Annotated in this window: 67 protein-coding genes and 3 tRNA genes (2 of these 70 cut by a window edge); 63 read left to right on the forward strand and 7 right to left on the reverse strand. The window is 67.5% G+C overall.

Translation table 11 applies throughout. The features are described from left to right. On the reverse strand, positions 1-713 hold the 5' portion of the coding sequence (locus NGF19_RS11335) for an amidohydrolase family protein (protein WP_252424570.1). The gene continues 538 nt to the left of window position 1, outside the view; 713 of the gene's 1,251 nt are visible here — the first part of the coding sequence; its start codon is at positions 711-713; its stop codon lies off the left edge, out of view. Between the two features lie 294 nt (positions 714-1,007). Here NGF19_RS11335 and NGF19_RS11340 point away from each other — a divergent pair. The 8 genes from NGF19_RS11340 (at position 1,008) to NGF19_RS11375 (ending at position 5,981) form a co-directional block, all read left to right on the forward strand. Then, positions 1,008-1,080, forward strand: a tRNA-Thr gene (locus tag NGF19_RS11340). Positions 1,081-1,126: 46 nt separating this feature from the next. Beyond that, a tRNA-Met gene (locus tag NGF19_RS11345) sits at positions 1,127-1,199 on the forward strand. 91 nt (positions 1,200-1,290) lie between these two features. Then, a complete protein-coding gene (gene rpmG, locus NGF19_RS11350; RefSeq protein WP_004571794.1) occupies positions 1,291-1,455 on the forward strand; it encodes a 50S ribosomal protein L33 in 165 nt (54 codons plus the stop codon). A gap of 146 nt (positions 1,456-1,601) precedes the next feature. Next, positions 1,602-2,057 carry a MaoC family dehydratase N-terminal domain-containing protein gene (locus NGF19_RS11355; RefSeq protein ID WP_252424572.1) on the forward strand — a complete coding sequence of 152 codons (456 nt, stop codon included), beginning with the start codon at positions 1,602-1,604 and terminating at the stop codon, positions 2,055-2,057. A gap of 5 nt (positions 2,058-2,062) precedes the next feature. After that, a complete protein-coding gene (locus tag NGF19_RS11360) occupies positions 2,063-2,491 on the forward strand; it encodes a MaoC family dehydratase (protein WP_252424574.1) in 429 nt (142 codons plus the stop codon). 115 nt (positions 2,492-2,606) lie between these two features. Continuing rightward, a complete protein-coding gene (locus NGF19_RS11365) occupies positions 2,607-3,197 on the forward strand; it encodes a TetR/AcrR family transcriptional regulator (RefSeq protein WP_252424576.1) in 591 nt (196 codons plus the stop codon). A gap of 136 nt (positions 3,198-3,333) precedes the next feature. Further along, positions 3,334-4,803, forward strand: coding sequence for an MFS transporter (locus NGF19_RS11370; RefSeq protein ID WP_252424578.1), 1,470 nt, complete (start codon positions 3,334-3,336; stop codon positions 4,801-4,803). A gap of 122 nt (positions 4,804-4,925) precedes the next feature. Beyond that, the gene (locus NGF19_RS11375; protein ID WP_252424580.1) at positions 4,926-5,981 is read left to right on the forward strand and encodes a UDP-N-acetylmuramate dehydrogenase; all 1,056 of its coding nucleotides are present in this window, start codon (positions 4,926-4,928) and stop codon (positions 5,979-5,981) included. Positions 5,982-5,999: 18 nt separating this feature from the next. On the opposite strand, the gene NGF19_RS11380 is transcribed toward NGF19_RS11375, so the two are convergent. Both NGF19_RS11380 and NGF19_RS11385 read right to left on the reverse strand, forming a co-directional pair. Then, positions 6,000-7,061 (reverse strand): adenosine deaminase, encoded by a 1,062-nt coding sequence (locus tag NGF19_RS11380; protein ID WP_252424582.1) that lies wholly within the window; start codon positions 7,059-7,061, stop codon positions 6,000-6,002. A gap of 137 nt (positions 7,062-7,198) precedes the next feature. After that, a complete protein-coding gene (locus tag NGF19_RS11385; RefSeq protein WP_252424584.1) occupies positions 7,199-8,425 on the reverse strand; it encodes a pyridoxal phosphate-dependent aminotransferase in 1,227 nt (408 codons plus the stop codon). A 323-nt stretch (positions 8,426-8,748) separates the two neighbouring features. Here NGF19_RS11385 and NGF19_RS11390 point away from each other — a divergent pair. The 14 genes from NGF19_RS11390 to tuf all read left to right on the forward strand — a co-directional run bounded on the left by NGF19_RS11390 (position 8,749) and on the right by tuf (position 26,978). Continuing rightward, positions 8,749-8,821: transfer RNA gene (locus NGF19_RS11390), tRNA-Trp, on the forward strand. Between the two features lie 108 nt (positions 8,822-8,929). Beyond that, positions 8,930-9,211, forward strand: coding sequence for a preprotein translocase subunit SecE (gene secE / locus NGF19_RS11395; protein WP_252424585.1), 282 nt, complete (start codon positions 8,930-8,932; stop codon positions 9,209-9,211). Between the two features lie 80 nt (positions 9,212-9,291). Further along, positions 9,292-10,143 carry a transcription termination/antitermination protein NusG gene (gene nusG / locus NGF19_RS11400; protein ID WP_252424587.1) on the forward strand — a complete coding sequence of 284 codons (852 nt, stop codon included), beginning with the start codon at positions 9,292-9,294 and terminating at the stop codon, positions 10,141-10,143. 168 nt (positions 10,144-10,311) lie between these two features. After that, a complete protein-coding gene (gene rplK / locus NGF19_RS11405) occupies positions 10,312-10,746 on the forward strand; it encodes a 50S ribosomal protein L11 (protein ID WP_053846805.1) in 435 nt (144 codons plus the stop codon). A gap of 96 nt (positions 10,747-10,842) precedes the next feature. After that, the gene (gene rplA, locus NGF19_RS11410; RefSeq protein ID WP_252424589.1) at positions 10,843-11,568 is read left to right on the forward strand and encodes a 50S ribosomal protein L1; all 726 of its coding nucleotides are present in this window, start codon (positions 10,843-10,845) and stop codon (positions 11,566-11,568) included. 258 nt (positions 11,569-11,826) lie between these two features. Next, the gene (locus tag NGF19_RS11415; RefSeq protein WP_252424591.1) at positions 11,827-12,687 is read left to right on the forward strand and encodes an SCO4651 family lipoprotein; all 861 of its coding nucleotides are present in this window, start codon (positions 11,827-11,829) and stop codon (positions 12,685-12,687) included. A 294-nt stretch (positions 12,688-12,981) separates the two neighbouring features. After that, complete coding sequence (rplJ, locus tag NGF19_RS11420; protein WP_020941659.1) at positions 12,982-13,512, forward strand: 50S ribosomal protein L10; 531 nt, start codon at positions 12,982-12,984, stop codon at positions 13,510-13,512. A gap of 114 nt (positions 13,513-13,626) precedes the next feature. Continuing rightward, positions 13,627-14,016 carry a 50S ribosomal protein L7/L12 gene (rplL, locus tag NGF19_RS11425; RefSeq protein ID WP_252424593.1) on the forward strand — a complete coding sequence of 130 codons (390 nt, stop codon included), beginning with the start codon at positions 13,627-13,629 and terminating at the stop codon, positions 14,014-14,016. A 688-nt stretch (positions 14,017-14,704) separates the two neighbouring features. Next, positions 14,705-18,190 carry a DNA-directed RNA polymerase subunit beta gene (gene rpoB / locus NGF19_RS11430; RefSeq protein ID WP_252424595.1) on the forward strand — a complete coding sequence of 1,162 codons (3,486 nt, stop codon included), beginning with the start codon at positions 14,705-14,707 and terminating at the stop codon, positions 18,188-18,190. 98 nt (positions 18,191-18,288) lie between these two features. Next, on the forward strand, positions 18,289-22,188 hold the full coding sequence (locus tag NGF19_RS11435; protein ID WP_252424597.1) for a DNA-directed RNA polymerase subunit beta': 3,900 nt from the start codon (positions 18,289-18,291) through the stop codon (positions 22,186-22,188). A 442-nt stretch (positions 22,189-22,630) separates the two neighbouring features. Beyond that, complete coding sequence (rpsL, locus tag NGF19_RS11440; RefSeq protein ID WP_003948652.1) at positions 22,631-23,002, forward strand: 30S ribosomal protein S12; 372 nt, start codon at positions 22,631-22,633, stop codon at positions 23,000-23,002. A 2-nt stretch (positions 23,003-23,004) separates the two neighbouring features. Beyond that, positions 23,005-23,475: a 30S ribosomal protein S7 gene (gene rpsG / locus NGF19_RS11445; RefSeq protein WP_003992340.1), complete on the forward strand. Its 471-nt coding sequence runs from the start codon at positions 23,005-23,007 to the stop codon at positions 23,473-23,475. 39 nt (positions 23,476-23,514) lie between these two features. Then, positions 23,515-25,641, forward strand: coding sequence for an elongation factor G (gene fusA / locus NGF19_RS11450; RefSeq protein ID WP_252424599.1), 2,127 nt, complete (start codon positions 23,515-23,517; stop codon positions 25,639-25,641). A gap of 143 nt (positions 25,642-25,784) precedes the next feature. Further along, the gene (tuf, locus tag NGF19_RS11455; RefSeq protein WP_252424601.1) at positions 25,785-26,978 is read left to right on the forward strand and encodes an elongation factor Tu; all 1,194 of its coding nucleotides are present in this window, start codon (positions 25,785-25,787) and stop codon (positions 26,976-26,978) included. A gap of 306 nt (positions 26,979-27,284) precedes the next feature. Here tuf and NGF19_RS11460 read toward each other — a convergent pair whose 3' ends face one another. Beyond that, positions 27,285-28,181 (reverse strand): helix-turn-helix domain-containing protein, encoded by an 897-nt coding sequence (locus NGF19_RS11460; protein ID WP_252424603.1) that lies wholly within the window; start codon positions 28,179-28,181, stop codon positions 27,285-27,287. 205 nt (positions 28,182-28,386) lie between these two features. Beyond that, positions 28,387-28,881 (reverse strand): ATP-binding protein, encoded by a 495-nt coding sequence (locus NGF19_RS11465; protein WP_289734713.1) that lies wholly within the window; start codon positions 28,879-28,881, stop codon positions 28,387-28,389. A 146-nt stretch (positions 28,882-29,027) separates the two neighbouring features. Between NGF19_RS11465 and NGF19_RS11470 the strand changes: the two genes are divergently transcribed. The 7 genes from NGF19_RS11470 to gdhA all read left to right on the forward strand — a co-directional run bounded on the left by NGF19_RS11470 (position 29,028) and on the right by gdhA (position 33,115). Continuing rightward, positions 29,028-29,903 (forward strand): helix-turn-helix domain-containing protein, encoded by an 876-nt coding sequence (locus NGF19_RS11470; protein ID WP_252424607.1) that lies wholly within the window; start codon positions 29,028-29,030, stop codon positions 29,901-29,903. Beyond that, on the forward strand, positions 29,900-30,097 hold the full coding sequence (locus NGF19_RS11475) for a DUF397 domain-containing protein (RefSeq protein WP_252424609.1): 198 nt from the start codon (positions 29,900-29,902) through the stop codon (positions 30,095-30,097). Before NGF19_RS11470 ends, NGF19_RS11475 begins: the two co-directional genes overlap by 4 nt. Further along, on the forward strand, positions 30,094-30,303 hold the full coding sequence (locus NGF19_RS11480; protein WP_252424610.1) for a DUF397 domain-containing protein: 210 nt from the start codon (positions 30,094-30,096) through the stop codon (positions 30,301-30,303). Before NGF19_RS11475 ends, NGF19_RS11480 begins: the two co-directional genes overlap by 4 nt. Then, positions 30,303-30,482 (forward strand): DUF397 domain-containing protein, encoded by a 180-nt coding sequence (locus NGF19_RS11485; RefSeq protein ID WP_252424612.1) that lies wholly within the window; start codon positions 30,303-30,305, stop codon positions 30,480-30,482. The genes NGF19_RS11480 and NGF19_RS11485 overlap by 1 nt, the downstream gene beginning before the upstream one ends. After that, a complete protein-coding gene (locus tag NGF19_RS11490) occupies positions 30,479-30,688 on the forward strand; it encodes a DUF397 domain-containing protein (protein ID WP_252424613.1) in 210 nt (69 codons plus the stop codon). Before NGF19_RS11485 ends, NGF19_RS11490 begins: the two co-directional genes overlap by 4 nt. After that, complete coding sequence (locus tag NGF19_RS11495) at positions 30,688-31,419, forward strand: class I SAM-dependent methyltransferase (RefSeq protein ID WP_252424730.1); 732 nt, start codon at positions 30,688-30,690, stop codon at positions 31,417-31,419. Before NGF19_RS11490 ends, NGF19_RS11495 begins: the two co-directional genes overlap by 1 nt. Before the next feature lie 298 nt (positions 31,420-31,717). Beyond that, the gene (gdhA, locus tag NGF19_RS11500; RefSeq protein ID WP_252424615.1) at positions 31,718-33,115 is read left to right on the forward strand and encodes an NADP-specific glutamate dehydrogenase; all 1,398 of its coding nucleotides are present in this window, start codon (positions 31,718-31,720) and stop codon (positions 33,113-33,115) included. Here the strand turns inward: gdhA and NGF19_RS11505 are convergent. Then, entirely contained in the window at positions 33,108-33,551 is a 444-nt protein-coding gene (locus NGF19_RS11505) for a hypothetical protein (protein WP_252424617.1), read from the reverse strand. The two genes, gdhA and NGF19_RS11505, sit on opposite strands and share 8 nt — an antisense overlap. 511 nt (positions 33,552-34,062) lie before the next feature. Between NGF19_RS11505 and rpsJ the strand changes: the two genes are divergently transcribed. The 31 genes from rpsJ to truA all read left to right on the forward strand — a co-directional run bounded on the left by rpsJ (position 34,063) and on the right by truA (position 51,353). Continuing rightward, positions 34,063-34,371 carry a 30S ribosomal protein S10 gene (gene rpsJ, locus NGF19_RS11510; RefSeq protein ID WP_003948644.1) on the forward strand — a complete coding sequence of 103 codons (309 nt, stop codon included), beginning with the start codon at positions 34,063-34,065 and terminating at the stop codon, positions 34,369-34,371. Between the two features lie 17 nt (positions 34,372-34,388). Beyond that, entirely contained in the window at positions 34,389-35,030 is a 642-nt protein-coding gene (rplC, locus tag NGF19_RS11515; RefSeq protein WP_252424619.1) for a 50S ribosomal protein L3, read from the forward strand. A gap of 8 nt (positions 35,031-35,038) precedes the next feature. Continuing rightward, on the forward strand, positions 35,039-35,692 hold the full coding sequence (gene rplD / locus NGF19_RS11520) for a 50S ribosomal protein L4 (protein ID WP_252424621.1): 654 nt from the start codon (positions 35,039-35,041) through the stop codon (positions 35,690-35,692). Further along, positions 35,692-36,111 (forward strand): 50S ribosomal protein L23, encoded by a 420-nt coding sequence (gene rplW, locus NGF19_RS11525; protein ID WP_093905265.1) that lies wholly within the window; start codon positions 35,692-35,694, stop codon positions 36,109-36,111. Before rplD ends, rplW begins: the two co-directional genes overlap by 1 nt. Before the next feature lie 40 nt (positions 36,112-36,151). Then, positions 36,152-36,988: a 50S ribosomal protein L2 gene (rplB, locus tag NGF19_RS11530; protein ID WP_252424622.1), complete on the forward strand. Its 837-nt coding sequence runs from the start codon at positions 36,152-36,154 to the stop codon at positions 36,986-36,988. Between the two features lie 12 nt (positions 36,989-37,000). Beyond that, complete coding sequence (rpsS, locus tag NGF19_RS11535) at positions 37,001-37,282, forward strand: 30S ribosomal protein S19 (protein ID WP_252424623.1); 282 nt, start codon at positions 37,001-37,003, stop codon at positions 37,280-37,282. A gap of 44 nt (positions 37,283-37,326) precedes the next feature. After that, positions 37,327-37,674, forward strand: a complete 348-nt coding sequence (gene rplV, locus NGF19_RS11540) for a 50S ribosomal protein L22 (RefSeq protein WP_028420772.1) — start codon at positions 37,327-37,329, stop codon at positions 37,672-37,674. Continuing rightward, a complete protein-coding gene (rpsC, locus tag NGF19_RS11545) occupies positions 37,674-38,498 on the forward strand; it encodes a 30S ribosomal protein S3 (protein ID WP_071364964.1) in 825 nt (274 codons plus the stop codon). The genes rplV and rpsC overlap by 1 nt, the downstream gene beginning before the upstream one ends. 5 nt (positions 38,499-38,503) lie before the next feature. Beyond that, a complete protein-coding gene (gene rplP, locus NGF19_RS11550) occupies positions 38,504-38,923 on the forward strand; it encodes a 50S ribosomal protein L16 (RefSeq protein ID WP_030811678.1) in 420 nt (139 codons plus the stop codon). Next, positions 38,923-39,147: a 50S ribosomal protein L29 gene (gene rpmC / locus NGF19_RS11555; RefSeq protein ID WP_018564811.1), complete on the forward strand. Its 225-nt coding sequence runs from the start codon at positions 38,923-38,925 to the stop codon at positions 39,145-39,147. Before rplP ends, rpmC begins: the two co-directional genes overlap by 1 nt. Beyond that, a complete protein-coding gene (gene rpsQ / locus NGF19_RS11560) occupies positions 39,147-39,431 on the forward strand; it encodes a 30S ribosomal protein S17 (RefSeq protein WP_252424624.1) in 285 nt (94 codons plus the stop codon). The genes rpmC and rpsQ overlap by 1 nt, the downstream gene beginning before the upstream one ends. A 130-nt stretch (positions 39,432-39,561) precedes the next feature. Next, positions 39,562-39,930, forward strand: coding sequence for a 50S ribosomal protein L14 (gene rplN, locus NGF19_RS11565; RefSeq protein WP_003956455.1), 369 nt, complete (start codon positions 39,562-39,564; stop codon positions 39,928-39,930). Between the two features lie 2 nt (positions 39,931-39,932). Continuing rightward, a complete protein-coding gene (gene rplX, locus NGF19_RS11570) occupies positions 39,933-40,256 on the forward strand; it encodes a 50S ribosomal protein L24 (protein ID WP_043443039.1) in 324 nt (107 codons plus the stop codon). Continuing rightward, positions 40,253-40,810: a 50S ribosomal protein L5 gene (gene rplE / locus NGF19_RS11575; RefSeq protein ID WP_252424732.1), complete on the forward strand. Its 558-nt coding sequence runs from the start codon at positions 40,253-40,255 to the stop codon at positions 40,808-40,810. The genes rplX and rplE overlap by 4 nt, the downstream gene beginning before the upstream one ends. 5 nt (positions 40,811-40,815) lie before the next feature. Next, a complete protein-coding gene (locus NGF19_RS11580) occupies positions 40,816-41,001 on the forward strand; it encodes a type Z 30S ribosomal protein S14 (protein WP_059127180.1) in 186 nt (61 codons plus the stop codon). Between the two features lie 212 nt (positions 41,002-41,213). Then, positions 41,214-41,612, forward strand: coding sequence for a 30S ribosomal protein S8 (gene rpsH / locus NGF19_RS11585; protein ID WP_004984520.1), 399 nt, complete (start codon positions 41,214-41,216; stop codon positions 41,610-41,612). 24 nt (positions 41,613-41,636) lie between these two features. Next, positions 41,637-42,176: a 50S ribosomal protein L6 gene (gene rplF, locus NGF19_RS11590; RefSeq protein WP_252424625.1), complete on the forward strand. Its 540-nt coding sequence runs from the start codon at positions 41,637-41,639 to the stop codon at positions 42,174-42,176. 3 nt (positions 42,177-42,179) lie between these two features. Then, a complete protein-coding gene (gene rplR, locus NGF19_RS11595) occupies positions 42,180-42,563 on the forward strand; it encodes a 50S ribosomal protein L18 (protein WP_019980869.1) in 384 nt (127 codons plus the stop codon). A gap of 40 nt (positions 42,564-42,603) precedes the next feature. Further along, on the forward strand, positions 42,604-43,209 hold the full coding sequence (gene rpsE, locus NGF19_RS11600) for a 30S ribosomal protein S5 (RefSeq protein ID WP_007494753.1): 606 nt from the start codon (positions 42,604-42,606) through the stop codon (positions 43,207-43,209). After that, entirely contained in the window at positions 43,209-43,391 is a 183-nt protein-coding gene (rpmD, locus tag NGF19_RS11605; RefSeq protein WP_103781455.1) for a 50S ribosomal protein L30, read from the forward strand. The genes rpsE and rpmD overlap by 1 nt, the downstream gene beginning before the upstream one ends. 2 nt (positions 43,392-43,393) lie before the next feature. After that, positions 43,394-43,849: a 50S ribosomal protein L15 gene (gene rplO, locus NGF19_RS11610; RefSeq protein ID WP_071364957.1), complete on the forward strand. Its 456-nt coding sequence runs from the start codon at positions 43,394-43,396 to the stop codon at positions 43,847-43,849. A gap of 244 nt (positions 43,850-44,093) precedes the next feature. After that, positions 44,094-45,407 carry a preprotein translocase subunit SecY gene (secY, locus tag NGF19_RS11615; RefSeq protein ID WP_252424626.1) on the forward strand — a complete coding sequence of 438 codons (1,314 nt, stop codon included), beginning with the start codon at positions 44,094-44,096 and terminating at the stop codon, positions 45,405-45,407. Next, positions 45,407-46,066 carry an adenylate kinase gene (locus tag NGF19_RS11620; RefSeq protein WP_252424627.1) on the forward strand — a complete coding sequence of 220 codons (660 nt, stop codon included), beginning with the start codon at positions 45,407-45,409 and terminating at the stop codon, positions 46,064-46,066. The genes secY and NGF19_RS11620 overlap by 1 nt, the downstream gene beginning before the upstream one ends. A gap of 177 nt (positions 46,067-46,243) precedes the next feature. After that, positions 46,244-47,080, forward strand: a complete 837-nt coding sequence (map, locus tag NGF19_RS11625) for a type I methionyl aminopeptidase (RefSeq protein WP_252424628.1) — start codon at positions 46,244-46,246, stop codon at positions 47,078-47,080. 140 nt (positions 47,081-47,220) lie between these two features. Next, on the forward strand, positions 47,221-47,442 hold the full coding sequence (infA, locus tag NGF19_RS11630; protein WP_003948620.1) for a translation initiation factor IF-1: 222 nt from the start codon (positions 47,221-47,223) through the stop codon (positions 47,440-47,442). A 55-nt stretch (positions 47,443-47,497) separates the two neighbouring features. After that, a complete protein-coding gene (rpmJ, locus tag NGF19_RS11635) occupies positions 47,498-47,611 on the forward strand; it encodes a 50S ribosomal protein L36 (protein ID WP_003974245.1) in 114 nt (37 codons plus the stop codon). 188 nt (positions 47,612-47,799) lie between these two features. Beyond that, positions 47,800-48,180, forward strand: a complete 381-nt coding sequence (rpsM, locus tag NGF19_RS11640) for a 30S ribosomal protein S13 (protein WP_030811707.1) — start codon at positions 47,800-47,802, stop codon at positions 48,178-48,180. 65 nt (positions 48,181-48,245) lie between these two features. Further along, complete coding sequence (gene rpsK, locus NGF19_RS11645; protein ID WP_003956432.1) at positions 48,246-48,650, forward strand: 30S ribosomal protein S11; 405 nt, start codon at positions 48,246-48,248, stop codon at positions 48,648-48,650. A gap of 159 nt (positions 48,651-48,809) precedes the next feature. Beyond that, complete coding sequence (locus NGF19_RS11650; protein ID WP_003966937.1) at positions 48,810-49,832, forward strand: DNA-directed RNA polymerase subunit alpha; 1,023 nt, start codon at positions 48,810-48,812, stop codon at positions 49,830-49,832. A gap of 122 nt (positions 49,833-49,954) precedes the next feature. Next, positions 49,955-50,437, forward strand: a complete 483-nt coding sequence (gene rplQ, locus NGF19_RS11655; protein ID WP_252424629.1) for a 50S ribosomal protein L17 — start codon at positions 49,955-49,957, stop codon at positions 50,435-50,437. Between the two features lie 73 nt (positions 50,438-50,510). Then, the gene (gene truA, locus NGF19_RS11660; protein ID WP_252424630.1) at positions 50,511-51,353 is read left to right on the forward strand and encodes a tRNA pseudouridine(38-40) synthase TruA; all 843 of its coding nucleotides are present in this window, start codon (positions 50,511-50,513) and stop codon (positions 51,351-51,353) included. A gap of 49 nt (positions 51,354-51,402) precedes the next feature. Here truA and NGF19_RS11665 read toward each other — a convergent pair whose 3' ends face one another. Beyond that, on the reverse strand, positions 51,403-52,278 hold the full coding sequence (locus tag NGF19_RS11665; protein ID WP_252424632.1) for a hypothetical protein: 876 nt from the start codon (positions 52,276-52,278) through the stop codon (positions 51,403-51,405). 468 nt (positions 52,279-52,746) lie between these two features. Here NGF19_RS11665 and rplM point away from each other — a divergent pair, with 468 nt between their 5' ends. From rplM to glmM, 3 genes are all read left to right on the forward strand, one after another. Continuing rightward, entirely contained in the window at positions 52,747-53,190 is a 444-nt protein-coding gene (gene rplM / locus NGF19_RS11670; protein ID WP_252424634.1) for a 50S ribosomal protein L13, read from the forward strand. 43 nt (positions 53,191-53,233) lie between these two features. Next, a complete protein-coding gene (gene rpsI / locus NGF19_RS11675) occupies positions 53,234-53,746 on the forward strand; it encodes a 30S ribosomal protein S9 (protein WP_252424636.1) in 513 nt (170 codons plus the stop codon). 261 nt (positions 53,747-54,007) lie between these two features. Next, positions 54,008-54,762, forward strand: the 5' portion of a protein-coding gene (glmM, locus tag NGF19_RS11680; RefSeq protein WP_252424734.1) for a phosphoglucosamine mutase. Its footprint extends 604 nt past the window's final position; only the first 755 of its 1,359 coding nucleotides appear in the window; it begins with the start codon at positions 54,008-54,010; its stop codon lies off the right edge, out of view.

The following is a 54,762-nucleotide window of genomic DNA, read 5'->3' on the forward strand; positions in this document are numbered from 1 at the left end:
GTCACCCCGGGGCGCAGCCCGCCCGCCATCGCCGCGAGCCGGGCCAGGCGCACCGGGTCGTCGGCGTCCGTGTGCAGATCGACCGGGCAGCCGGACTCGGAGGCCAGTTCGAGAACCGCCTCGACATAGCCGGTGGGATCGGGGTCCGTGTCCGGACACCCGCCCACCACCGCGGCGCCCATCTTCATCGCGTCCCGCAGGATCGCGAGCCCGTTGGCACCGGCGGCCCCGGTGAGCACCCGCGGCATCGCCACCGCCGTCAGCTCGGCCAGCCCGCCGAGCGAGTGCCGCGCCCCCAGCAGCGCCTCCAGCGCGTCCAGACCATGGACGTCACCAATGTGCACATGTGAACGCAGCGCCGTCGCGCCGTGGCCCAACTGGAGCAGGGCGGCCTCGGTGATACGGCGCTGGATCTCCTCCAGGGCGTGCGGCACCGGTCCGTCGCCGTCCGCCGAAAGGGCCGTGTCGCCGTGCGCGTGCGGCTCCGCGGGGGCGGGCAGGAGCAGATAGCCCCCGAGGTCGACACGCGCCCCGACGCTTCCCGCCGCCAGGCTGCCGGCGGTGCCGACCGCCTCGATGCGCCCGCTGCCCAGCCGTACGTCCACGGTCCGGCCGTCGGTCAGCCGGGCCCCGCACAGCAGCAGGCCGGTCGCGTCGGACGGTCCCGACGGCGAGGGCGAGGGAGGGGGAGGCTGCGGTCGGCTGTCGGCCATCGCGTTCCTGGGGATCGGGGGCGGCTGCGCTCACGAGGGAAGATCACGCAGAGTGAGTCGAGCCTAGGGCGGCGAGCAGGCCACGACAGGGAAGAGCGCAATAGTCGTACCGGCGTGGCCCGGTGGGCCGTCCGTTCCGCTTCGGTCCTCGCTCCGGCGCGCCGCGGGCGCCTGTCGCAGCCGTGCGCGAGGGGCTCGGGAACCGTCGTGAGAGCCGGGGGGAACAGGCCGGGGCGGGTGCCGCGAAACGGATTTGGGCGAACGGCAGGCGACCGTGTAATGTCTTCATCGCTCGCCCCAATAGCTCAGTCGGCAGAGCGTCTCCATGGTAAGGAGAAGGTCAACGGTTCGATTCCGTTTTGGGGCTCTGATGGGAGAGGTACCCGCCGTAAGGCGGGGCCCGATCGCATCGCAGCGGTGTAGCTCAGTCGGTAGAGCAAGCGGCTCATAATCGCTGTGTCACCGGTTCAAGTCCGGTCACCGCTACTTACAGTAGCCGATTGCGGGGTCGGTCCTTCAATCGGCTACTCTTTCATGCGTTAGATTTCGTCCACCCTGTTCGTCAAGGAGCACTCCTGTGGCTGCCACCGACGTCCGCCCGAAGATCACGCTGGCCTGCGTGGAGTGCAAGGAGCGGAACTACATCACCAAGAAGAACCGGCGCAACGACCCGGACCGTCTTGAGATGAAGAAGCACTGCCCGCGTTGCAACGCGCACACCGCGCACCGCGAGACGCGATAACCAAGGCTCGTAGCGAGGCCGTCCCCACTGATGAGGGGGCGGCCTCGCGGCGTTGCGGCGGAACTGCTCGCCCACGGGTCTCGCCCACGGGGTGCAGAATCGGTCACGTCCGCCGAACCCGCTGAACAACCAGGAGGTGCCGGGCCATGGCGCTCGACCAGTCCTTCGTGGGGCGGTCCTACCCGCCCACCGACCCGTACGAGGTCGGCCGGGAGAAGATCCGCGAGTTCGCGGAGGCGATCGGAGACGCCAACCCGGCCTACGTCGACCAGGAGGCCGCCAAGGCGCTCGGCCACACCGATGTGATCGCCCCGCCGACCTTCGTCTTCGCGATCACCTACAAGGCCGCGGGCCAGGTCGTCCAGGACCCCCAGCTAGGCCTGGACTACAGCCGGGTGGTGCACGGCGACCAGAAGTTCGCCTACCGCCGTCCGGTGCGCGCCGGTGACCGGCTGAGCGTCACCTCGACCATCGAGTCCATCAAGTCCCTCGCGGGCAACGACGTCCTGGACATCCGCGGCGAGGTCCACGACGAGGCCGGTGAGCATGTGGTGACCGCCTGGACCAAGCTCGTGGCCCGTGCGCCGGAAGAGGAGGCGTGACGCGGATGACCGCGAAGATCGCGTACGACGCCGTCGAGGTCGGCACCGAACTGCCGGCGCAGAGCTTCCCCGTCACCCGAGCCACGCTCGTGCAGTACGCGGGCGCCTCCGGTGACTTCAACCCGATCCACTGGAACGAGAGGTTCGCCCGGCAGGTCGGCCTGCCGGATGTGATCGCGCACGGCATGTTCACCATGGCCGAGGCGGCCCGCGTGGTGACCGACTGGGTGGGCGACCCGGGCGCGGTCGTCGAGTACGGCGTCCGCTTCACCCGGCCCGTCGTCGTCCCGGACGACGACCAGGGCGCCCTCATCGAGGTCAGCGGCAAGGTCGCGGCCAAGCTCGCGGACAACACCGTCCGCGTCGACCTCACGGCGACCAGCGCGGGCCAGAAGGTCCTCGGGATGTCGCGGGCGGTCGTACGACTGGCCTGACGGGCCGATCGGGTCGAAGCCCAAGGGGCGTCCGCTGCCGCGGGCGCCCCTTCGTGCGGACCAGGGCGTGTCGGACCGCTTGACGAAGTTAGTGATTGAGCACTAACTTCGTCGCATGGTCAGGATGAGCGCCGAAGAGCGGCGCGAGAGCGTCATTCGCGCGGCGATGACCGAGTTCGCGCAGAAGGGCTACTACGGCACCTCCACCGAGGCGATCGCCAAGCGGGTGGGTGTCTCGCAGCCCTATCTCTTCCGGCTCTTCCCGAGCAAGAAGGCGATCTTCGCCGCTGTCTCGCACCGGTGCATCGAGGAGGTGTGCGAGGTCTTCGAGGAGGCGGCCCGGGGGCTGGGGGGCGAGGAGGCCCTGCATGCCATGGCAGCCGCGTATGCGCGACTGATCGCGGAGCACCCCGAGAAGCTCCAGATGCAGATGCAGACGTACCTCGCCGTGGCAGCCGCCGAGGCCGAGGGGGAGCGCGAGTTCGGCGAGTCCGTCCGGGCCGGATGGATGAAGCTCTGGGAGACGGTGCATCTGCCGCTGGGCGCCGACGTGAACGAGACCACGACGTTCCTGGCGTACGGGATGCTCGTCAACACCCTCGCGGCCATGGGGTTCCCGCACGAGCACAGGGTCTGGCAGGGGCTGTACCTGTCGGCTCGGGGCGAGGACCGGCCGGAGGGGCAGGGCGTGCAAACGGTGGAGTGAGGGGGCTGCGTCAGGGGCTTCGCCCGGCTCCGTCGCCCGTCTTCGTCACGGCCTTCGCATGACCGCAAAAGTAAGTGATCGATAACTAATCTCAATACCTGATCTCGAATTCGAGCGACTACCCGCTGGGGGAGCGATGTCAGAGCAGCAGTCGGAGCAGCAGACAGCACGGCGCGGGGGAGTGGGCTGGGCCCTTGTGATCACCGGGCTCGCCGGATTCATGGCGAGCCTCGACAACCTCGTCGTCACCACCGCCCTGCCCTCCATCCGCAAGGACCTCGGAGGCGGGCTGGACGACCTGGAGTGGACCGTGAGCGCGTACACGCTCACCTTCGCGGTCCTGCTTATGTTCGGCGCTGCCCTCGGTGACCGGTTCGGGCGCCGACGGCTCTTCCTCGTGGGCCTTGGCATCTTCACCGCCGCCTCCGCCGCCGCGGCCATGGCGCCCGGCATCGACTCCCTGATCGCGGCCCGCGCGGTGCAGGGCATGGGCGCGGCCGTCATGATGCCGCTCACCCTGACGCTGCTGACCGCCGCCGTTCCGGTCGAGAAGCGCGGGATGGCGTACGGGATCTCGGGCGCCGTCAACGGACTCGCCGTCGCCTCCGGGCCCCTCATCGGCGGCAGCCTCACCGAACACGTGTCCTGGCACTGGATCTTCTGGCTGAACGTCCCCCTGGGCCTCGCCGTGATGCCGCTCGCCCGCCTCCGCCTCGCCGAGTCGTACGGCAGCGACTCCCCGCTCGACATCCCCGGCACCCTGCTCGTCAGCGGCGGTCTCTTCGGGATCGTGTACGGGCTGGTACGCGGCCCGGCCGACGGCTGGACCAGCCCCCTCGTCCTGACCGGCCTGTTCGCGGGCGCCGCGCTGCTCTTCGCCTTCGTCCACCACGGCATCCGCCACAAGAACCCCATGCTTCCCATGCGGCTCTTCCGGTCCCGCGCCTTCTCCGGGATCAACACCGCGAGCCTGCTGATGTTCCTGGGGATGTTCGGCTCGATCTTCCTGCTCAGCCAGTATCTGCAAGGCGTACTCGGCTACTCGCCGACCCAGGCGGGCCTGCGGATGCTCCCCTGGACCGGCATGCCCATGCTGATCGCACCCGTCGCCGGGTATCTCTCCGACCGCTTCGGCGGACGCCCGGTCGTCGCCGCCGGACTCGTCTTCCAGGCCGTCGGGCTCGTCTGCTACGCCACCGTGGTCACCGCGGACGCGTCGTACGCGGCCCAGTTGCCCGCACTGATCCTCAGCGGCATCGGGATGTCCCTCTACTTCGCACCGGCCTTCACCCTGGTCATGTCCAGCGTCCGGCCCCACGAGCAGGGCATCGCGTCCGGCGCGAACAACGCCCTGCGCGAGGTCGGCGGCGCGCTCGGCATCGCGGTGATGTCGTCGGTCTTCACCGCGCAGGGCGGCTACGAGACCCCGCAGACCTTCGTGGACGGACTGCGTCCGGCCCTCTGGGTGGGGGCCGTGGTCGTCGCCCTCGCGGCCGTCGCCGCCCTGGTCGTCCCGGCCCGGCGGCGTGCCGTGGGGGATCCGGCCGACGTGGGGGACACGACCGACGCGCCGACGGCCCCGGCCCTGGAGACAGCCGCCTCCTGAGGCTCGCGCGACGAACGTGGCGAACATGGCGAACATGACGAACGACGGCCCCGCCCGGTCCTCGGGCGGGGCCGTCCGTGTGCGCTGCGGAGCGATCAGTGCCGTCTCGTAGTCTTGGGCCCGTGCTGGAACTCCACGACGCCCCGCTCGCCCCGCTGACCACCTTCCGGCTGGGCGGCCCCGCCACCCGCCTGATCACCGCCACCACCGACGCCGAGGTGATCACCGCCGTCCAGGAGGCCGACGACTCCGGTGTCCCGCTGCTGCTGATCGGCGGCGGATCCAATCTGATCATCGGCGACAAGGGCTTCGACGGCACCGCCCTGCGCATCGCCACGACGGGCTTCGCCCTCGACGGCACCAGGCTGGAGGTGGCCGCGGGCGAGGTGTGGACCGACGCCGTCGCCCGCACCGTCGAGGCCGGTCTCGCCGGCATCGAGTGCCTCTCCGGGATCCCCGGCTCCGCGGGCGCGACCCCGATCCAGAACGTCGGCGCGTACGGCCAGGAGGTCTCCTCGACGATCAGCGAGGTGGTCGCGTACGACCGCAGGGAGCGTACGACGGTCACGCTGACGAACGAGGAGTGCGCGTTCTCGTACCGCGCGAGCCGCTTCAAGGCCGACCCCGAGCGCTATGTGGTGCTGCGCGTCCGCTTCGAACTGGAGGACGCGCAGGGGCTCTCCGCTCCCCTCCGGTATGCCGAGACGGCCCGTGTCCTCGGGGTCGAGGCGGGCGAGCGCGTACCGCTCACCGCCGCCCGGGAGACCGTTCTGAAGCTGCGCGCGGGGAAAGGGATGGTCCTGGACCCCGAGGACCACGACACCTGGTCCGCGGGCTCGTTCTTCACCAACCCGATCCTCACCGACGAGGAGTTCGCCGCCTTCCACGCGCGCGTGAAGGAGCGCCTCGGCGAGGAGGCGCAGCCGCCCGCGTTCGCGGCGGGCCCCGGACGCGTCAAGACGTCGGCGGCCTGGCTGATCGACAAGGCGGGCTTCACCAAGGGGTACGGATCCGGACCGGCCCGTATCTCCACCAAGCACACCCTGGCCCTCACCAACCGCGGCGAAGCCACCACCGAGGACCTGCTCGCCCTGGCCCGCGAGGTCGTGGCCGGGGTCCGGGACGCCTTCGGGATCACGCTGGTGAACGAGCCGGTGACGGTGGGCGTGAGCCTCTGAGCAGGGCAGGGGAGGCCGTCAGCAGGCGGCCTCCCGCTCCACCGCCCCCGGGCCGCTGAGCCAGTCGTCCACCCCGGCCAGCAGCTTCGCCTTCATGTCCTCGGGGGCGGCCGAGCCGCGCACCGACTGCCGTGCCAGCTCGGCCAGTTCGCGGTCCGTGAAGCCGTGGTGGTGACGGGCGATCTCGTACTGGGCCGCGAGCCGGGAACCGAACAGCAGCGGGTCGTCGGCGCCCAGCGCCATCGGGACGCCCGCCTCGAAGAGCCTGCGCAGGGGGACGTCCTCCGGCTTCTCGTAGACGCCGAGCGCCACGTTCGAGGCGGGGCACACCTCGCAGGTCACCCCCCGGTCCGCCAGGCGCTTGAGCAGCCGCGGGTCCTCCGCGGCCCGCACCCCGTGGCCGATCCGGGTCGCGTGCAGGTCGTCCAGGCAGTCGCGGACCGACGCGGGCCCGGTCAGCTCGCCGCCGTGCGGCGCCGACAGCAGGCCACCCTCGCGGGCGATGGCGAACGCCCGGTCGAAGTCCCGTGCCATGCCCCGGCGTTCGTCGTTCGAGAGCCCGAAGCCCACCACCCCGCGGTCCTGGTACCGCACGGCCAGCCGGGCCAGCGTGCGCGCGTCCAGCGGATGCTTCATACGGTTCGCGGCGACCAGGACCCGCATCCCGAGGCCCGTCTCCCGGACCGTCGTCTCCACCGCGTCCAGGATGATCTCCAGCGCCGGGATCAGACCGCCGAGGCGCGGCGCGTACGACGTCGGGTCCACCTGGATCTCCAGCCAGCCCGAGCCGTCCCTGAGGTCCTCCTCCGCTGCCTCCCGCACCAGCCGCCGGATGTCCTCCGGCTCCCGCAGACACGACCGCGCCGCGTCGTACAGCCGCTGGAAGCGGAACCAGCCCCGCTCGTCGGTCGCCCGCAGCTTCGGCGGCTCCCCGCTGACCAGCGCCTCGGTCAGCGCGTCGGGCAGCCGGACGCCGTGCTTGTCGGCCAGTTCCAGCAGGGTGGTGGGCCGCATCGACCCCGTGAAGTGCAGGTGGAGATGGGCCTTCGGCAGCTCAGAGAGATCACGTACACGCTCCATTCCCAGATCGTGCCGCAGGTCCCCGCCCCACCGGTAGCGCTTTCACCGTCCGTGGTCTTGCCCGCACAAACAAACGGGGACCTGCCGCCTTCCCGCTGGGGTGGCGACAGGTCCCCGGAGCATCCGGAGCGGGGAGGTCAGTCCCGCGCCTCCGCGAGCAGCTTCTGGATCCTGCTCACACCCTCGACGAGGTCCTCGTCACCGAGGGCGTAGGACAGACGCAGATAGCCGGGCGTGCCGAAGGCCTCGCCCGGGACGACCGCGACCTCGGCCTCCTCCAGGATCAGCGCGGCCAGCTCCACCGAGGTCTGCGGGCGCTTGCCGCGGATCTCCTTGCCGAGCAGGCCCTTGACCGACGGGTACGCGTAGAAGGCGCCCTCGGGCTCGGGGCAGACCACACCCTCGATCTCGTTCAGCATCCGCACGATGGTCCGGCGGCGCCGGTCGAAGGCCTCGCGCATCTTCGCCACCGCGTCCAGGTCGCCCGACACGGCCGCCAGGGCCGCGATCTGCGCGACGTTCGACACGTTGGACGTGGCGTGCGACTGGAGGTTGGTCGCGGCCTTGACGATGTCCTTCGGGCCGATGAGCCAGCCCACGCGCCAGCCCGTCATGGCGTACGTCTTGGCGACACCGTTGACCACGATGCACTTGTCGCGCAGCTCGGGCAGGAGCGCGGGCAGCGAGGTGAACTTCGCGTCGCCGTAGACCAGGTGCTCGTAGATCTCGTCCGTCAGCACCCACAGGCCGTGCTCGACCGCCCAGCGGCCGATCGCCTCGGCGTCGGCCTCGCTGTAGACCGCGCCGGTCGGGTTCGAGGGCGAGACGAAGAGGACGACCTTCGTCTTCTCCGTGCGGGCCGCCTCGAGCTGCTCGACGGAGACGCGGTAGCCGGTCGTCTCGTCCGCGACGACCTCCACCGGGACACCGCCGGCCAGCCGGATCGACTCGGGGTACGTGGTCCAGTACGGCGCCGGGACGATCACCTCGTCGCCCGGGTCCAGGATCGCGGCGAAGGCCTCGTAGATCGCCTGCTTGCCGCCGTTGGTGACCAGGACCTGGGAGGGGTCCACCTCGTAGCCCGAGTCGCGCAGCGTCTTCGCGGCGATGGCGGCCTTCAGCTCCGGCAGACCGCCGGCCGGCGTGTAGCGGTGGTACTTCGGGCTCTTGCAGGCCTCGACGGCCGCTTCGACGATGTAGTCCGGCGTCGGGAAGTCCGGCTCGCCTGCACCGAAGCCGATGACAGGGCGTCCGGCGGCCTTGAGGGCCTTGGCCTTGGCGTCCACGGCAAGGGTGGCGGACTCGGAGATCGCGCCGATCCGGGCGGAGACCCGGCGCTCGGTGGGAGGGGTTGCAGCGCTCATGGGACCCATCGTTCCAGACCGGATTCGCCGCGGACACTCCGGTTTGACTTTCCGCGGAAGCCGCTGCTCCGGGGCCCCTCGACGGGGATCGAGGCCACCAGGGGGCAGGGCGGGAACACATGTCCGCGGCCGGGCCCTGAAGTGGTGGATCTTCAGGCGATCCGGCGTCGATCTCGCCCCCGCACAGCACCGACGAGCACTTTCTGTTCGACGCCCGGCCCCGAAGCACGTACACTCTCACCTCGTTGGCCTTCGGCGAACCGCGATCGAGCTGGTGCACACCGAGCACCCGTCCGGATGCGGTACGTTGGGGTACGCAGCAAAGGGTCGTAGCTCAATTGGTAGAGCACTGGTCTCCAAAACCAGCGGTTGGGGGTTCAAGTCCCTCCGGCCCTGCTACACACTCCCCGACCAGGAAGTGTGCGCACAGTACGTACGTATTGCACTCGCCGTGCGGCTCAACCGGGCGCGGCACGGCCACGACCCGGAATCAGGTGAGGACGAGTGACGGATGCCGTGGGCTCCATCGACATGCCTGACGCCAGGGACGACGTGCAGGAGAAGAAGACCCGCAAGGGTGGCAAGCGAGCCAAGAAGGGCCCGCTGAAGCGCCTTGCCCTCTTCTACCGTCAGATCATCGCGGAGCTGCGCAAGGTCGTCTGGCCTTCGCGAAACCAGCTCACGTCCTACACCACCGTGGTGATCTTCTTCGTCGCGATCATGATCGCGCTGGTGACTCTGATTGACTATGGGCTCAACCACGCTGCCAAGTACGTCTTCGGCTGAGCCGAGCGCGAAGGACGCCGCGGTGCCCGGCGTCCGTTTCGCATGTTCCACCCCTATGTATCCAGGAAGAAGCAGCCACCGTGTCTGACCCGAACCTGAACGACGCCAAGGAGCCGCGCGGGGAGGCCGTCGAGCCCGAGGCCGTCGAGTCCGTGGACGACGAGCTCGAGATCGTCGAGGGCGCGGACGAGGGCGACGAGGCCGAGGCTGCCGAAGCCACCGCGGGCGAGCCGGCCGAAGAGGCCGCCATGCACGTCGTGGACGAGGAAGAGACCGCCGAGGACGAGGCCGCCGAGGGTGAGCAGGAGCCCGACCTCGACCCGGTCGAGAAGCTCCGCCAGGAGCTGCGCGCCCTTCCCGGCGAGTGGTACGTGATCCACACGTACGCCGGTTACGAGAACCGCGTGAAGACCAACCTCGAACAGCGCGCCGTCTCGCTGAACGTCGAGGACTACATCTTCCAGGCCGAGGTGCCCCAGGAAGAGGTCGTCCAGATCAAGAACGGCGACCGCAAGACCATCCGCCAGAACAAGCTCCCGGGTTACGTCCTGGTGCGCATGGATCTGACGAACGAGTCCTGGGGCGTCGTCCGCAACACCCCCGGTGTCACCGGCTTCGTCGGCAACGCCTACGACCCGTACCCGCTGACCCTGGACGAGATCGTCAAGATGCTCGCCCCGGAGGCGGAGGAGAAGGCCGCCCGTGAGGCCGCCGAGGCCGCGGGCAAGCCGGCGCCGCAGCGCAAGGTCGAGGTCCAGGTACTGGACTTCGAGGTGGGCGACTCGGTCACCGTCACCGACGGCCCGTTCGCGACGCTGCAGGCGACCATCAACGAGATCAACGCCGACTCCAAGAAGGTCAAGGGCCTGGTGGAGATCTTCGGCCGCGAGACGCCGGTCGAGCTTTCCTTCGACCAGATCCAGAAGAACTAGTCGCTTCTGGACCTATCGCTTCCGACCAGGTCAGGCGGGCTGTCCCAGCCTGCCTGACCTGGTCGGTTTTTGGCCGCACAGCTATACCCGTTATCGTTGTGCGGTATGCCTGCATCCGGGTGGCACCCGGGAGCGGGCAGGACCCGAATCGAAAGGACCCGGAGAGCTATGCCTCCCAAGAAGAAGAAGGTCACGGGGCTCATCAAGCTCCAGATCCAGGCCGGTGCCGCCAACCCGGCTCCGCCGGTCGGCCCGGCGCTGGGCCAGCACGGCGTCAACATCATGGAGTTCTGCAAGGCCTACAACGCCGCGACCGAGTCGCAGCGCGGTTGGGTCATCCCGGTGGAGATCACGGTCTACGAGGACCGTTCCTTCACCTTCATCACCAAGACGCCGCCGGCCGCCAAGATGATCCTCAAGGCCGCGGGCGTGGAGAAGGGCTCCGGCGAGCCGCACAAGACCAAGGTCGCCAAGATCACCGAGGCGCAGGTCCGCGAGATCGCCACGACGAAGATGCCCGACCTCAACGCCAACGACCTGGACGCCGCCGCGAAGATCATCGCCGGTACCGCGCGTTCCATGGGCGTCACGGTCGAGGGCTGAACCCCACCTTCGTAGAAACCGCGGCCCGAGGGCCGCACGTGGCAGGGCCTGCTCGGCCCGTACCACGCCTCCTTTCAGAACAACACAGGAGCAGTTGTGAGCAAGCGCAGCAAGGCTCTCCGCGCTGCGGACGCCAAGGTCGACCGGGAGAAGCTGTACGCCCCGCTCGAGGCCGTCCGTCTCGCCAAGGAGACCTCCACGACCAAGTTCGACAGCACTGTCGAGGTCGCCTTCCGTCTGGGTGTCGACCCGCGCAAGGCCGACCAGATGGTCCGTGGCACCGTGAACCTCCCGCACGGCACCGGTAAGACCGCCCGGGTCCTGGTCTTCGCGACCGGTGACCGTGCCGAGGCCGCTCGTGCCGCGGGCGCCGACATCGTCGGCGCCGACGAGCTGATCGACGAGGTGTCGAAGGGCCGTCTGGACTTCGACGCCGTCGTCGCCACCCCGGACCTCATGGGCAAGGTCGGCCGCCTCGGCCGCGTGCTCGGTCCCCGTGGTCTGATGCCGAACCCCAAGACCGGCACCGTGACCCCGGACGTGGCGAAGGCTGTCACCGAGATCAAGGGTGGCAAGATCGAGTTCCGCGTCGACAAGCACTCGAACCTGCACTTCATCATCGGCAAGGTGTCCTTCGACGACACCAAGCTGGTGGAGAACTACGGCGCGGCTCTGGAGGAGATCCTCCGTCTGAAGCCGTCCGCCGCCAAGGGTCGTTACATCAAGAAGGCCGCCATCAGCACCACGATGGGCCCCGGCATCCTGGTCGACTCCAACCGCACCCGCAACCTCCTCGTCGAGGAGGACCCGGCCGCCGTCTAAACCTGACGGCAGCCGCGTCGCGCACGCGCTCACACGGGCCCCGCACCTTTCGAGGTGCGGGGCCCGTCGGTGTTCTGCGAGTGCGTCGACGCAGGCCGGGCTGCCGCCCGAGGCCCACTGTTGCCCACGGTGCGGGGCAGTGGCTTCCTGCGTCCGGAATCGAAGGGGCCTCCGTGGCTTCCTGTGTCCGGAATTGAACGCCCTTTCCCATTCGACCAAGATAGGGTCAAAATCTCGTTGGGTTCCTTGGGGGGAATCATGAAGCTTGTGCGTGGTGCGGCTGGTCGCGGTGCGGTGGGTGCGGCGCTGGCGGCTCTGGTCCTGAGTGCCGGGGCGGTCTCCTGCTCGCAGGGCGGTGGCGGGGGCGGTTCGGAGGAGCCGAAGATGACGCCCGCCGCGGCCGTGGCCAAGGCGGCGAAGAACACCGAGGAGATCACGTCCCTCCACTACCGGATGACCGGCACGGTCCCGGGTACGGGGAAGGTCCGCGCCGAGGCCGAGATGTCGATGAAGCCGCTCGCCATGACCATGAACATGACGGCTCCGGACAAGGGCGCTGACGGCAAGGTCGAGATCCGGCTCGTCGACAACGTGATGTACATCGACGGCGGTGCCGAGGCCGCCAAGGAGATGGACGGCAAGCACTGGCTCAAGTTCGACATGGCCGCCATGGGCGCGGACAAGGGCCTGAACACCGACCAGTTCGGCCAGGCCAATCAGAACCCGGCCCAGGAGTCCACCTTCCTCACCAGCTCCAAGAAGGTGAAGAAGGTCGGCACCGAGACCGTCGGTGGTGCGAAGACGACGCACTACACCGGCACGCTCACCCTTGATGACCTGCGCGACTCCCTCAAGGGCAAGGACAAGGCGACCCGGGATCAGCAGGAGAAGAGCCTCGAGGCGTACGAGAAGATGGGCGCCACCACGATCGACATGGACATGTGGATCGATGGTGCCGATCACACCAAGCAGTTCCGCATGCGCAGCGACACCGACGAGGGCCGGCTCGACACGACGATCACCTTCCTCGACCTCAACAAGCCGGTGACCGTGACCGCCCCGCCCGCCAAGGACACGGTCGATCTCGCCGAGATGATGAAGGAAGCCGACCAGAGCTGAACAAGCCTCGGGAACGGATTTGCTTGACGCGGCTCCGTTCCCTTATTCTTCTCCAGAAGCCAAAGACCGCTGGTCGTTGCCGTGAACTCGAACGAGGGCATGGTGGCCGAAGGATCCGCTGAATTGCGGACGACCCGCGCAGGTGACAGTGGAAGAACTCCCGGAGTGTGAGCGATCACCGCCCGTACAACCGGTTGAGTACGCCCCGTGCGCCTGCGCCGGGGCGTTTCGTTTTCCCCAGTCCTCCTTCGGGGTCCGCGCGGTCCGAATCACCCGGAAGGAGGCCGAGGCTCTATGGCGAGGCCCGACAAGGCTGCTGCGGTTGCCGAGCTGACGGACAAGTTCCGCAGCTCCAACGCCGCCGTGCTGACCGAGTACCGCGGTCTCACCGTGGCGCAGCTCAAGACGCTGCGCCGGTCGCTCGGTGAGAACGCCCAGTACGCCGTGGTGAAGAACACGCTGACCAAGATTGCGGCCAACGAGGCCGGGATCACGCTGGACGACCAGCTCTTCGCTGGTCCGACGGCCGTCGCCTTCGTCACCGGTGACCCGGTGGAGTCGGCGAAGGGTCTGCGTGACTTCGCCAAGGACAACCCGAATCTCATCATCAAGGGCGGTGTCCTTGACGGCAAGGCGCTGTCCGCCGATGAGATCAAGAAGCTTGCGGACCTCGAGTCCCGCGAGGTTCTGCTCTCCAAGCTGGCCGGTGCGTTCAAGGGCAAGCAGTCCCAGGCTGCCTCTGTCTTCCAGGCGCTCCCGTCGAAGCTCGTCCGCACCGTGGACGCGCTTCGTGCCAAGCAGGACGAGCAGGGCGGTGCCGAGTAATTCGGCTCGCTTTCCGATCCTCGCCGCGTGAGGTGAGGGTCGATGCGGGCCCGACGTACGCCCGCCTTACCCAGTACATCCGGCACCTGCCGATTTAGTGGAAGGACCGCCATCATGGCGAAGCTCACCCAGGACGAGCTGCTTGCCCAGTTCGAGGAGATGACCCTCATCGAGCTCTCCGAGTTCGTGAAGGCCTTCGAGGAGAAGTTCGACGTCACCGCCGCCGCTGCCGCGCCGGTCATGATCGCCGGCGGTGCCGCGGGCGCCGGTGCCGCCGAGGCCGTCGAGGAGAAGGACGAGTTCGACGTCGTCCTCACCGGCGCCGGCGACAAGAAGATCCAGGTCATCAAGGTCGTGCGCGAGCTGACCTCCCTCGGCCTGAAGGAGGCCAAGGACCTGGTGGACGGCGCCCCGAAGCCCGTCCTGGAGAAGGTCGCCAAGGACGCCGCGGACAAGGCCAAGGAGGCCCTCGAGGGCGCCGGCGCCTCCGTCGAGGTCAAGTAAGACCTCTTCGGGTCCCCAGCGGACTCACAGGCCGTACGGAGCCTTGCTTCGTACGGCCCCCCGCGAACGCCTCTCACTGCCCGTTCGAACACGGGCCGCGGCCCCCGTACGGGACGCCGCCACGGCTCACTCGTAGGGCTGTAACGCGGACGCACTGAAGAGCGATCACCCAACCGGGTGGTCGCTCTTCGGCGTTCCCGACGGCCGGGTGCCGACTGCCTTGCAGCCGTCGCCGCGGGGGGTATGGTGATCTTCGTCGTGCCTCCGAGGCCCCGGCGAATGGCTGCAAGTGACGATGGCAGCACCCGGTTTGGGCAAGTGGGCTCTTGACGAACCGCACGCAGCGCGCAATTCTCAGGACGCGTCGTCACAACGATCCGGATCCGAGGCATGGATCGCTGACGAAGAGGGCAGTATCGATGTGCATCGAGGGCGTGGCTTGCCGCAGGTGTTGAGGAACAACGAGGGGCTCCGTCGTGAGTCTGCAAACCCGCACTGGACTTCAGTGTGCCAAGTGGCTACACTGACCCTTTGCGCTGCCTGTTAGCTGCTTCCTGCCCGTCACCAGGAGCACGCCCCTCACTTGAGCATTGACGTTGAAGAGTCTCTGACCTGGGACTTTCCATCTCTGTGTCTGGTGGGGACCGGCACGCGCGTAGTGAGTCCGAGCCCTCGGAAGGACCCCCTCTTGGCCGCCTCGCGCACCGCCTCGACCGCGAATACGAACAACGGCGCCAGCACTGCCCCGCTGCGCATCTCCTTTGCAAAGATCAAGGAGCCCCTCGAGGTTCCGAACCTTCTCGCGCTGCAAACCGAGAGCTTCGACTGGCTGCTCGGCAACAGCGTATGGAAGGCTCGCGTCGAGGCGGCTCTGGAGTCCGGTCAGGACGTTCCCACCAAGTCCGGCCTCGAGGAGATCTTCGAGGAGATCTCCCCGATCGAGGACTTCTCCGGGTCCATGTCGCTGACCTTCCGCGACCACCGCTTCGAGCCGCCGAAGAACTCGATCGACGAGTGCAAGGAGCGCGACTTCACGTACGCGGCTCCGCTCTTCGTCACCGCCGAGTTCACCAACAACGAGACCGGCGAGATCAAGTCCCAGACCGTCTTCATGGGCGACTTCCCGCTCATGACGAACAAGGGCACCTTCGTCATCAACGGCACCGAGCGTGTCGTGGTGTCGCAGCTCGTCCGTTCCCCCGGCGTCTACTTCGACTCCTCCATCGACAAGACGTCCGACAAGGACATCTTCTCCGCCAAGATCATCCCGTCCCGGGGTGCCTGGCTGGAGATGGAGATCGACAAGCGCGACATGGTCGGTGTGCGCATCGACCGCAAGCGCAAGCAGTCCGTGACCGTCCTCCTGAAGGCGCTCGGCTGGACCACCGAGCAGATCCTCGAGGAGTTCGGTCAGTACGAGTCCATGCGCGCCACCCTGGAGAAGGACCACACCCAGGGCCAGGACGACGCGCTGCTCGACATCTACCGCAAGCTGCGTCCGGGCGAGCCGCCCACCCGTGAGGCCGCGCAGACGCTGCTGGAGAACCTCTACTTCAACCCGAAGCGCTACGACCTGGCGAAGGTCGGCCGCTACAAGGTCAACAAGAAGCTCGGTGCGGACGAGCCGCTGGACGCCGGCGTGCTCACCACCGACGACGTCATCGCCACCATCAAGTACCTGGTGAAGCTGCACGCCGGGGAGACCGAGACGACCGGTGAGTCCGGCCGCTCGATCATGGTCGAGACCGATGACATCGACCACTTCGGCAACCGCCGCATCCGCAGCGTCGGCGAGCTGATCCAGAACCAGGTCCGTACGGGTCTCGCCCGTATGGAGCGCGTCGTGCGCGAGCGCATGACCACCCAGGACGTCGAGGCGATCACGCCGCAGACCCTGATCAACATCCGGCCGGTCGTCGCCTCCATCAAGGAGTTCTTCGGCACCAGCCAGCTGTCCCAGTTCATGGACCAGAACAACCCGCTGTCGGGCCTGACGCACAAGCGTCGTCTCAACGCCCTCGGCCCGGGTGGTCTCTCCCGTGAGCGGGCCGGCTTCGAGGTCCGTGACGTTCACCCGTCGCACTACGGCCGCATGTGCCCGATCGAGACGCCGGAAGGCCCGAACATCGGTCTGATCGGCTCGCTCGCCTCCTACGGCCGGGTCAACGCGTTCGGTTTCATCGAGACCCCGTACCGCAAGGTCGTCGACGGCCAGGTCACCGACGAGGTGGACTACCTGACCGCCGACGAGGAGGACCGCTTCGTCATCGCGCAGGCCAACGCGCCGCTGACCGACGAGCTCCGCTTCGCCGAGGCCCGCGTGCTGGTCCGCCGCCGCGGCGGCGAGGTCGACTACGTCGGCCCCGAGGACGTGGACTACATGGACGTCTCGCCGCGCCAGATGGTGTCGGTCGCGACCGCCATGATCCCCTTCCTCGAGCACGACGACGCCAACCGCGCCCTCATGGGCGCGAACATGATGCGCCAGGCCGTGCCGCTCATCAAGTCCGAGGCGCCGCTCGTCGGCACCGGCATGGAGTACCGCTCCGCGGTCGACGCCGGCGACGTGGTCAAGGCCGAGAAGGCGGGTGTGGTCCAGGAGGTCTCCGCGGACTACATCACCACCGCCAACGACGACGGCACGTACATCACGTACCGCCTGCACAAGTTCTCGCGCTCCAACCAGGGCACCTCGGTCAACCAGAAGGTCATCGTCAACGAGGGCGACCGCGTCATCGAGGGCCAGGTCCTCGCCGACGGTCCGGCCACCGAGAACGGTGAGATGGCCCTCGGCAAGAACCTGCTCGTGGCGTTCATGCCGTGGGAGGGTCACAACTACGAGGACGCGATCATCCTGTCGCAGCGCCTCGTGCAGGACGACGTCCTCTCCTCGATCCACATCGAGGAGCACGAGGTCGACGCCCGTGACACCAAGCTCGGCCCCGAGGAGATCACCCGGGACATCCCGAACGTCTCCGAGGAGGTCCTCGCCGACCTCGACGAGCGCGGCATCATCCGCATCGGCGCCGAGGTCATCGCCGGCGACATCCTCGTCGGCAAGGTCACCCCGAAGGGCGAGACCGAGCTGACCCCCGAGGAGCGCCTGCTGCGCGCGATCTTCGGTGAGAAGGCCCGTGAGGTCCGTGACACCTCGCTGAAGGTGCCGCACGGCGAGACCGGCAAGGTCATCGGTGTGCGCGTCTTCGACCGCGAGGAGGGCGACGAGCTGCCGCCGGGCGTGAACCAGCTCGTCCGCGTCTACGTCGCGCAGAAGCGCAAGATCACCGACGGTGACAAGCTCGCCGGCCGTCACGGCAACAAGGGTGTCATCTCCAAGATCAACCCGATCGAGGACATGCCGTTCCTGGAGGACGGCACCCCGGTCGACATCATCCTCAACCCGCTGGGTGTGCCGTCCCGAATGAACCCGGGACAGGTCCTGGAGATCCACCTCGGCTGGCTCGCCAGCCGCGGCTGGGACGTCTCCGGTCTCGCCGACGAGTGGGCCAAGCGTCTCCAGACCATCGGCGCCGACCAGGTCGCCCCGGGCACCAACGTCGCCACCCCGGTCTTCGACGGTGCCCGTGAGGACGAGCTGGCGGGTCTGCTCCAGCACACCATTCCGAACCGCGACGGCGAGCGCATGGTGCTCCCGTCCGGCAAGGCCCGGCTGTTCGACGGCCGCTCCGGTGAGCCGTTCCCGGACCCGATCTCGGTCGGGTACATGTACATCCTGAAGCTGCACCACCTGGTCGACGACAAGCTGCACGCTCGCTCGACCGGTCCGTACTCGATGATCACCCAGCAGCCGCTGGGTGGTAAGGCCCAGTTCGGTGGCCAGCGCTTCGGTGAGATGGAGGTGTGGGCCCTCGAGGCCTACGGCGCCGCGTACGCCCTCCAGGAGCTGCTGACCATCAAGTCCGACGACGTCACCGGCCGCGTGAAGGTCTACGAGGCCATCGTCAAGGGCGAGAACATCCCGGAGCCCGGCATCCCCGAGTCCTTCAAGGTGCTCATCAAGGAGATGCAGTCCCTGTGCCTGAACGTGGAGGTGCTGTCCAGCGACGGTATGTCCATCGAAATGCGTGACACCGACGAGGACGTCTTCCGCGCTGCGGAGGAGCTCGGCATCGACCTGTCCCGGCGCGAGCCGAGCAGCGTCGAAGAGGTCTGACGGGAGTTCCGGCGGGCCTTGAGCGATCAAGGCCCGCCGGCCCCAGGACCCCCGTATCAGACCCCAAGACTTACGACCCTGAGAGGGATTGACGCATAGTGCTCGACGTCAACTTCTTCGACGAGCTCCGGATCGGCCTGGCCACTGCGGACGACATCCGGCAGTGGAGCCACGGCGAGGTCAAGAAGCCCGAGACCATCAACTACCGCACCCTCAAGCCCGAGAAGGACGGCCTCTTCTGCGAGAAGATCTTCGGCCCCACCCGGGACTGGGAGTGCTACTGCGGCAAGTACAAGCGCGTCCGCTTCAAGGGCATCATCTGTGAGCGTTGTGGCGTCGAGGTCACGCGTGCCAAGGTGCGCCGTGAGCGGATGGGCCACATCGAGCTTGCCGCTCCCGTCACCCACATCTGGTACTTCAAGGGCGTTCCGTCGCGGCTGGGCTACCTGCTCGACCTCGCCCCGAAGGACCTGGAGAAGGTCATCTACTTCGCGGCGTACATGATCACGTACGTCGACGAGGAGCGCCGCACCCGCGACCTGCCCTCCCTGGAGGCGCATGTCTCCGTCGAGCGGCAGCACATCGAGAACCGCCGCGACTCCGACCTGGAGGCCCGCGCCAAGAAGCTCGAGACCGACCTGGCCGAGCTGGAGGCCGAGGGCGCCAAGGCCGACGTGCGCCGCAAGGTGCGCGAGGGTGCCGAGCGCGAGATGAAGCAGCTCCGCGACCGTGCGCAGCGCGAGATCGACCGCCTCGACGAGGTGTGGACCCGCTTCAAGAACCTCAAGGTCCAGGACCTCGAGGGCGACGAGCTGCTCTACCGCGAGCTGCGTGACCGCTTCGGCACGTACTTCGACGGCTCGATGGGTGCCGCGGCGCTGCAGAAGCGCCTGGAGTCCTTCGACCTCGAGGAAGAGGCCGAGAAGCTCCGCGAGATCATCCGCACCGGCAAGGGCCAGAAGAAGACCCGTGCCCTCAAGCGCCTGAAGGTCGTCTCCGCGTTCCTGCAGACGTCCAACAGCCCCAAGGGCATGGTCCTCGACTGCGTGCCGGTCATCCCGCCGGACCTGCGTCCGATGGTGCAGCTCGACGGTGGCCGCTTCGCGACCTCCGACCTCAACGACCTGTACCGCCGTGTCATCAACCGCAACAACCGCCTGAAGCGCCTTCTCGACCTCGGTGCCCCCGAGATCATCGTGAACAACGAGAAGCGCATGCTCCAGGAGGCCGTGGACGCGCTCTTCGACAACGGCCGTCGTGGTCGCCCGGTCACGGGCCCCGGCAACCGTCCGCTGAAGTCGCTGTCCGACATGCTCAAGGGCAAGCAGGGTCGCTTCCGGCAGAACCTGCTCGGTAAGCGAGTCGACTACTCGGCGCGTTCCGTCATCGTCGTCGGCCCGCAGCTCAAGCTGCACCAGTGCGGTCTGCCCAAGGCCATGGCGCTGGAGCTGTTCAAGCCGTTCGTGATGAAGCGTCTGGTCGACCTGAACCACGCGCAGAACATCAAGAGCGCCAAGCGCATGGTCGAGCGCGGTCGCACGGTCGTGTACGACGTCCTCGAAGAGGTCATCGCCGAGCACCCCGTGCTGCTGAACCGTGCGCCCACCCTGCACCGCCTCGGCATCCAGGCCTTCGAGCCGCAGCTCGTCGAGGGCAAGGCCATCCAGATCCACCCGCTCGTCTGCACCGCGTTCAACGCGGACTTCGACGGTGACCAGATGGCCGTGCACCTGCCGCTGTCCGCGGAGGCGCAGGCCGAGGCCCGCATCCTGATGCTGTCCTCGAACAACATCCTCAAGCCGGCCGACGGCCGCCCGGTGACGATGCCGACCCAGGACATGGTCCTCGGTCTGTTCTTCCTCACCACGGACGGCGAGCTGCGTGACGTCAAGGGCGAGGGCCGCGCGTTCGGCTCCACGGCCGAGGCGATCATGGCGTTCGACGCCGGCGAGCTGGCGCTGCAGTCGTCGGTCGACATCCGCTTCCCGGTGGGCACCATCCCGCCGCGCGGCTGGACCCCGCCGGCGAGGGAAGAGGGCGAGCCGGAGTGGCAGCAGGGCGACAGCTTCCGGCTGCGCACCACGCTGGGCCGCGCGCTCTTCAACGAACTGCTGCCCGAGGACTACCCGTTCGTCGACTACTCGGTGGGCAAGAAGCAGCTCTCCGAGATCGTCAACGACCTGGCCGAGCGCTACCCCAAGGTCATCGTGGCGGCGACGCTCGACAACCTGAAGGCGGCCGGCTTCTTCTGGGCGACCCGTTCCGGTGTCACCGTGGCCATCTCCGACGTCGTCGTTCCCGAGGCGAAGAAGGAGATCGTCAAGGGCTACGAGGCGCAGGACGAGAAGGTCCAGAAGCAGTACGAGCGCGGTCTGATCACCAAGGAAGAGCGCACTCAGGAGCTCATCGCGATCTGGACCAAGGCGACCAACGAGGTCGCCGAGGCGATGAACGAGAACTTCCCCAAGACCAACCCCATCTTCATGATGGTCGACTCGGGTGCCCGAGGAAACATGATGCAGATGCGGCAGATCGCCGGTATGCGTGGTCTGGTGTCGAACGCGAAGAACGAGACCATCCCGCGTCCGATCAAGGCCTCGTTCCGTGAGGGTCTGTCCGTGCTGGAGTACTTCATCTCCACGCACGGTGCCCGTAAGGGTCTGGCGGACACCGCTCTGCGTACCGCCGACTCGGGTTACCTGACCCGTCGTCTGGTCGACGTCTCCCAGGACGTCATCATCCGCGAGGAGGACTGCGGCACCGAGCGCGGTCTGAAGCTCAAGATCGCGGAGCGGGGCGCGGACGGCGTGCTGCGCAAGACCGAGGACGTCGAGACCTCGGTGTACGCGCGCTGCCTCGCCGAGGAGATCGTCGTCGACGGTCAGGTGCTGGCTCCGGCCGGTACGGACCTGGGCGACGTGCTCATCGAGGAACTGGTCTCGCGCGGCATCGAGGAGGTCAAGACCCGCTCGGTCCTGACCTGTGAGTCCGCGGTCGGCACCTGCGCCATGTGCTACGGCCGTTCGCTGGCCACCGGCAAGCTGGTCGACATCGGTGAGGCGGTCGGCATCATCGCCGCCCAGTCCATCGGTGAGCCCGGTACCCAGCTCACGATGCGTACCTTCCACACCGGTGGTGTGGCCGGTGACGACATCACCCAGGGTCTGCCGCGTGTCGTCGAGCTCTTCGAGGCCCGTACGCCGAAGGGTGTCGCCCCGATCTCCGAGGCGTCCGGTCGCGTGCGCATCGAGGAGACCGAGAAGACCAAGAAGATCGTCATCACGCCGGACGACGGCAGCGACGAGAGCTCGTACCCGATCTCGAAGCGCGCCCGTCTCCTGGTCGCCGAGGGCGAGCACGTCGAGGTGGGCCAGAAGCTCACCGTGGGTGCCACCAACCCGCACGACGTGCTGCGCATCCTGGGCCAGCGTGCCGTCCAGGTCCACCTGGTCGGCGAGGTCCAGAAGGTCTACAACTCGCAGGGTGTGTCGATCCACGACAAGCACATCGAGATCATCATCCGGCAGATGCTGCGCCGTGTGACGATCATCGAGTCCGGCGACGCCGAGCTGCTGCCCGGCGAGCTGGTCGAGCGCTCGAAGTTCGAGACCGAGAACCGTCGTGTGGTCCAGGAGGGCGGTCACCCCGCCTCCGGCCGTCCGCAGCTCATGGGTATCACCAAGGCGTCGCTGGCGACCGAGTCGTGGCTGTCCGCCGCGTCCTTCCAGGAGACGACCAGGGTCCTCACGGACGCGGCGATCAACGCCAAGTCCGACTCCCTGATCGGCCTCAAGGAGAACGTCATCATCGGTAAGCTCATCCCGGCCGGTACGGGCCTGTCCCGCTACCGCAACATCCGGGTCGAGCCGACCGAGGAGGCCAAGGCCGCGATGTACTCGACCGTCGGCTACGACGACATCGACTACTCGCCGTTCGGTACGGGCTCCGGCCAGGCCGTGCCGCTGGAGGACTACGACTACGGTCCGTACAACCAGTAAGGCGTACGTCTGACGCTGTGAAGGGCGGTCACCCCGCAAAGGGTGGCCGCCCTTCGGCGTTGTGGGGGAGAGGACGGGCCTGGACCGGGCTGAGGGCCGCGTTCCGCGCCATGCCTGACATCACCTGACATCAAGCCGTTTCGCGGCCATCTCGGGCGTTCAGGGGTGTGACGGGACATCTCGCAAAAGGGCGGCGTGTCGGAGCCCACTCCATTTGTTTTGACCGAAGTCCGTGAGGTAGGTACGCTCAGACCTTGTGCCTGGGGTGTGCCCTGGCTTGCCTGCGTGCCTTCAACCGCAGTGCGAGTCGCCATCGGCCACCGTAATCTGCGCTCTTTCTGTCTTGCAGTGAGAGTCGGCGGGATTCGACACACCCGACCGCGTGGGTCGGCAATGTTCCAGGTTAGCTGTACCTATTCGGCACACAGAAACCGGAGAAGTAGTGCCTACGATCCAGCAGCTGGTCCGCAAGGGCCGGCAGGACAAGGTCGAGAAGAACAAGACGCCCGCACTCGAGGGTTCCCCTCAGCGTCGTGGCGTCTGCACGCGTGTGTTCACGACCACCCCGAAGAAGCCGAACTCGGCCCTCCGCAAGGTCGCGCGTGTGCGTCTGACCAGCGGCATCGAGGTCACTGCTTACATTCCGGGTGAGGGACACAACCTGCAGGAGCACTCCATCGTGCTCGTGCGCGGCGGCCGTGTGAAGGACCTGCCGGGTGTTCGCTACAAGATCATCCGCGGCTCGCTCGACACCCAGGGTGTCAAGAACCGCAAGCAGGCCCGCAGCCGCTACGGCGCCAAGAAGGAGAAGTAAGAATGCCTCGTAAGGGCCCCGCCCCGAAGCGCCCGGTCATCATCGACCCGGTCTACGGTTCTCCTCTGGTGACCTCCCTGATCAACAAGGTGCTGCTGAACGGCAAGCGCTCCACCGCCGAGCGCATCGTCTACGGCGCCATGGAGGGTCTGCGTGAGAAGACGGGCAACGACCCGATCATCACGCTGAAGCGCGCGCTTGAGAACATCAAGCCGACCCTCGAGGTCAAGTCCCGCCGTGTCGGTGGTGCGACGTACCAGGTCCCGATCGAGGTCAAGCCCGGTCGTGCGAACACCCTGGCGCTGCGCTGGCTCGTCGGTTACTCCCGCGCCCGTCGCGAGAAGACCATGACCGAGCGTCTGCTCAACGAGCTCCTCGACGCCTCCAACGGCCTCGGCGCCGCTGTGAAGAAGCGCGAGGACACCCACAAGATGGCCGAGTCCAACAAGGCCTTCGCGCACTACCGCTGGTAGTCGCTACCCCATCGAGAACCGAGAGAAGACTGAAGCCTTATGGCTACCACTTCACTTGACCTGGCCAAGGTGCGCAACATCGGCATCATGGCCCACATCGACGCGGGCAAGACGACCACCACCGAGCGGATCCTGTTCTACACCGGTCGTTCTTACAAGATCGGTGAGGTCCACGACGGCGCTGCCACCATGGACTGGATGGAGCAGGAGCAGGAGCGTGGCATCACGATCACGTCTGCTGCCACCACCTGTCACTGGCCGCTTGAGGGCGTCGATCACACGATCAACATCATCGACACCCCGGGCCACGTGGACTTCACCGTCGAGGTGGAGCGTTCGCTCCGCGTCCTCGACGGTGCGGTGACGGTGTTCGACGGTGTTGCCGGCGTTGAGCCCCAGTCCGAGACGGTGTGGCGTCAGGCCGACCGTTACGGCGTTCCGCGCATCTGCTTCGTCAACAAGCTCGACCGCACCGGTGCCGAGTTCCACCGCTGTGTCGACATGATCTCCGACCGCCTGGGCGCTCAGCCGCTCGTCATGCAGCTGCCGATCGGCGCTGAGGCGGACTTCCGCGGGGTCGTCGACCTGGTGAAGATGAAGGCCCTGGTGTACCCCGTCGAGGCGGCCAAGGGCGAGATGTACGAGACCGTCGACATCCCCGCCACGCACACCGAGGCCGCTGAGGAGTGGCACGGCAAGCTGGTCGAGGCCGTCGCGGAGAACGACGAAGAGATCATGGAGCTGTACCTCGAGGGCGAAGAGCCCACCGAGGAGCAGCTGCACGCCGCGATCCGTCGTATCACCATCCGCTCCGGCAAGGCCTCCGAGACCACGGTCACCCCCGTGTTCTGCGGAACCGCGTTCAAGAACAAGGGCGTTCAGCCCCTGCTCGACGCGGTCGTGCGCTACCTGCCGACCCCGCTCGACGTGGAGGCCATCGAGGGCCACGACGTCAAGGACCCCGAGGTCGTCGTCAAGCGCAAGCCGTCCGAGGACGAGCCGCTGGCCGCTCTTGCGTTCAAGATCATGAGCGACCCGCACCTCGGCAAGCTCACCTTCGTCCGGGTCTACTCGGGCCGCCTGGTGTCCGGCACGCAGGTGCTGAACTCCGTCAAGGGCAAGAAGGAGCGCATCGGCAAGATCTACCGCATGCACGCCAACAAGCGTGAGGAGATCGAGTCGGTGGGCGCCGGTGACATCGTCGCCGTCATGGGCCTGAAGCAGACCACCACCGGTGAGACGCTGTCCGACGACAAGCAGCCGGTCATCCTGGAGTCCATGGACTTCCCGGCGCCGGTCATCGAGGTCGCCATCGAGCCCAAGTCGAAGGGCGACCAGGAGAAGCTCGGCGTCGCGATCCAGCGCCTGGCCGAGGAGGACCCCTCCTTCCAGGTGCACACCAACGAGGAGACCGGCCAGACCGTCATCGGCGGTATGGGCGAGCTTCACCTCGAGGTGCTGGTCGACCGCATGAAGCGCGAGTTCAAGGTCGAGGCCAACGTCGGCAAGCCGCAGGTCGCGTACCGCGAGACGATCCGCAAGGCCGTCGAGCGCGTGGACTACACCCACAAGAAGCAGACCGGTGGTACCGGTCAGTTCGCCAAGGTGCAGATCGCGATCGAGCCCATCGAGGGCGGCGACACCTCGTACGAGTTCGTGAACAAGGTGACCGGTGGTCGTATCCCGAAGGAGTACATCCCTTCGGTCGACGCCGGTGCGCAGGAGGCCATGCAGTTCGGCATCCTCGCCGGTTACGAGATGACCGGCGTGCGCGTCATCCTCATCGACGGTGGCTACCACGAGGTCGACTCCTCCGAGCTGGCCTTCAAGATCGCCGGTTCGCAGGCCTTCAAGGAGGCCGCGCGCAAGGCGTCCCCCGTGCTGCTCGAGCCGATGATGGCCGTCGAGGTCACCACGCCCGAGGACTACATGGGTGAGGTCATCGGCGACATCAACTCCCGCCGTGGTCAGATCCAGGCCATGGAGGAGCGGGCCGGTGCCCGCGTCGTGAAGGGCCTCGTGCCCCTCTCGGAGATGTTCGGCTACGTCGGAGACCTCCGCAGCAAGACGTCGGGTCGCGCAAGCTACTCGATGCAGTTCGACTCCTACGCCGAGGTTCCGCGGAACGTCGCCGAGGAGATCATCGCGAAGGCCAAGGGCGAGTAACGCACCCCGTTCACACGCTTTAGGCTTGACACCGACCGCCGGGGACTCTTCCCCGCGAAGGATTCCCGGCGGGCGGCACCCCAGCAAAGATCACCTGGCGCCGATGAAGTAAGGCGTACAGAACCACTCCACAGGAGGACCCAGTGGCGAAGGCGAAGTTCGAGCGGACTAAGCCGCACGTCAACATCGGCACCATCGGTCACATCGACCACGGTAAGACGACCCTCACGGCCGCCATTACCAAGGTGCTGCACGACGCGTACCCGGACCTGAACGAGGCCTCGGCCTTCGACCAGATCGACAAGGCTCCTGAGGAGCGCCAGCGCGGTATCACGATCTCGATCGCGCACGTCGAGTACCAGACCGAGACGCGTCACTACGCCCACGTCGACTGCCCCGGTCACGCGGACTACATCAAGAACATGATCACGGGTGCCGCGCAGATGGACGGCGCCATCCTCGTGGTCGCCGCCACCGACGGCCCGATGCCGCAGACCAAGGAGCACGTGCTCCTGGCCCGCCAGGTCGGCGTTCCGTACATCGTTGTCGCCCTGAACAAGGCCGACATGGTGGACGACGAGGAGATCCTGGAGCTCGTCGAGCTCGAGGTCCGTGAGCTGCTCTCCGAGTACGAGTTCCCGGGCGACGACGTTCCGGTCGTCAAGGTCTCCGCTCTGAAGGCCCTCGAGGGCGACAAGGAGTGGGGCCAGTCGGTCCTGAACCTGATGCAGGCCGTCGACGAGTCGATCCCGCAGCCGGAGCGCGACGTCGACAAGCCGTTCCTGATGCCGATCGAGGACGTCTTCACGATCACCGGTCGCGGTACGGTCGTCACCGGCCGTATCGAGCGTGGTGTCCTGAAGGTCAACGAGACCGTCGACATCATCGGCATCAAGCCGGAGAAGACCACCACCACGGTCACCGGCATCGAGATGTTCCGCAAGCTGCTCGACGAGGGCCAGGCCGGTGAGAACGTCGGTCTGCTGCTCCGCGGCATCAAGCGCGAGGACGTCGAGCGCGGCCAGGTCATCATCAAGCCGGGCTCGGTCACCCCGCACACCGAGTTCGAGGCGCAGGCCTACATCCTGTCCAAGGACGAGGGTGGCCGCCACACGCCGTTCTTCAACAACTACCGTCCGCAGTTCTACTTCCGTACGACGGACGTGACCGGCGTGGTGACCCTCCCCGAGGGCACCGAGATGGTCATGCCGGGTGACAACACCGAGATGAAGGTGGAGCTCATCCAGCCCGTCGCCATGGAAGAGGGCCTGAAGTTCGCCATCCGTGAGGGTGGCCGCACGGTGGGCGCCGGCCAGGTCACCAAGATCGTCAAGTAAGTTCCGCTTGCTTGAGGTCGAGGGTCACTGACTGACCTCGAAGAGGCTCGTACGACTTCGGTCGTGCGGGCCTCTTCGCTGTTCCCGGACCGTCCGCACGGCCTTCATGGCCTCGTGCAGGACGGCAGCCAGCTCCTGTAGGGCCGCCGTGGCGGCGTCGGGGTCTTCGCTCCACGGCCTTGGCGAACGCCTCGTCCTTCGTCCGCCGCATCTCCGGCAGCCGTTCAGGGGTGACAGCGGCGAGGGCGGCCCGCAGGGCGTCCGGGGTCTGTTCGGGGCGGTGGATCAGCTTGTTTCCCCGCGCGTTCATGGAGCACCCTCGGGAGTCGCCGAACGGCAGTCGCGGCAGGAGCCCGGCTCGGGGGCGCGGAAGGCTCGGTCGCAGGTGTCGCAGTTCTGGAGGGGGTGCGGTACGGGCGGCGGGGCGCGGAACGGGGGTGGGGGTGGTAGCTGGGCCGTGAGGCGGTGGGCCAGGAGAGCCGCTGGGCGGCGTACGCCCTCGGGTGGCAGCGCGGACGTCAGGGCATGGCGTACAGCGGCCGGTGGCACGTCGCGTTGCAGCCAGGCGGCTACGCCGGGCGCCAGATGGGCCGTGTCGCATGCGCTGAGCAGCAGGCGGGGGTCCTGGTGACGCAGGCCCGCGAGGAGGTCGGTGGCCGTCCGGAGGAGGGCGGGGGAGGGGTGCGCGGGTTGGGGGACCGGGGGGAGCGGGTGCTGCTTCTTCTTGGTCTTCTTGCGGGGTTCGTCCGGCTTCGCCGCCGGGCGCTCCTCGTGAACTGCCGGTCCGGGAGCGCGAGGGGCCTTCGGCTGGTTGCAGGAGATCGTGCGGGTGACGATGTTGCCGGTGGAGGTGCGTTCGCGGACGCGGCGCAGATAGCCGTGGGCCTCCAACTCCCGTAGCCCCGCGGCGATTCGGGTGCGGCCCTCCGGGAAGCGATTGGCTAGCGTCTTGATGTCCACCGGGGCGTTGCTCGGCAGCGACTGGATGTGCACCGCCAGCGCGATCGCGACCAGTGACAGCTCCGCGTGCTGTGCCAGGTGATTGCCGATCACCGTGAAGCGGGTGGTGTGGCGGGTGTTGTCGTGCGTGACGCCATAGGCGCGGGGGCGGTTGCGTGTGCGTGAATTCGCCCGGGAGTGGGGCTCGTTCGTGGCAACGGCCCACTGCGTGTGCCGGGGCACGCTAGGGTTCTCAGTACCCATCGGGAAGGCTCTTCTCTTCCTCGGTGGCCAGGCCCTCGATCGGGATCGCTAGTCCCGGCCGGGGGCCGATGCATGTGTGCGGTTGGTCGCGCTGAGCGTAAGGCAGTTGGGGGACGTCAGATCCAGCCAAGCCGGTGTGGTTCACCCAAGCGAGTGAGTGTGAACCGCGGGCGGGTGGGGTGGGCTTGGCGGGGGTTCTTTCGCCTCATGTTCCTTGAGGGGAAGAGCCGTTGGCACCGGGGACCGGGGGAGCGGGTTCCGGTGGTGCGCAGCAGTGCAGTTCGGCCCAGACCGTCTTGCGCGGGAAGCGGTCCTCGCTCACACCCCAGCGGTCCGCCAGCGCGTCCACGAGGAGCAGGCCGCGTCCCGACTCGGCGTCTTCGGACGGGTGTTGCGGTTCCGGAAGCCGTTCGCTGCGTGTGTCGGTGACCTCGATACGGAGGGTGCTGTCGACCACGTACAGCGTCAGACGGAAGTCCCGGCCCGGTACGCGCCCATGTGTCGCCGCGTTGGCCGCCAGCTCGGCCACGATGTGGATCGCGCACTCTGTGGGCAGACCCCAACTCCGTAGCTGCGCCTCCGCGAGCAGCCGGGCGAGACGGGCTCCGCGCCGCGTGGAGGACAGCAGCGCGGTGAAGTGGGGGAGCTGCTGGGACGGTTGGGGCGCGGTGGCGGCGATTTCCTGAGTCACGGCACTCAGCGTGGCCGACGGCGCCTACCGTGAGGAGTGATCGGCCCGCTGCGTACGGTAACTGTCGGCGGCTTGTCCGGTGCCGTCCGGGCTGTCGGGCTCGTTCCTACGGGTAGGGCGTCGCGTACGACGCGGGACTACGACGGAGGGGTGCGATGTCGGTCGACGGCGAAGCGGTACGGGTCGAGGTCGAGGAGGACGAGCAGGGATGGGAGGTGGACCCGGACGACGAGTGGGGCGTGGCCGTCATCGCCACGGTGGGGCGGCAGTTGAGGCTTCGCCGGGAGGCGGCGGGGATGCGCGCCGGTGAGTTCGGGCTGGCGATCGGGTACGGCGAGGACCTGGTCTACAAGGTCGAGGGCGGCAAGCGAATTCCCCGCAAGGAGTATCTGGACAGGTCCGACGCGGTGCTGGGAGCGAACGGGCTCATCTCGGCGACCTGGGAGGACGTGAAGAAGGTCCGGTATCCGAAGAGCGTTCGGGCGCTGGGGAAGCTGGAGGCCAAGGCGGTCGAGCTCGGCATGTACGAGTGCAACACCATCGCCGGGCTGTTGCAGACGCCCGAGCATGCGCGAGCTCTGATCCAGGCCGCGCAGCCGCCGTACTCGCCGGACGACGTGGAGCGCATGGTGGCCGCTCGGCTGGCGCGGCAGTCCGTCTTTGAGCGCGACCCTGCGCCATCGATCCATTTCGTGCTGGAAGAGGCGCCGCTGCACCGGCAGATCGGGGGCACAATGGTGTGGCGGCAGCAGCTCGAACACCTACTAGAAGTAGGGAAGTTGAACTGTGTCACGCTTCAGGTCATGCCGACCAACACCGATGCTCATCCAGGTCTGGACGGCAGGATCGAGCTGCTGAAGTTCCCGGATGGTACGGCGGTGGGGCGTTCCGATGGGCGGTTCAACGGACGGCCGGTCTCTGATCCGAAACAGCTCCGCATCCTGGAGTTGCGGTATGGGATCATCCGGGCGCAGGCCCTCCCTCCTCGGGAGTCGCTGGCCTTCATCGAGAGACTGCTGGGAGAGAAATGATGCGCAAGGCATCCACCGAACTGGCGTGGTTCAAGAGCAGCTACAGCGGTGGTACCGATGGTGAGTCCTGCGTCGAGGTCGCTACCGTGCCCGGAACTGTCCACGTCCGTGACTCGAAGGACCTTGAAGGCCCCCGCCTGGCGCTCGCGCCCTCTGCCTGGGCGGAGTTCGTGACGTACGCCTCCGGATCATGACCCGCGTGGCCTGTGCCGGGGACGCCTCCGAGCTGGCGTGGTTCAAGAGCAGCTACAGCAGCGGCAATGACGGCAACTCCTGCGTCGAGCTTGCCGTCACCCCCGGCACCGTCCACGTCCGTGACTCCAAGGACATCGCAGGCCCCCAGCTTGCCCTCACCCCTTCCACCTGGGTGGACTTCGTGACGTACGTATTGGAGGCGTGATGTATCTGGCCTGGTTCAAGAGCAGTTACAGCGGCGGTACGAATGGTGAGTCCTGTGTCGAGGTCGCTGCCGTGCCCGGCACTGTCCACGTCCGTGACTCGAAGGACGTCGCAGGCCCCCAGTTGGCGCTCGCGCCCGCTGCCTGGGCGGAGTTCGTGACGTACGCCTCGGGATCATGACCCGCGTGGCCTGTGCCGGGGACGCCTCCGAGCTGGCGTGGTTCAAGAGCAGCTACAGCGACGGCCCGGATGGTGAGTCCTGTGTCGAGGTCGCTACCGCACCCGGCACCGTCCACGTCCGTGACTCCAAGGACACCGAAGGCCCCCAACTGGCCCTCGCCCCCGCCACCTGGGCCCACTTCGTGACGTACGCCTCGGGCTCGTGATCCGCAGGGCTGCCGTCGGGGACGCTGCCGAACTCGCTTGCCCCGACGGCAACTCCACAGACCTCTGGCACCACTACGGCCGAACCCGTGCCGAGGAAGACCGTGTCGTTCCCCGCACCTTCCGCTGGGTCTGGAGTCAAGACGGTGGCCCCGGGGCCGAGGTCCTGGGCGATCTGACGGGCAAGGTCGTCGGTGACCTCGGTGCCGGAGCTGCCAGGCATGCCGCCCATCTCGTCACCCGTCACGCCCCCGCCCGAGTCGACGCCGTCGATTCCTCTCCCGCGCAATGCGCCATGGCCAACGATCTGTTCGGACACCTCACCCCGCGCCTGCGCATCGTCCGATCCGACGTCGTGAAGCACGTGCAGGCGGCGCCCGGCGCATACGACGTGCTGTACAGCGTCTTCGGCGCGGTCGACTTCACCGATCCGTACGAACTGCTCCCGGCCGTGGCCTCCGCACTTCGCCCTGGCGGCCGTCTGCTGTTCTCCACGCTCGCCCACTACCTGGGCGGCGCACCCGCGGAACTCGACGTCGTGCCCGCCGACATCCCGGCGAGGACCTCGGACGGGGAGGTGACCACGATGCGCCGCTGGGTGCTCCAGGAACACGTCTGGAGGGAACTGCTGGATGCGTCCGGGTTCGCCCAGGTCGGCGTCGACGTGCTGCCGTCGGCAACCCGCGCTCCGCGCAGCGCCGACACGCTGTTCGTGACGGCCGTGCGGCAGTGATGTTCACCTCGGGGCCCCGCCGACCATGATTGGCGGATTCGTGCCACCGCACCCCGCCCGACCTGCGGTTTCACCCCGCCCTCTGGCATGAATCCGCCATTCACCGCTCCAGGACCCGAACCTCTCGGTCTCGAATGCTGGACAAATCGGACATGGGTACTGGTCATCGGGCTCGCACAGGAGTAACAGTGAGGGAGCGGCCGTTTCCCGGATGTCGTTCCCCGGGGCGGCCGATTCCCGCGCGCGGCAACGGCGCCGAGCGTTCACCACCGGCTTTCATGTCGGTACACCGGTCACCATGCCGGTCATAGCCGTGCCAGAAAGGGACCCTGTGACGACCCAGACCCGCCCTGAGATCTCCTCCCAGCTCACCGCCCTGCTCGCCGACATCGAGCGCCGCAACCCCGCCGAGCCCGAGTTCCACCAGGCCGCTCACGAGGTCCTGGAGACGCTGGCGCCCGTACTGGCGGCCCGGCCGGAGTACGCGGACGCGGGGCTCGTCGAGCGGCTGTGCGAGCCGGAGCGGCAGATCATCTTCCGGGTGCCGTGGCAGGACGACCGGGGGCGCGTGCACGTCAACCGGGGCTTCCGGGTCGAGTTCAACAGCGCGCTGGGCCCGTACAAGGGCGGCCTGCGCTTCCACCCCTCCGTGAACCTCGGCATCGTGAAGTTCCTCGGGTTCGAGCAGATCTTCAAGAACGCGCTCACCGGCCTCGGCATCGGCGGCGGCAAGGGCGGCAGCGACTTCGACCCGCACGGCCGCAGCGACGCGGAAGTCATGCGCTTCTGTCAGTCGTTCATGACGGAACTCAGCCGCCACATCGGCGAGCACACCGACGTCCCGGCCGGTGACATCGGCGTCGGCACGCGCGAGATCGGCTACCTGTTCGGCCAGTACCGCCGGATCACCAACCGCTGGGAGGCCGGTGTCCTCACCGGCAAGGGCGCCCACTGGGGCGGCTCCCTGATCCGCCCCGAGGCGACCGGCTACGGCAACGTGCTGTTCGCGGAGGCCATGCTGCGTGAGCGCGGTGAGGACCTGGAGGGGCAGACGGCCGTCGTCTCCGGTTCCGGGAACGTCGCGATCTACACCATAGAGAAGCTCATCGCCCTCGGCGCCAACCCGCTGACCTGCTCGGACTCCAGCGGGTACGTCGTGGACGAGAAGGGCGTCGACGTGGCGCTGCTCAAGCAGATCAAGGAGGTCGAGCGCGGCCGGATCAGCGAGTACGCGCAGCGCCGCGGCGCCTCCGCCCGGTTCGTGCCCGGCGGGCGCGTCTGGGAGGTCCCGGCCGATGTCGCGCTGCCCTCGGCGACCCAGAACGAGCTGGACGAGAAGGACGCGGCCACGCTCGTGCGCAACGGCGTGAAGGCGGTCTCAGAGGGCGCCAACATGCCGACCACGCCGGAGGCCGTGCACCTCTTCCAGCGGGCCGGAGTCGCCTTCGGGCCCGGCAAGGCGGCCAACGCGGGCGGTGTCGCGGTCAGCGCGCTGGAGATGGCGCAGAACCACGCCCGTACGTCGTGGACGGCCGCGCGCGTGGAGGAGGAACTGGCGCAGATCATGCGGGACATCCACGCCACCTGCCATGAGACCGCCGAGCGCTACGGCGCCCCCGGCGACTACGTGACCGGCGCGAACATCGCCGGTTTCGAGCGTGTCGCCGACGCCATGCTCGCCCAGGGCGTCATCTGACGGTCGGTACGTCCCCGGCCTCGCCGTCGCCCTCGTCGGCTGGTGCCGCGTCCGGTTCCCCGGTCTTCCCGGGGCCGGACGCCGCCTCCGCCAGGCGCGTCAGCAGTTGCGTGTAGACGGTCGTCGCCGCCGCGAGGACCGTCAGGAGGGTCGTCAGGGCCAGTACACCGATGATCGCCGGCCACTGGTGCAGTTCGTAGGTGCGGCACTTGTCGCTCTGCGGGAACGGGTTGCTCAGCGGGGCGTCGCAGAGCTGCTGAGCGGTGGAGCTCCAGGAGCTGACCTCGGGGCCGTAGGAGGCGAGCATCAGATACGCGAACCAGGCCCACGCCAGCATCGCCAGCATGATCCAGGCCTTCGACCAGTTGTCCATGCGGTCCGCGGACTGCCGCAGCCGCGCCTGCTCATCGGTGCCGTTCTCGTCGGCTGCTGTCACGTCGCCCCCCGAGTGCGTGTTCGTGCCTTCCGCTACGCGACTCTAACGTGATGATCGCAACAGCTCCCGGATGGCGTCTCCACCCTTCCGGCGCGCTCCGGTTTGACGTCCGTCACGCTCGGGGTAATCTCTTCGGCTCGATTGGCCAGCGTGCCGTTGTCTATGGCAGACTGTCCGAGTTGCTCGGTCGAGTGTTGATGCTGCGCGCCTCCCGCCGGGAGGACCGGAAGCGAGTCCCACAGTACTCGTCGCCCTAACTGCCTTACGGCAGCACTGGGGCGGACGTACGGGAATCTTCCGGGAAGTGTGAGTGCGGCACCGACCAGGCACCCGGTGGGTATTTCGCTCCCGGTTCCGCGGCTCCGGAAGGGCCGTGTTCCCCAGCAGGGAATGTTCGGACAAGGGACATTCATGTCGGCGGGAACGCGACACACCCGACCGCGTGGGTCGGAGCGGGACCTGGAATCCACCGGGTTCCAGAGCGTATGAGAGACAGGACTACAAAGTAGCCATGGCGGGACAGAAGATCCGCATCCGGCTCAAGGCCTACGACCACGAGGTCATCGACTCTTCGGCGAAGAAGATCGTCGAGACGGTGACGCGTACTGGTGCGTCGGTCGCGGGCCCGGTGCCGCTGCCCACTGAGAAGAACGTGTACTGCGTCATCAAGTCGCCGCACAAGTACAAGGACTCGCGCGAGCACTTCGAGATGCGCACGCACAAGCGCCTCATCGACATCCTCGACCCGACTCCCAAGACCGTTGACTCCCTGATGCGACTCGACCTCCCGGCCGGTGTCGACATCGAGATCAAGCTCTGAGGCCGGTGATCTGAGAGATGAAGCAGATCAAGGGCATCCTGGGCGAGAAGCTCGGCATGACGCAGGTCTGGGACGAGAACAACCGCGTTGTTCCCGTGACCGTCGTCAAGGCGGGCCCGAATGTCGTGACCCAGGTTCGTACGAACGACGTCGACGGCTACGAGTCGGTCCAGATCGCCTTCGGCGACATCGACCCGCGCAAGGTGAACAAGCCCCTCAAGGGCCACTTCGCCAAGGCCGACGTCACCCCGCGCCGCCACCTCGTCGAGATCCGCACCGCGGACGCCGCCGAGTACACCCTCGGCCAGGAGATCACCGCTGAGGTGTTCGAGGCCGGCGTGAAGGTCGACGTCACCGGCAAGAGCAAGGGCAAGGGCTTCGCCGGTGTCATGAAGCGTCACAACTTCAAGGGCCTCGGCGCCGGTCACGGCGTGCAGCGCAAGCACCGCTCGCCCGGTTCCATCGGTGGCTGCGCCACCCCGGGCCGTGTGTTCAAGGGCGTCCGCATGGCGGGCCGCATGGGCAACGAGCGGGTCACCACCCAGAACCTGACCGTCCACGCCGTTGACGCGGAGAAGGGTCTGCTGCTCATCAAGGGCGCGGTTCCTGGTCCGAACGGCGGCCTCGTCCTGGTCCGCACCGCGGCCAAGGGGGCCTGAGGTAACCGATGAGCACTGTTGACATCCTTTCGCCGGCTGGCGAGAAGGCCGGTACCGTCGAGCTCCCCGCGGAGATCTTCGACGTGGAGAAGGTCAGCATCCCGCTGATCCACCAGGTCGTCGTCGCCCAGCTCGCCGCGGCCCGCCAGGGCACGCACAAGACCAAGACCCGCGCGGAAGTCCGTGGTGGTGGCCGCAAGCCGTACCGCCAGAAGGGCACCGGTCGCGCCCGCCAGGGTTCGACCCGCGCGCCGCAGTTCGCCGGTGGTGGCGTCGTGCACGGTCCCGTGCCGCGTGACTACTCGCAGCGGACCCCGAAGAAGATGAAGGCCGCGGCCCTGCGCCACGCCCTCACCGACCGGGCCCGCAACAACCGCATCCACGTCGTCTCCGACGTGGTCGAGTCGGGCATCTCCACCAAGGCTGCCAAGGCTCTCCTCGGCAAGATCAGCGAGCGCAAGAACGTGCTCCTGGTCGTCGAGCGTGAGAACGAGAAGGCCCTGCTGTCCGCTCGTAACCTGCCCCAGGTTCACATCCTGGAGCCGGGCCAGCTGAACACGTACGACGTGATCGTCTCGGACGACGTGGTCTTCACCCAGGCCGCTCTCGAGTCCTTCGTCGCCGGCCCGAAGGCCAACGACATCGAAGGGAGCGAGGCCTGATGGCTACGCGTCACCCGAGCATTGCCTCGAAGGCCGCCAAGGCCGCCAAGGCCGCGCGCGTCGCCAAGGCGCGTCGTCACGCCGCCGAGGGCAAGAACACCGTCGTCACCCCGGCGAGCAAGGCGTACACGGACCCCCGTGACGTCCTGCTGAAGCCGGTCGTGTCGGAGAAGAGCTACGCGCTCCTCGACGAGAACAAGTACACGTTCATCGTCGACCCGAACGCCAACAAGACCCAGATCAAGCAGGCCGTCCAGGCGGTCTTCTCGGTCAAGGTCACCGGGGTCAACACGATCAACCGCCAGGGCAAGCGCAAGCGGACCCGCACGGGCTTCGGCCAGCGTGCCGCCACCAAGCGCGCGATCGTGACCCTCGCCGAGGGCGACCGTATCGACATCTTCGGCGGTCCGACCGCCTGAGGGCGGTCCGGATCGTCCGATATCGGACGAGGACTGAGAAATGGGTATCCGCAAGTACAAGCCGACGACTCCTGGCCGTCGTGGCGCCAGCGTCGCCGACTTCGTCGAGGTCACGCGGTCCACGCCGGAGAAGTCGCTGGTCCGTCCCTTGCACAGCAAGGGCGGCCGTAACAACACCGGTCGTGTGACCGTTCGCCACCAGGGTGGCGGACACAAGCGCGCCTACCGCGTGATCGACTTCCGTCGTCACGACAAGGACGGCGTGCCGGCGAAGGTCGCGCACATCGAGTACGACCCCAACCGCACCGCGCGCATCGCGCTGCTGCACTACGCGGACGGCGAGAAGCGCTACATCCTCGCGCCGCGTGGCCTGTCGCAGGGCGACCGCGTCGAGAACGGTCCCGGGGCCGACATCAAGCCGGGTAACAACCTGGCCCTGAGGAACATCCCGGTCGGTACGACGCTGCACGCCATCGAGCTGCGTCCCGGCGGCGGCGCGAAGTTCGCCCGCTCCGCCGGCGCCTCGGTGCAGCTCCTCGCGAAGGAGGGCGCCTACGCCCACCTGCGCATGCCGTCCGGTGAGATCCGCCTGGTCGACGTCCGCTGCCGCGCCACCGTTGGTGAGGTCGGCAACGCCGAGCAGTCGAACATCAACTGGGGCAAGGCGGGCCGCAAGCGGTGGCTGGGCGTTCGCCCGACCGTCCGTGGTGTGGTCATGAACCCGGTTGACCACCCGCACGGTGGTGGTGAGGGCCGGACCTCCGGTGGCCGCCACCCTGTGTCCCCGTGGGGCAAGAAGGAAGGCCGTACTCGTTCGCCCAAGAAGGCGTCGAACAAGTACATCGTCCGCCGCCGCAAGACGAACAAGAAGCGCTAAGGACGGGTTGAGATGCCTCGTAGCTTGAAGAAGGGGCCCTTCGTCGACGACCACCTGATGAAGAAGGTGGACACGCAGAACGAAGCCGGCACCAAGAACGTCATCAAGACCTGGTCCCGCCGCTCGATGATCGTCCCGGCCATGCTCGGCCACACGATCGCGGTGCACAACGGCAAGACCCACATCCCGGTGTTTGTCACCGAGTCGATGGTCGGCCACAAGCTCGGTGAGTTCTCGCCGACCCGCACCTTCCGGGGTCACATCAAGGACGACCGGAAGTCGAAGCGCCGCTAGTCAGCGGGGTGCGATTGACCATGACAAACATCGAAGGGACAACCATGGAAGCCAGGGCCCAGGCGCGGTACATCCGCGTCACGCCCATGAAGGCCCGCCGTGTGGTGGACCTCATCCGTGGCATGGACGCCACGGAGGCTCAGGCGGTCCTGCGTTTCGCCCCGCAGGCCGCGAGCGTGCCGGTCGGCAAGGTGCTGGACAGCGCCATTGCCAACGCCGCGCACAACTACGACCACACCGATGTCGACAGCCTCTACATCTCCGAGGCCTACGTCGACGAGGGTCCGACCCTGAAGCGGTTCCGGCCGCGCGCCCAGGGCCGTGCCTACCGGATCCGCAAGCGGACCAGCCACATCACCGTGGTCGTCAGCAGCAAGGAAGGAACCCGGTAATGGGCCAGAAGGTAAACCCGCATGGGTTCCGGCTCGGTGTCACGACCGACTTCAAGTCGCGTTGGTACGCCGACAAGCTGTACAAGGACTACGTCAAGGAAGACGTCGCCATCCGTCGGATGATGACGTCCGGCATGGAGCGCGCCGGCATCTCGAAGGTGGAGATCGAGCGCACCCGTGACCGTGTCCGCGTGGACATCCACACCGCGCGTCCGGGCATCGTCATCGGCCGCCGTGGCGCCGAGGCCGACCGCATCCGCGGTGACCTCGAGAAGCTCACGGGCAAGCAGGTCCAGCTGAACATCCTCGAGGTCAAGAACCCCGAGACGGACGCTCAGCTCGTGGCCCAGGCCGTCGCCGAGCAGCTCTCCTCCCGTGTCTCCTTCCGTCGCGCCATGCGTAAGAGCATGCAGTCGGCGATGAAGGCGGGCGCGAAGGGCATCAAGATCCAGTGCGGTGGCCGTCTCGGCGGCGCCGAGATGTCCCGCTCGGAGTTCTACCGCGAGGGCCGTGTGCCCCTGCACACGCTCCGCGCGAACGTGGACTACGGCTTCTTCGAGGCCAAGACGACCTTCGGCCGTATCGGTGTGAAGGTCTGGATCTACAAGGGCGATGTCAAGAACATCGCCGAGGTCCGCGCCGAGAACGCCGCTGCCCGTGCGGGTAACCGCCCGGCGCGCGGTGGCTCCGACCGCCCGGCCCGTGGTGGCCGCGGTGGCGAGCGGCGCGGTCGTAAGCCGCAGCAGGCTCAGCAGGCTGCCGAGGCCCCCAAGGCCGAGGCTCCCGCCGCCGCTCCGGCTGAGAGCACCGGAACGGAGGCCTGACCGACATGCTGATCCCCCGTAGGGTCAAGCACCGCAAGCAGCACCACCCGAAGCGCTCTGGTATGGCCAAGGGTGGAACGCAGGTTGCGTTCGGCGAGTACGGCATCCAGGCGCTGACCCCGGCGTACGTCACGAACCGCCAGATCGAAGCGGCTCGTATCGCCATGACTCGTCACATCAAGCGTGGCGGCAAGGTCTGGATCAACATCTACCCGGACCGCCCGCTGACCAAGAAGCCCGCCGAGACCCGCATGGGTTCCGGTAAGGGTTCCCCGGAGTGGTGGATCGCGAACGTCAAGCCCGGTCGGGTGATGTTCGAGCTGTCCTACCCGAACGAGAAGATCGCCCGTGAGGCGCTGACTCGTGCGGCCCACAAGCTGCCGATGAAGTGCCGGATCGTCAAGCGCGAGGCAGGTGAAGCGTGATGTCGGCCGGTACCAAGGCGTCCGAGCTGCGCGAGCTGGGCAACGAGGAGCTTCTGGGCAAGCTCCGCGAGGCCAAGGAAGAGCTGTTCAACCTCCGCTTCCAGGCGGCTACGGGTCAGCTCGAGAACCACGGCCGTCTGAAGGCGGTCCGCAAGGACATCGCGCGGATCTACACCCTGATGCGCGAGCGTGAGCTGGGCATCGAAACGGTGGAGAACGCCTGATGAGCGAGAAGAACGTGACTGAGAACGCAGAGGCCCGCGGCTTCCGCAAGACCCGTGAGGGTCTGGTCGTCAGCGACAAGATGGACAAGACCGTCGTCGTCGCTGTCGAGGACCGCGTCAAGCACGCGCTGTACGGCAAGGTCATCCGCCGTACGAACAAGCTCAAGGCGCACGACGAGCAGAACGCCGCGGGTGTCGGCGACCGCGTCCTCCTGATGGAGACCCGGCCGCTGTCCGCGACCAAGCGCTGGCGCATCGTCGAGATCCTCGAGAAGGCCAAGTAGGCAGTTCCCGCAAGGGAATTCCATGAGTAGGCCTGCGGGGCAGTTGCCTCGCAGGACAGTTCCGCCAGGCTCGGCAGGGGTTCCGTAACAGGACCCCTGCCGGGAACCGGCAGACAAACAGGAGATAGACGTGATCCAGCAGGAGTCGCGACTGCGCGTCGCCGACAACACTGGTGCGAAGGAAATCCTTTGCATCCGTGTGCTCGGTGGCTCCGGTCGCCGCTACGCGGGCATCGGTGACGTCATCGTCGCCACCGTCAAGGACGCGATCCCCGGTGGCAACGTGAAGAAGGGTGACGTCGTCAAGGCGGTCATCGTTCGCACCGTCAAGGAGCGCCGCCGTCAGGACGGCTCGTACATCCGCTTCGACGAGAACGCCGCCGTCATTCTGAAGAACGACGGCGACCCTCGCGGCACCCGTATCTTCGGCCCGGTCGGCCGTGAGCTGCGCGAGAAGAAGTTCATGAAGATCATCTCGCTCGCGCCGGAGGTGCTGTAAGCATGAAGATCAAGAAGGGCGACCTGGTCCAGGTCATCACCGGCAAGGACAAGGGCAAGCAGGGCAAGGTCATTGCCGCTTACCCGCGCGACGAGCGCGTCCTGGTCGAGGGTGTCAACCGGGTCAAGAAGCACACCAAGGCCGGCCCGACCGCTCGCGGTTCCCAGGCCGGCGGCATCGTGACCACCGAGGCCCCGATCCACGTGTCCAACGTCCAGTTGGTCGTGGAGAAGGACGGCAACAAGGTCGTCACGCGTGTCGGCTACCGCTTCGACGAGAACGGCAACAAGATCCGCGTTGCCAAGCGGACGGGTGAGGACATCTGATGGCTACCACCACTCCGCGTCTGAAGCAGAAGTACCGCGACGAGATCGCGGGCAAGCTGCGTGACGAGTTCAAGTACGAGAACGTCATGCAGACCCCGGGCCTCGTCAAGATCGTGGTCAACATGGGTGTGGGCGACGCCGCCCGCGACTCCAAGCTGATCGAGGGCGCCATCCGCGACCTCACCACGATCACCGGTCAGAAGCCGGCCGTCACCAAGGCCCGCAAGTCCATCGCGCAGTTCAAGCTGCGTGAGGGTCAGCCGATCGGTGCCCACGTCACGCTCCGTGGCGACCGCATGTGGGAGTTCCTGGACCGCACCCTGTCGCTCGCGCTGCCGCGCATCCGCGACTTCCGCGGCCTGTCCCCCAAGCAGTTCGACGGCCGTGGCAACTACACCTTCGGTCTCACGGAGCAGGTCATGTTCCACGAGATCGACCAGGACAAGATCGACCGCGTCCGGGGTATGGACATCACCGTGGTCACCACGGCGACCAACGACGCTGAGGGCCGCGCGCTCCTTCGTCACCTCGGCTTCCCCTTCAAGGAGGCGTGAGCGAGATGGCGAAGAAGGCTCTGATTGCCAAGGCTGCTCGCAAGCCGAAGTTCGGTGTGCGCTCGTACACCCGCTGCCAGCGCTGCGGTCGTCCGCACTCCGTGTACCGCAAGTTCGGCCTGTGCCGCGTGTGCCTTCGTGAGATGGCTCACCGTGGCGAGCTGCCGGGCGTGACCAAGAGCTCCTGGTAATCCCCTAGTTCGGGATTCCCAAGGCTCTCGGTAAGCATCTGGGGGCGGCGGGACGCCCAGCACACATGCCGTAGGCTTGTGGGGTTGGGCGCCTGCCGTGCCCGTACGACTTACTACGCCGTAGGTCCACCGCGCCGCACCCGTCCCGTCTCGGATCGGGGAGAGGGATGGCGCACCAGGAAACCCCGGCGAGAGAGGCCGAAGGCCAATTCATGACCATGACTGATCCGATCGCAGACATGCTTACGCGTCTGCGGAACGCGAACTCGGCGTACCACGACTCCGTGGCGATGCCGCACTCGAAGATCAAGTCGCACATCGCGGAGATCCTCCAGCAGGAGGGCTTCATCACGGGCTGGAAGGTCGAGGACGCCGAGGTCGGCAAGAACCTCGTTCTCGAGCTGAAGTTCGGTCCGAACCGTGAGCGCTCCATCGCGGGCATCAAGCGGATCTCCAAGCCCGGTCTCCGGGTTTACGCGAAGTCCACCAACCTGCCCAAGGTGCTCGGTGGCCTCGGCGTGGCGATCATCTCCACGTCCCACGGGCTCCTCACCGACAAGCAGGCCGGCAAGAAGGGCGTAGGCGGAGAAGTTCTCGCCTACGTCTGGTAACGGAAGGGAACGGAGGAAACAGCTATGTCGCGCATCGGCAAGCTCCCCATCGCGGTTCCCGCCGGCGTGGACGTCACCCTCGACGGCAGCACGGTTTCGGTCAAGGGCCCCAAGGGCACGCTGACCCACACCGTCGCCTCGCCCATCGAGATCGTCAAGGCTGAGGACGGCACCCTCCAGGTGACCCGTCCCAACGACGAGCGTCAGAACAAGGCCCTGCACGGCCTGTCCCGCACGCTGGTGGCGAACATGATCACCGGCGTGACCCAGGGTTACGTGAAGAAGCTCGAGATCAGTGGTGTCGGTTACCGCGTGACCGCCAAGGGCTCGAACCTCGAGTTCGCGCTCGGCTACAGCCACCCGATCACCGTCGAGGCGCCCGAGGGCATCACCTTCAAGGTGGAGACCCCGACCCGCTTCTCGGTCGAGGGCATCGACAAGCAGAAGGTCGGCGAGGTTGCGGCCAACATCCGCAAGCTGCGTAAGCCCGACCCGTACAAGGCCAAGGGCGTCAAGTACGAGGGCGAAGTCATCCGCCGCAAGGTCGGAAAGGCGGGTAAGTAAGCCATGGCATACGGGCAGAAGATCCTCAAGGGCGACGCCTACAAGCGCGCCGCGATCAAGCGCCGTCACATCCGGATCCGCAAGCGGATCTCCGGCACGGCGGAGCGTCCCCGTCTGGTCGTGACCCGCTCCAACCGCCACATCGTGGCGCAGGTGATCGACGACCTCAAGGGCCACACCCTGGCATCGGCGTCCACGCTGGACACCTCGATCCGTGGTGGCGAGGGCGACAAGTCCGCGCAGGCCAAGCAGGTCGGCGCCCTGGTCGCCGAGCGTGCCAAGGCCGCCGGCGTCGAGGCTGTCGTGTTCGACCGTGGTGGCAACCAGTACGCCGGGCGCATCGCCGCCCTGGCGGACGCCGCCCGCGAAGCCGGCCTGAAGTTCTGAGCCGGTTCCGAGCTAGCGGAAACAGAGAGAGGTAATTCCAATGGCTGGACCCCAGCGCCGCGGTGGCGGTGCCGGTGGCGGCGAGCGGCGGGACCGGAAGGGCCGTGACGGCGGCGCAGCTGCCGCCGAGAAGACCGCTTACGTTGAGCGCGTCGTCGCGATCAACCGTGTCGCCAAGGTTGTGAAGGGTGGTCGTCGCTTCAGCTTCACCGCGCTGGTCGTGGTGGGCGACGGTGACGGCACCGTGGGTGTCGGATACGGCAAGGCCAAGGAGGTGCCGGCCGCCATCGCCAAGGGCGTTGAGGAGGCCAAGAAGCACTTCTTCAAGGTCCCCCGCATCCAGGGCACCATCCCGCACCCGATCCAGGGTGAGAAGGCTGCCGGCGTCGTGCTGCTCAAGCCCGCGTCCCCGGGTACCGGTGTTATCGCCGGTGGTCCGGTGCGTGCCGTGCTCGAGTGCGCCGGTATCCACGACATCCTGTCGAAGTCGCTCGGCTCCGACAACGCGATCAACATCGTGCACGCGACCGTGGCGGCCCTCAAGGGCCTGCAGCGTCCCGAGGAGGTCGCGGCCCGCCGTGGCCTGCCGCTCGAGGACGTCGCCCCCGCGGCTCTGCTGCGTGCGCGTGCAGGGGCGGGTGCGTGATGGCACAGCTCAAGATCACGCAGGTCAAGTCCTACATCGGCAGCAAGCAGAACCACCGTGACACCCTGCGTACCCTGGGCCTCAAGCGCCTGGGTGACGTGGTCGTCAAGGAGGACCGCCCCGAGTTCCGCGGCATGGTGCACACCGTCCGCCACCTCGTGACGGTCGAGGAGGTCGACTGATCATGGCGGAGCAGAACCCGCTGAAGATCCACAACCTCCGTCCCGCCCCGGGCGCCAAGACCGCGAAGACCCGTGTCGGTCGTGGTGAGGCGTCGAAGGGTAAGACGGCCGGTCGTGGTACGAAGGGCACCAAGGCCCGTTACCAGGTTCCGGAGCGCTTCGAGGGTGGCCAGATGCCGCTCCACATGCGCCTCCCGAAGCTGAAGGGCTTCAAGAACCCGTTCAAGACCGAGTTCCAGGTCGTGAACCTCGACAAGCTGGCCGCGCTGTACCCGCAGGGTGGCGAGGTCACGGTCGAGGACCTGGTGGCCAAGGGCGCCGTTCGCAAGAACAGCCTGGTCAAGGTCCTGGGTCAGGGCGAGATCTCCGTGGCGCTGCAGGTGACGGTCGACGCCGTCTCCGGCTCCGCCAAGGAGAAGATCACCGCCGCGGGCGGTACGGTCACCGAGCTCGTCTGATTCTCACGGGCGCCTCGATGGCATGAACGATCCCGACCGGGGATACCCCACAATTGGGGTATCCCCGGTTGGTCGTTCCTAGGGGGGCGCTCTCGCCGGTAAGGTGGCCTGCACTGTCAACTTCCGTGAGGTGTCGCGGTACGGGCACCCAAAGCGGCAGTTGATCGTTATCCATGTCGTTGTCCAGTCGGAATCTCAAGACCGTCACCCTTGACGCAGTTGCGCGGGGGTCGCAGGAGGCACCGTGCTCACCGCGTTCGCCCGGGCGTTCAAGACGCCCGACCTGCGCAAGAAGCTGCTCTTCACACTCGGCATCATCGTGGTGTACCGGCTCGGTACCCACATCCCGATCCCGGGTGTCGACTACAAGAGCGTCCAGACCTGTATCGACGTGGCCAAGGGCAATCAGGGCCTGTTCGGACTGGTGAACATGTTCAGCGGCGGCGCGCTGCTGCAGATCACGGTCTTCGCGCTGGGCATCATGCCGTACATCACGGCGAGCATCATCCTCCAGTTGCTGACCGTGGTCATCCCGCGCCTGGAAGCCCTGAAGAAGGAAGGCCAGTCCGGTACCGCGAAGATCACGCAGTACACCCGTTATCTGACGGTGGCGCTGGCGATCCTCCAGGGAACCGGCCTCGTGGCCACCGCCCGCACGGGCGCTCTGTTCGCCGGCTGCCCGGTCGCGTCCTCGATCGTCCCGGACCCGTCGATCTTCACGACCATCACGATGGTCATCACCATGACCGCCGGTACGGCCGTCGTCATGTGGCTCGGTGAGCTGATCACCGACCGCGGCATCGGCAACGGCATGTCGATCCTGATGTTCATCTCGATCGCCGCGACCTTCCCCTCGGCCCTGTGGGCCATCAAGAAGCAGGGCAGCCTCGCGGGCGGCTGGATCGAGTTCGGCACCGTCATCGCGGTCGGCCTGGTCATGGTCGCCCTGGTGGTCTTCGTCGAGCAGGCCCAGCGCCGTATCCCGGTCCAGTACGCGAAGCGCATGATCGGCCGCCGTGCCTACGGCGGTACGTCCACCTACATCCCGCTGAAGGTGAACCAGGCGGGTGTGATCCCCGTCATCTTCGCATCGTCGCTGCTCTACATCCCGGCTCTGATCGCGCAGTTCTCCGGGGGCAACTCCGGCTGGAAGACGTGGATCCAGCAGAACCTCACCAAGGGCGATCACCCGATTTACATCAGCCTGTACTTCTTGCTCATCGTGTTCTTCGCGTTCTTCTACGTGGCGATCTCCTTCAACCCCGAGGAAGTCGCGGACAACATGAAGAAGTATGGTGGCTTCATCCCGGGCATCCGGGCTGGTCGGCCGACCGCTGAGTACCTCAGCTACGTACTCAACCGGATCACGTGGCCGGGTTCGCTGTATCTGGGTCTGATCGCTCTCGTACCGACCATGGCGCTGGTCGGCTTCGGAGCGAACCAGAACTTCCCCTTCGGTGGGACGAGCATCCTGATCATCGTGGGTGTCGGTCTCGAGACGGTGAAGCAGATCGAGAGCCAGCTCCAGCAGCGCAATTACGAAGGGTTCCTCCGCTGATGCGAATCGTCCTCGTCGGGCCGCCCGGTGCGGGCAAGGGAACGCAGGCCGCGTTCCTCGCCAAGAACCTGTCGATCCCGCACATCTCCACGGGCGACCTGTTCCGAGCCAACATCAGCCAGCAGACGGACCTGGGCAAGCTCGCGAAGTCCTACATGGACGCGGGCAACCTGGTGCCGGACGAGGTCACCATCGCGATGGCCAAGGACCGCATGGAGCAGCCCGACGCGCAGGGCGGCTTCCTGCTGGACGGCTTCCCGCGGAACGCGCAGCAGGCCGTGGCGCTGGACGAGATGCTCACCGCCGAGGGCATGAAGCTGGACGCGGTCCTCGACCTGGAGGTCCCCGAGGACGAGGTCGTCAAGCGCATCGCGGGCCGCCGCGTCTGCCGAAACGACTCGGCGCATGTCTTCCACGTCTCCTACCAGCCCGCCGAGCAGGAAGGCGTCTGCGACATCTGCGGCGGCGAGCTGTACCAGCGGGACGACGACTCGGAGGACACCGTCCGCAAGCGGCTGGAGGTCTACCACACGCAGACCGAGCCGATCATCGACTACTACAAGGCCCAGGGCCTGGTCGTCACGATCTCGGCGCTCGGCAAGGTGGACGAGGTCACCGCGCGCGCGATGCAGGTGCTCGGGAAGGCCGACGACCAGTAGGTCGCCCTTCTCGGCCACAACCGCTCTACCGGCCGCGGCTCCCGTGAAGGGGGCCGCGGCCGATGCGTGGGCCGCCGCAGCCAGTGCCGTCTCAGGGACGCCGGACGGGTCGGCTGTACCGTCCCCGTATCTTTGATGGTGTCCGTCTTACTCCGGTCCAGAAAGGCCGCAGCCGCCATGGTGCAGATCAAGACCCCCGAGCAGATCGCCAAGATGCGTGAGGCGGGGCTGGTCGTCGCCGCCGTGCACGCGGCCACGCGCGAGGCGGCCGTGCCGGGCGCCACGACGAAGGACCTGGACGAGGCCGCCCGCAAGGTGCTCGCCGAGCACGGGGCCAAGTCCAACTTCCTCGGGTACGGCGGCTTCCCCGCGACCATCTGCACCTCCGTGAACGAGGTCGTGGTCCACGGCATCCCCTCCGACGAGGTCGTCCTCAAGGACGGCGACATCATCTCCATCGACGCGGGCGCGATCGTGGACGGCTGGCACGGGGACGCCGCGTACACGGCGTTCGTCGGCTCGGGCCACGCTCCGGAGCTGATCGAGCTGTCCCGGGTCACCGAGGAGTCGATGTGGGCCGGGATCGCGGCGATGAAGCCGGGCAACCGGCTCGTCGACATCTCGCGCGCCATCGAGACGTACATCCGCCGCCAGCCGAAGCAGGGCGGCGGGCGCTACGGGATCATCGAGGACTACGGCGGCCACGGCATCGGCACCGAGATGCACATGGACCCGCACCTGCTGAACTACGTCGAGCGTCGGCGCGGCAAGGGCCCGAAGCTGGTGCCCGGGTTCTGCCTGGCCATCGAGCCGATGGTGTCGCTGGGGACGCCGCGGACCGAGGTCCTCTCGGACGACTGGACCGTGATCACCACGGACGGCACCTGGTCCTCCCACTGGGAGCACTCCGTCGCCCTCACCGCGCAGGGCCCCCTGGTGCTGACCGCCCCCGACGGCGGTAAGGCCAAGCTCGCGGAGTACGGCATCACGGCCGCCCCCGACCCCCTCGCATGATGATCTCCCTCATGGGGCAGACTGCTCGATTCGTGTTTCCTGGGACGCTGACGTAGACTGACTCGTCGGCTCTCGTGCATCTGCATGTCTGCGTGCGGGAACGCGAAGTCGATCAAGGTAGTCGATTCGAAGGGCGAAGCGTGGCCAAGAAGCAAGGTGCCATCGAGATCGAGGGCACTGTCGTCGAGTCTCTGCCGAACGCCATGTTCAAGGTCGAGCTCCAGAACGGCCACCAGGTCCTGGCACACATCAGCGGCAAGATGCGTATGCACTACATCCGCATCCTCCCTGACGACCGGGTCGTGGTGGAGCTGTCTCCGTACGACCTGACGCGTGGCCGGATCGTCTACCGCTACAAGTAGATCTTGCCGTGCCCCGCTTCACGGGGCTGTGGCACTGACCCGGAGAACCTCACCCATGAAGGTCAAGCCGAGCGTCAAGAAGATCTGCGACAAGTGCAGGGTGATCCGCCGTCACGGCCGGGTCATGGTCATCTGCGACAACCCGCGCCACAAGCAGCGCCAGGGCTGAGCACGACCCCTCCCTCTGCATCCGCAGAGCTTCGCGCGACGCGAGCAACATGTTCATACGCAGGACCCGGACCTGGGATCCCAGGTCTGACACCCCCGGCTCGGAGGCCGGGGACCCAGTCCGTACCTCGTACGGCGGCTGGGATCCGGTTCTGTGGAAGACCTCCGAAGATCAACTGGAGCCATTGAATGGCACGCGTTTCCGGTGTTGACATCCCGCGCGAAAAGCGCGTGGAGGTCGCCCTCACCTACGTGTTCGGCATCGGCCGGACCCTTTCGCAGGAGACGCTGGCTGCGACCGGCGTCGACCCCAACACCCGCGTCCGCGACCTGAGCGAAGAGCAGCTCGTCGCGATCCGCGAGTACGTTGACAACAACATCAAGACCGAGGGTGACCTCCGTCGCGAGATCCAGGCCGACATCCGCCGCAAGGTCGAGATCGGTTGTTACCAGGGTCTGCGTCACCGCCGTGGTCTGCCGGTCCGCGGTCAGCGCACCAGCACGAACGCCCGCACCCGCAAGGGCCCGCGTCGCGCCATCGCCGGCAAGAAGAAGCCGGGCAAGAAGTAGTCCGCAGCGGATACCTGTCCACGGTCTTCGCTGTAGGACCGACCACCTCCCGTAGGAGTTAGTAGATGCCCCCCAAGGGTCGTCAGGGCGCTGCCAAGAAGGTGCGCCGCAAGGAAAAGAAGAACGTCGCTCACGGCCACGCGCACATCAAGAGCACGTTCAACAACACGATCGTCTCCATCACGGACCCGTCCGGCAACGTGATCTCCTGGGCCTCCGCCGGCCACGTCGGCTTCAAGGGCTCCCGGAAGTCCACGCCGTTCGCCGCGCAGATGGCCGCCGAGTCGGCTGCCCGCCGCGCTCAGGAGCACGGCATGCGCAAGGTCGACGTGTTCGTGAAGGGCCCGGGTTCCGGTCGTGAGACCGCGATCCGCTCCCTGCAGGCCACGGGCCTCGAGGTCGGCTCCATCCAGGACGTCACCCCGACCCCGCACAACGGCTGCCGTCCGCCGAAGCGCCGCCGCGTCTGACGCGTTCGCAGCTTCCCGGTCGCGGGATTCCGGGCGGTACGGTCCCTTGCGGGGCCGTGCCGCCCGTACCCTTGCAATAGCCCCCCGTGCCGTCATGGCGCGCGGGATCTGTCGGGCGTCATATAGCGGGCGCCCACGACTGAAGGATCTGATCCACACATGCTGATCGCTCAGCGTCCCTCGTTGACCGAAGAGGTCGTCGACGAGTTCCGCTCCCGGTTCGTGATCGAGCCGCTGGAGCCGGGCTTCGGCTACACCCTCGGCAACTCCCTGCGCCGTACGCTCCTGTCCTCGATCCCGGGTGCGGCGGTCACGTCCATCCGCATCGACGGCGTTCTGCACGAGTTCACCACCGTGCCGGGCGTCAAGGAGGACGTCACCGACCTGATCCTCAACATCAAGCAGCTCGTCGTCTCCTCGGAGCACGACGAGCCGGTCGTGATGTACCTGCGCAAGCAGGGCCCGGGTCTGGTCACCGCCGCCGACATCGCGCCCCCGGCCGGTGTCGAGGTACACAACCCCGACCTGGTCCTCGCCACGCTCAACGGCAAGGGCAAGCTGGAGATGGAGCTGACCGTCGAGCGCGGTCGCGGTTACGTCTCCGCCGTGCAGAACAAGCAGGTGGGCCAGGAGATCGGCCGTATCCCGGTCGACTCCATCTACTCGCCGGTTCTCAAGGTCACCTACAAGGTCGAGGCGACCCGTGTCGAGCAGCGCACCGACTTCGACAAGCTGATCGTCGACGTCGAGACCAAGCAGGCCATGCGTCCGCGTGACGCCATGGCGTCCGCCGGCAAGACCCTGGTGGAGCTGTTCGGTCTGGCCCGCGAGCTGAACATCGACGCCGAGGGCATCGACATGGGCCCGTCCCCCACGGACGCCGCCCTGGCCGCCGATCTCGCGCTGCCGATCGAGGAGCTGGAGCTCACGGTCCGCTCCTACAACTGCCTCAAGCGTGAGGGCATCCACTCCGTGGGTGAGCTGGTCGCGCGCTCCGAGGCCGACCTGCTGGACATCCGCAACTTCGGTGCGAAGTCCATCGACGAGGTCAAGGCGAAGCTGGCCGGCATGGGCCTGGCCCTCAAGGACAGCCCGCCCGGATTCGACCCGACCGCCGCCGCCGACGCCTTCGGCGCCGACGACGACGCGGACGCCGGGTTCGTCGAGACCGAGCAGTACTGAGCGCTCGGCCTCGCACCCCTTCCAGGTCCCTTCGGGGGCCTGGATCTCCGACAGGCGACCGCCTGCTCGGATACTGACCCCGGTACCTGACACGGCCGGGGCAGATACCAAGGAGAGACACAATGCCGAAGCCCACCAAGGGTGCCCGCATGGGCGGCAGCGCCGCGCACGAGAAGCTGATCCTCGCGAACCTCGCGAAGGCGCTGTTCGAGCACGGTCGTATCACCACCACCGAGGCGAAGGCGCGCAAGCTGCGTCCCTACGCCGAGCGTCTGGTCACCAAGGCGAAGAAGGGCGACCTTCACAACCGCCGTCAGGTGCTCCAGGTGATCACGGACAAGAGCATCGTCCACACGCTCTTCACCGAGATCGGCCCGCGCTACGAGAACCGTCCGGGTGGCTACACCCGCATCACCAAGATCGGTAACCGCCGTGGCGACAACGCGCCCATGGCCGTGATCGAGCTGGTCGAGGCGCTGACGGTGCAGCAGAAGGCCGTGGGTGAGGCCGAGGCCGCCACCAAGCGTGCGGTCAAGGAGGCCGACGAGGCCAAGGTCGAGGAGACCAAGGTCGAGGACGCCGCCGAGGAGTCGAAGGACGCCTGAGGCAATCCCTCGCAGTGAGCGGGTCCGCCCCTTGGGGGCGGGCCCGCTTTCGCGTACCTGAGAGGATTCAGGAGTGAGTGACGAAGTACAGCCCGGACACGTCCGTATCCGCCTCGACCTGTCCTACGACGGCACCGACTTCCACGGCTGGGCCAAGCAGGCCGGTGGTCGGCGGACCGTGCAGGGGGAGATCGAGGACGCGCTGCGTACGGTCACCCGGTCCGGGCGGACCTACGAGCTGACGGTGGCCGGGCGGACCGACGCCGGGGTGCACGCCAGGGGCCAGGTCGCCCATGTCGATCTGGACCGGGAGGTCTGGGCCGAGCAGAGCGGCAAGCTGCTCAAGCGGCTCGCCGGGCGGCTGCCCAGGGATGTGCGGGTCTGGGCGCTCAGGGAGGCGCCGAGCGGCTTCAACGCCCGGTTCGCCGCGATGTGGCGGCGCTATGTCTACCGCGTCACGGACAACCCCGGCGGGGTGGATCCCCTGCTGCGCAACCACGTCCTGTGGCACGACTGGCCGCTGGACGTCGACGTCATGGACACCGCCGCGAAGTCCTTGATCGGGGAGCACGACTTCGCCGCGTACGCGAAGAAGCGCGAGGGCGCGACGACGATCCGCGAGATCCTCGACTTCGGGGTGCGCCGGAAGGCGGACGGCATAGTCGAGATCGAGGTCCGCGCGGACGCGTTCTGCCACAACCAGGTGCGCTCCATGGTCGGCGCCCTGCTGTTCGTGGGCGACGGTCACCGGGGTGTGGAGTGGCCGCGGAACGTCCTCGACGCCGGTGTCCGCGACAGCGCCGTCCATGTCGTACGCGCGCTCGGGCTGACCCTGGAAGAGGTCGCGTACCCGGCGGACGACCAGCTCGCCGAGCGCCAGCGGCAGGCGCGGCGAGTGCGCGGCGAGGTGCACTGAGGTGCGCTGAAAGGGGCTCCGCGGTGATCACCGCGGAGCCGCCCTCAGGTCACTGCTCGGTGGCGGCGGAGGCCTGGGCCTCGCCGCGGCGGCGGATCTGGCGGAAGGCGAACTCGGCCACATCGTCCCCGGCCGTGAACACCTGTGCGTCCTTGGCCGTCACGTTCTTGCCGTCGGTGAATCCGGCGAGGGTGAAGTACGCGTAGCGGCCGACGGAGTTGGTCGTACGGCGGCAGACCGTCGTACGGCAGAACGCGGGCACGCCGCCACCGCTGAGCGAGGCGACGTTGCTCTTGGCATCGGCCCCCTGCTTGACCTTGGTCGCCTGGGCCGTGGTGTCGAAGAGGGCCACGCCGACCGTCACCGCGACGGCGTCCTTGGTGTACGTGGCGCGGATGACGCGGGTGCAGCCGTTGCCGCTGAGCAGGGCGGGGAGCGTGCCCTGCGCGGCGGAGGCGCAGTTCGTCGTGGTGGCCGTCGGGCCCTTCTTGTAGACGTGCGAGGCCACGGTCAGCTCGGTGCCGGGGAAGAGCGTGTCCGCGCTGATCGGGGCCGTGTCCTTCTTCGCGCTGGAGATGAAGTCCATCGGGTCCAGCGGGGGAGGAGCCGAGGTCGGCGCGAACGACGGGGCCGGGTCGGCGCTCTCGCTCGGGATGTGGGAGGCGCCGGGCAGTGCGGGGGTGGGGTCGCCGGAGGCCGCGGAGCCGCGGTCCGCGGTCACGACCGCCACGGCGACCGCGGCACCCACCGCGACCGTGGCCAGGGCGCCGCCGAGGATCAGCAGGAGCCGACGGCGCTTGGCGCGGGCCTCGGAGGCATCGGCGAGGGCGGCCCAGTCAGGAGTGCCGCCGCCGTTGTCCTGAGGTTGCTGGGAACTCGGTTTCCAGGGATCCCACGACGGGGGCTCCCCCTGCCCATAAGTCATGCGGCGCATCTTAGGGCCTCTCGTTTGGATCATGCCGGGCTCGCGGGGTCTGGCACCGCTCCCCCAAGCTCTTCGAGCAGGGGGGACCCCCAGCCGCGTTGTCGTCGGTTGGCAGGGCTCCGCCCTGCCGCCCTCCTCCGCCTTGCGATGCTCCCCCACTGCCTGAACGGCGTGGGAGGTGCCCCCAGCACCAGACCCCGCTCCCTGATCCGGCCTGGTCCAAACGAAAGACCCTGGACGGGCCGGTCCAGGGGTGCTGTTTTGACCCGTACGGGCGCCCCCGTTATCCTGGCTGTTCGTTATGTGTATTGGCTTGCTCATTCTCACGTGAGGGGCCCTTACACCGGTCCACCGGGCCGATGACCAGCGACCAGCACGCGGTTTGCGTCACCGTGGTGCGGTCAGGGCTGTCGTGATCGTCTTCGGTGACCTTGTCTGGAACCTCACTGAAGAAGCGAAGGCCTAACTGTGCGTACGTACAGCCCCAAGCCCGGCGATGTGACGCGTCAGTGGCACGTCATCGACGCTCAGGACGTTGTCCTGGGTCGTCTCGCCACCACCGCCGCCACCCTGCTGCGCGGCAAGCACAAGCCGATCTACGCGCCCCACGTGGACGCGGGTGACTTCGTCATCATCATCAACGCGGACAAGGTGCACCTGTCCGGCAACAAGCGGACCCAGAAGATGGCGTACCGCCACTCCGGCTACCCGGGTGGTCTGCGTTCGGTCCGCTACGACGACCTGCTGAAGAACAACCCCGAGAAGGCCGTCGAGAAGGCCGTCAAGGGCATGCTCCCCAAGAACACCCTCGGCCGTCAGATGCTCTCGAAGCTGAAGGTCTACTCGGGCGACCAGCACCCGCACGCTGCCCAGCAGCCGGTGCCGTACGAGATCACCCAGGTCGCGCAGTAAGTCCGGCCCACCCCCTAAGACTGAAGAGAATCTGAGGAGAATCGTGGCCGAGACCACTGCCGAGCAGCCGCTCGAAGAGCTTGACATCGACAGCTACACCACCGAGACCGAGGTCCCGCTGGAGGGTGAGTACACCTCCGAGTCCATGGCCTCCCGCTTCGGTGAGCCCCAGCCGGCCGCCGGCCTGGGCCGCCGGAAGAACGCCATCGCCCGTGTCCGGATCGTTCCGGGCACCGGCAAGTGGAAGATCAACGGTCGCACCCTCGAGGACTACTTCCCGAACAAGGTGCACCAGCAGGAAGTCAACGAGCCCTTCAAGGTGCTCGAGCTCGAGGGCCGTTACGACGTCATCGCCCGCATCGCGGGTGGCGGTGTCTCCGGTCAGGCCGGTGCGCTCCGTCTCGGTGTCGCCCGTGCGCTGAACGAGGCGGACGTCGACAACAACCGTGGCGCCCTGAAGAAGGCGGGCTTCCTCCGCCGCGACGACCGTGCGGTCGAGCGCAAGAAGGCCGGTCTGAAGAAGGCCCGCAAGGCTCCGCAGTACAGCAAGCGCTAAACCGCGTTTCGCTGCCCGCAGCAGGCTTCGTACCGCCTGCTGCGGGCAAACCGCCGCCCCGGCAGCACACTTCGTGCCGCCGGGGCGTACGTTTACCTGGGACGGTTGCTTGCCACCGGCTTATGGAGCATTCCCGCGGGACGCGGAGCGCTCCATGCGCAAGCCTCGAAGACAGGGCCCTCGGACGATTGGTCGTACCCGGCTCCTGTCCGCACACTTGGCATGAGCCGCACATTCGCAGCAAGTTCGGAGGACACCACAGTGGGACGACTCTTCGGCACGGACGGCGTGCGCGGTGTCGCCAACGCGGATCTGACGGCCGAGATGGCGCTCGGCCTCTCCGTGGCGGCGGCGCACGTACTGGCCGAGGCGGGCACCTTCGCGGGCCACCGGCCGACGGCGGTCGTCGGTCGCGATCCGCGGGCGTCCGGGGAGTTCCTGGAAGCCGCCGTGGTGGCCGGTCTCGCGAGCGCGGGCGTGGACGTGCTCCGTGTCGGGGTGCTGCCCACCCCCGCCGTCGCCCATCTGACGGGCGCGCTCGGCGCGGACCTGGGCGTGATGCTCTCCGCCAGCCACAACGCCATGCCCGACAACGGCATCAAGTTCTTCGCCCGCGGCGGCCACAAGCTCGCCGACGAGCTGGAGGACCGGATCGAGTCCGTCTACGAGGAGCACCGCACCGGCGCCCCCTGGGACCGGCCCACGGGCGCCGGGGTCGGCCGGGTGCGCACGTACGACGAGGGCTTCGACCAGTACGTCTCCCACCTTCTGAAGGCCCTGCCGAACCGGCTCGACGGGCTCAAGATCGTCCTCGACGAGGCGCACGGCGCCGCCGCCCGGGTCTCGCCCGAGGCCTTCTCGCGCGCGGGCGCGGAGGTCGTCACGATCGGCGCGGAGCCGGACGGCCTCAACATCAACGACGGTTGCGGCTCCACCCATCTGGAGCAACTGCGCGCCGCCGTCCTCGACCACGGTGCCGACCTCGGTATCGCGCACGACGGCGACGCGGACCGCTG

It is taken from the genome of Streptomyces macrolidinus (assembly GCF_023887685.1).
Classification (GTDB): Bacteria; Actinomycetota; Actinomycetes; order Streptomycetales; family Streptomycetaceae; genus Streptomyces; species Streptomyces macrolidinus.

Coding starts and splice junctions, on each gene's coding strand:
- NGF19_RS11355 (WP_252424572.1), top strand. CDS start 1,602: ATGGCGCTCGACCAGTCCTTCGTGGGGCGGTCCTACCCGCCCACCGAC.
- NGF19_RS11360 (WP_252424574.1), top strand. CDS start 2,063: ATGACCGCGAAGATCGCGTACGACGCCGTCGAGGTCGGCACCGAACTG.
- NGF19_RS11365 (WP_252424576.1), top strand. CDS start 2,607: ATGGTCAGGATGAGCGCCGAAGAGCGGCGCGAGAGCGTCATTCGCGCG.
- NGF19_RS11370 (WP_252424578.1), top strand. CDS start 3,334: ATGTCAGAGCAGCAGTCGGAGCAGCAGACAGCACGGCGCGGGGGAGTG.
- NGF19_RS11380 (WP_252424582.1), bottom strand. CDS start 7,061: ATGGAGCGTGTACGTGATCTCTCTGAGCTGCCGAAGGCCCATCTCCAC.
- NGF19_RS11385 (WP_252424584.1), bottom strand. CDS start 8,425: ATGAGCGCTGCAACCCCTCCCACCGAGCGCCGGGTCTCCGCCCGGATC.
- rplK (WP_053846805.1), top strand. CDS start 10,312: ATGCCTCCCAAGAAGAAGAAGGTCACGGGGCTCATCAAGCTCCAGATC.
- NGF19_RS11415 (WP_252424591.1), top strand. CDS start 11,827: ATGAAGCTTGTGCGTGGTGCGGCTGGTCGCGGTGCGGTGGGTGCGGCG.
- rplJ (WP_020941659.1), top strand. CDS start 12,982: ATGGCGAGGCCCGACAAGGCTGCTGCGGTTGCCGAGCTGACGGACAAG.
- rplL (WP_252424593.1), top strand. CDS start 13,627: ATGGCGAAGCTCACCCAGGACGAGCTGCTTGCCCAGTTCGAGGAGATG.
- rpsG (WP_003992340.1), top strand. CDS start 23,005: ATGCCTCGTAAGGGCCCCGCCCCGAAGCGCCCGGTCATCATCGACCCG.
- fusA (WP_252424599.1), top strand. CDS start 23,515: ATGGCTACCACTTCACTTGACCTGGCCAAGGTGCGCAACATCGGCATC.
- NGF19_RS11460 (WP_252424603.1), bottom strand. CDS start 28,181: ATGGGTACTGAGAACCCTAGCGTGCCCCGGCACACGCAGTGGGCCGTT.
- NGF19_RS11470 (WP_252424607.1), top strand. CDS start 29,028: ATGTCGGTCGACGGCGAAGCGGTACGGGTCGAGGTCGAGGAGGACGAG.
- NGF19_RS11475 (WP_252424609.1), top strand. CDS start 29,900: ATGATGCGCAAGGCATCCACCGAACTGGCGTGGTTCAAGAGCAGCTAC.
- NGF19_RS11480 (WP_252424610.1), top strand. CDS start 30,094: ATGACCCGCGTGGCCTGTGCCGGGGACGCCTCCGAGCTGGCGTGGTTC.
- NGF19_RS11485 (WP_252424612.1), top strand. CDS start 30,303: ATGTATCTGGCCTGGTTCAAGAGCAGTTACAGCGGCGGTACGAATGGT.
- NGF19_RS11490 (WP_252424613.1), top strand. CDS start 30,479: ATGACCCGCGTGGCCTGTGCCGGGGACGCCTCCGAGCTGGCGTGGTTC.
- gdhA (WP_252424615.1), top strand. CDS start 31,718: ATGCCGGTCATAGCCGTGCCAGAAAGGGACCCTGTGACGACCCAGACC.
- rpsJ (WP_003948644.1), top strand. CDS start 34,063: ATGGCGGGACAGAAGATCCGCATCCGGCTCAAGGCCTACGACCACGAG.
- rplC (WP_252424619.1), top strand. CDS start 34,389: ATGAAGCAGATCAAGGGCATCCTGGGCGAGAAGCTCGGCATGACGCAG.
- rplD (WP_252424621.1), top strand. CDS start 35,039: ATGAGCACTGTTGACATCCTTTCGCCGGCTGGCGAGAAGGCCGGTACC.
- rplW (WP_093905265.1), top strand. CDS start 35,692: ATGGCTACGCGTCACCCGAGCATTGCCTCGAAGGCCGCCAAGGCCGCC.
- rplB (WP_252424622.1), top strand. CDS start 36,152: ATGGGTATCCGCAAGTACAAGCCGACGACTCCTGGCCGTCGTGGCGCC.
- rpsS (WP_252424623.1), top strand. CDS start 37,001: ATGCCTCGTAGCTTGAAGAAGGGGCCCTTCGTCGACGACCACCTGATG.
- rplV (WP_028420772.1), top strand. CDS start 37,327: ATGGAAGCCAGGGCCCAGGCGCGGTACATCCGCGTCACGCCCATGAAG.
- rpsC (WP_071364964.1), top strand. CDS start 37,674: ATGGGCCAGAAGGTAAACCCGCATGGGTTCCGGCTCGGTGTCACGACC.
- rplP (WP_030811678.1), top strand. CDS start 38,504: ATGCTGATCCCCCGTAGGGTCAAGCACCGCAAGCAGCACCACCCGAAG.
- rpmC (WP_018564811.1), top strand. CDS start 38,923: ATGTCGGCCGGTACCAAGGCGTCCGAGCTGCGCGAGCTGGGCAACGAG.
- rpsQ (WP_252424624.1), top strand. CDS start 39,147: ATGAGCGAGAAGAACGTGACTGAGAACGCAGAGGCCCGCGGCTTCCGC.
- rplX (WP_043443039.1), top strand. CDS start 39,933: ATGAAGATCAAGAAGGGCGACCTGGTCCAGGTCATCACCGGCAAGGAC.
- NGF19_RS11580 (WP_059127180.1), top strand. CDS start 40,816: ATGGCGAAGAAGGCTCTGATTGCCAAGGCTGCTCGCAAGCCGAAGTTC.
- rpsH (WP_004984520.1), top strand. CDS start 41,214: ATGACCATGACTGATCCGATCGCAGACATGCTTACGCGTCTGCGGAAC.
- rplF (WP_252424625.1), top strand. CDS start 41,637: ATGTCGCGCATCGGCAAGCTCCCCATCGCGGTTCCCGCCGGCGTGGAC.
- rplR (WP_019980869.1), top strand. CDS start 42,180: ATGGCATACGGGCAGAAGATCCTCAAGGGCGACGCCTACAAGCGCGCC.
- rpsE (WP_007494753.1), top strand. CDS start 42,604: ATGGCTGGACCCCAGCGCCGCGGTGGCGGTGCCGGTGGCGGCGAGCGG.
- rpmD (WP_103781455.1), top strand. CDS start 43,209: ATGGCACAGCTCAAGATCACGCAGGTCAAGTCCTACATCGGCAGCAAG.
- rplO (WP_071364957.1), top strand. CDS start 43,394: ATGGCGGAGCAGAACCCGCTGAAGATCCACAACCTCCGTCCCGCCCCG.
- NGF19_RS11620 (WP_252424627.1), top strand. CDS start 45,407: ATGCGAATCGTCCTCGTCGGGCCGCCCGGTGCGGGCAAGGGAACGCAG.
- map (WP_252424628.1), top strand. CDS start 46,244: ATGGTGCAGATCAAGACCCCCGAGCAGATCGCCAAGATGCGTGAGGCG.
- rpmJ (WP_003974245.1), top strand. CDS start 47,498: ATGAAGGTCAAGCCGAGCGTCAAGAAGATCTGCGACAAGTGCAGGGTG.
- rpsM (WP_030811707.1), top strand. CDS start 47,800: ATGGCACGCGTTTCCGGTGTTGACATCCCGCGCGAAAAGCGCGTGGAG.
- rpsK (WP_003956432.1), top strand. CDS start 48,246: ATGCCCCCCAAGGGTCGTCAGGGCGCTGCCAAGAAGGTGCGCCGCAAG.
- NGF19_RS11650 (WP_003966937.1), top strand. CDS start 48,810: ATGCTGATCGCTCAGCGTCCCTCGTTGACCGAAGAGGTCGTCGACGAG.
- rplQ (WP_252424629.1), top strand. CDS start 49,955: ATGCCGAAGCCCACCAAGGGTGCCCGCATGGGCGGCAGCGCCGCGCAC.
- NGF19_RS11665 (WP_252424632.1), bottom strand. CDS start 52,278: ATGACTTATGGGCAGGGGGAGCCCCCGTCGTGGGATCCCTGGAAACCG.